The sequence below is a fragment of the Changchengzhania lutea genome (assembly GCF_006974145.1).
In the GTDB taxonomy this organism is placed as follows: domain Bacteria; phylum Bacteroidota; class Bacteroidia; order Flavobacteriales; family Flavobacteriaceae; genus Changchengzhania; species Changchengzhania lutea.
The window spans coordinates 1,652,057-1,709,727 of the sequence record NZ_CP039456.1; the positions used below are offsets into that span (position 1 = coordinate 1,652,057).

Sequence of the window (57,671 nt, forward strand, 5' to 3'; positions counted from 1 at the left end):
TGAGAAATTATTTGTTTTTAAATAGGTTTTGAAATCAGAAAAGTCAGTATCTGTAAGTTGGAAGCTATCTATATTGTCTATGTTATTCGTATAATAATAATTAGTGGCAAAATCAAAAATCAGATTATTATTCACAATCGCATTGGTAATGGATGCATTTTTAGAAGCTGGGAAAATAACATCTGGAAATACGCCACCACCATCAAACACCAAGCGTCCGTTTTTAGTTTTATATTCATTGTAATTCTCCTGCTTTACCCGAACTGCTTCTCCTTTTTCATTTCTATTCCAATAATCCAAGGCTTGAATACTTCTACCAGACGGCGTGTAATATCTAGAAATGGTAATTTTCACTTGAGTGCCATAAGTTAATTGCTTTGGGCGCTGCACTAGGCCTTTTCCAAAACTTCTTGAACCCACAATCACCGCCCGATCTAAATCCTGCAAGGCTCCAGAAACAATCTCGCTTGCAGAGGCACTTCCGCCATCAATTAATATCACTAAGGGAATTTCGGTATCAATAGGTTCGTTTTGGGTATAATAGGTTCTGTTATATTGTTTGACTTTTGATTTTGTGGTGACCACAAGTTGGCCTTTTGGTACAAAAAGATTCACGATTCTAATAGCTTCATTTAACAAACCACCAGGATTTCCACGTAAATCCAAAATGATATTTTTAGCACCCTGGGCTTTTAAATCCCTTAAGGCGTAATTGGTTTCATATGAGGCTTTATTATTAAACCGGCTTAATACAATATACCCCGTTTTGTCATTTATCATTGAAAAATGGGGCACCGCTTTAATTTCAACTTCCGCTCGGTTAATAACGGCCGTTTGCGTTTTTCCTTGCCTGCGGTAGGTAACTTCTACAGAGGTTCCCGGAGAGCCTTTTAATAAATCGCCCGCATTATCTTTATAGGTTTCTACAACCGTGGTACCCACTTGTATAATTTCATCACCCGCTTTTAATCCAGCCTTATCAGCAGGATAGTCTTTGTAAGGCTCTAGAATAATCAACCTATCCTTTAAAGTTTTTACTCTGGCACCAATACCAATATAATCGCCGGTGTTGTTAATGCGTGCGGCTTCAACATCCTGTTCATTTAAAAAACTGGTATAGGGATCCAAGTCGTTGAGCATGCTTTTAATAGCAGTATCCATCAAATCCCCGGGATTCGTTTCATCTACATAGTTCATGTTGATTTCTTTAAAAAGCGTGGTAAATATTTCTATTTGCTTCGCGATCTCGAAAAAATCATTTTTAAAGGCTGTTCCTGTAATAAACACGATACCTACCAAAGCGGGAATTAGGATTTTCTTATTTATAAAGTGCTTCATTTTTTATGTCTTTTTTTTAGCCAGCGTTTAATAATAAAAAACAAAAGGATTAGTATAATTATAAAAGGCCAAATGTGTAATAAACCTAGGAAAAATATAGACAAACCATTAAACCCAGATTTTACGGCATTCCACATTTTTACTCCATACGAAACAGTCACACCACTTTCAGCAGACCGTTTATAAAATTCAATATCCAAGGTGCTTAATGATACCTTATTTTGAAGATATTTTAAGCGTCCTTGCTTTGCTTCTATAGCTTCCCTTATGTTGGATAATTCTTTTTCTATTTCAAGGATTTCTTTAACATTATTTGCTTTTGAAAGTAACTCCAGATAGCGTTTTTCTAAGGTTTGCTTTGCTTTTAATCGCACTTCTATATCAATAAATTCCTCTGTAACATCTTTTGAAGACGTCCGCTTTGTGTCAAAATAAGCCACATGATGACTAATAGAATCAACAGTAGTTTGAAAATTAGTGGTCGGTATTCTTATAATGAGATGCCTAGTTATGGTATTATAAGATTTGTTCGAACGGTCGTCTTGGATGAAACCATTATTTTGAATAATGATACGCTTTATATGTTTATACGTGTTTTCTAAATCCTGGGTTTCAAATCGCAGAAACGATTCTTTTATAATTTTTTGCTCAATAGTTTCAGATGGACTTGAAATTAAACCGTTTATTGTTGAAGCATCTTTTTCTTGAGCCTCTCCAACAGTATAATCATAAGCTTCAGAATCACTTTGAGGATTGTTTGAATTTGTGGAACATGCCAAAGGGATGATTAATAAAAAAAGCGATAAAAGATATCTCATAAAACCAGAATATTATTCGGAAACCTTATCTAAAATTTTTTTAAATAGCTGTTTCATCTTCATTTCAACCTGTACAAAGGTGGGTTTGTCTTTGCCAATGTACAAAATCATAAACGCATAAGGTGTTGTAATGTTGTTAAAAAAAAGGGGTTTATTTAATCGGTAAGCTTCTCTAAGTAAACGTTTTATGTAGTTTCTATCTACGGCACTCTTAAAATTGCGCTTGCTTACAGAAACACCGGTTTTAAATAAGACTTCACTATCAAAGGTGGTTGGTAAATATACCATACGTAAGGGATATACAGAAACCGATTGCCCTTCAATAAACAGCTGGTCTATCAGTTTGGTGCTTTTAAGTTTTTCGTTTTTATTGAAGGTAAATTTCAAGACGTTTCTTTTAAAGCACCAAAGGTAGTAAAATAAAAAACCCACTAGATTTTTAATAACAACTCCCTCTAATTTCTATATGATAAAAATCATATTTTAACACTCAGAATCGTAGTAATTTAACCCTTTATAAACACTGTAAATTAGGGCATTATGGGCGATTTAAATGTGACTAAATTAAAATCAAAAAAAGATAGGGCAAACTACATTCATCATTTATTAAATGATATTAAAGCGCTGGATTTAATGGTGGAACGCGGCTTAATCGAAGAGGATCCCATTCGCATTGGCGCAGAACAGGAGTTCTGTTTGATTAATACCGATTACTTGCCCGATAGTAGCGCAATGAGCCTTTTGGACGCTATTGATGATCCGCATTTTACTACCGAGATTGGAAACTATAACCTGGAAATCAATCTGGATCCTTTTGAACTGACCGCCGATTGTTTTTCACAACTGCACAAGCAATTGGATAGCCTGCTTAAAAAGGCGAAGTCTGTGGCATTAAAAAAAGACATTAAACTCATGCTAACAGGTATTTTACCAACCTTATCGGTACATGATGTGGATGAAAAAAACATGACCAATCTGGAACGTTACAATGTATTGAATAATGCCATAAAAGACATTAGGAAGCAACATTTCAACATTCATATAAAAGGGGCCGATGAGTTAAACCTGCAACACGATTCTGTGATGCTGGAAGCTTGTAATACCAGTTTTCAGGCGCATTTACAAATTAGTCCAAAAACATTTGTAGAGACTTATAATTGGGCACAAGCTATTGCGGGACCTGTTTTAAGTGCTTGTACCAATTCGCCATTACTATTTGGAAAGGAATTATGGAGCGAAACACGTATTGCACTGTTTACCCAGAGCGTGGATACGCGTGCCAATTCGTATTTATTAAACGAAAAACAATCCAGGGTGAGCTTTGGTAGTAAATGGCATACCGGATCTATAGTTGATATTTTTAAGGATAATATTTCCAGGTTTAGAAGTTTTATTACCACAGACTTTACAAGGGATAGCGTCGATATGATTAACAATAACGAAACCCCTAAGTTACGAGCACTCCGTTTGCACAATGGCACCGTATACCCATGGAATCGCGTGTGCTATGGGGTTATAAATGGCAAACCCAATTTACGGATTGAAAACCGCTATATCCCTTCTGGACCAACCACGACCGATGAAATTGCTAATATGATGTTTTGGGTGGGTGTGATGATGGGTAAGACTAAACAGTATGATAACATTCACAACAGATGGCATTTTAAAAATGCTAAATCCAATTTTTTCAATGCGGCGCGCTATGGAATGGCTGCTCAACTTTTCTGGAATGGTCAGTATGTATCTAGTAAATCATTGATTTTAAATGAATTATTACCCATGGCCTATAAAGGCCTATATAAGGCAGGTGTAAGCCCTAAAGATGCTGAGCATTATTTAAAAGTGATTGAACAACGCGTGGAAAGTTATAATGGATCGGAATGGATGGTGCGAAGTTACCGGCATCTATTAAAGTCTCATAGGCCTTTTGAGGCTGCTCAAATATTAACCTCCAAAATGTACGAAAAGCAGGAAAAAGGTTTTCCGGTGTCTACTTGGGAAATTTTGCAAGACCAGGACACACCACCCTCTATCCATAGAACATTGGTGAAGCATATTATGAGTACTGATATTTTTTCGGTGGACAAAAAAGATAGTATCGGCCTGGTACTGCATATCATGAAATGGAAAAACATTCATCATATGCCTGTTATAAATTCCAGTCGGGAACTTTTAGGTTTATTGACTTGGACAGATGTTAAAGACTATTTTGAAGATGGTAACAGACAGCAATCTTCAGTTAACAAACATATGAAAACCCAGATTAAGGTGATTGAGGAGCATGCCACCATAACAACGGCTAAAAACCTTATGGAAGCGCATAAAATTGGGTGTTTACCCGTAGTGAACGAGAACAAGTTGGTGGGGTTAATAACGAAAAATGATATATGATGCATAATGGATGTTTATAGCCATGTACTTTCAAGAAAAATATCTGCTAACAGATATCTTGGCAAAATAATAGGAAAACGCTCGGGTCCTACCGTGGTGTTTTTTGCGGGTATTCATGGCAATGAAACCGCAGGGGTGTTTGCTTTAGAAAATATTTTAAAAACAATTTCTCCTAAACAAGTGAACGGCCGTATTTATGCCATATCTGGAAATCTTTCTGCATTGCAAAAAAATGTGAGGTATTTGGATAGCGATTTAAACAGACTTTGGACCCAGCAACATATAGAGGCCATTAAAAACAAAGCGCAACCCAATATTGAAGATTTAGAGTTATTGAGCATTCTCGAAGCTCTTAACACGATACTTGAAACTGGTTCTGCACCATTTTATTTTATAGATCTGCATACCACATCTAGTAAAACCTTGCCGTTTATTACGATTAACGATGCCATTATAAATAGAAAATTTTCTAAGCAATTTCCAGTACCAATTGTTTTGGGGATTGAGGAATATTTAAATGGGCCGCTGTTGAGTTATATTAATGCGTTGGGCTATGTATCACTTGGTTTTGAATCTGGACAACATGATGATTTACGCGCCATAACTAATGGGATTGCTTTTGTTTATTTAACGCTTGTTTTCTCTGGTGTATTGAAAAAAAAGAATGTGGTCGATTTTGATAAGCATTACAATCAATTAAAAACCCAATCGGCTAATTTAGTTGATGTTTTTGAAGTGATTTATCTTTATAGAATAAAAGACAAAGACACTTTTAAAATGTATAATGGTTTTAAAAGTTTCCAAAGTTTAAAAAAAGATACTAAGCTAGCCCATAATAATAATGCTGAAATAACAGCACCATATTCAGGGCGTATGTTTATGCCACTTTACCAAAATAAAGGTGCGGAAGGATTTTTTATTATAAAGCCAATAAAGCCCTATATTTTAAAATTATCTATTGCTTTGAGACGTACAAAAATTGATAGTTTGCTAGCCTTTCTACCTGGTGTTTCTTGGGTAAGTAAAAAAGATGGTATTTTAGAAGTCAACTTAAAAATAGCAAAGTTTTTTGCAAAATCTATTTTTCATTTGTTGGGTTATCGAAATAAACGAATTACACCAACCCACCTAAGACTTAATAATCGAGAACGGGTTGCGAAAACGGCTATGTATAGGAGGGAAGTTTGGTATTGAGTGTTTAATTTAATAGATTTTATACGAATTACAACATAAAAAGACGCCTTCGCTTAAATCAAGGCGTCTTTTATAATATAATCGTTAGTGTGGCTAGCAACCCATTAAACCAAAAGAGACCACAAGTTCTTGATCTACTTTTTCACCTTTATAATTTATCGCTGGTATCCATATGCCCGGTGCTTTATTAATGAGGTCTACCATAGCTTCATCCACCTCTGGATACCCAGAAGGTCTATCGAGTTTCACATTTTCAATGGTGCCGCTCTTGGTTACCGTAAAAAATAACTTTGCAGCTTGAAGTTTTTTAGCATCTAGATTGGCTGTAACATTTTTAGTATTTTCTTTTAGAAATGTAGCAAGCGCTTCCTTGCCGCTTTTATAGCGTGCTTGATATTCAGGAACAATAGTGTGGTGAGGGGTAGAATAGCTATTTTCCAAGAAACCAGTTAGCTGATTTTTTTTCTTTATATTCTGCCCTTATTAAAAAACTGGTAGAGTAATTAGAAGATTGCAATAATGCCATCTGTCCAGCAGTGAGTTCATCACTGTATCCTATTTCTCTAATTTTGGATTGTTCATCATTTATGATTAAAATGATATTTACAGATTTAAGAACTTCCATCTTTTGTAATTCATCTTCGCTAAAAAATGTTCTTATAGTTGTGGCCTTTTCAATAGCTTCTTTTTTAATAGGACTAAACCGCGGTCCTATATCATAAATAAAATCAGTGAAAACGGTTTTTTCAATATTTTTTAAAATTGACTGATTGATTTTTAGATCCTCTGTAACGGATGCTTGTAAAGGGTCTAATGTATTAGTTTCCCAATCGATAGCAGCAAAAGCCGCTATACTCAAGGAGGTAAGCACTGCACAAAAAATGATAAATTTCTTTTTCATAGCTATTAGTTTAATGATTAATATGTATCAAATGTATAGTGCATCTACCTTGCTTTGTGTAATGGAAGTGTAAAACAATGTAAATTTTATGTAAAGCATCTTAAAATGTCTCAGATTTAAATAGCTTTGTCACATGGGTTTAAAATTATTTAAGATAGTAATAAACATTCTTGTCGGTATCCTTTTGAATGTACCGAGCAGCTATGCTCAAAACCCTAGTAGCGACAACGATGTTGAGGTATCCTTACGAATGATAGGCCATCAGGTTTTGCTCAGTGCCAATGATAGTACTTCGTGTGTATTACCTATTACTAAAGGAAATGGACGTTATCGGATTCAATTTGAAGCTGAATTTGAGTTTAATCCCGACGAGCTGGTCACTACGATAGACCGTGTGGTTAAGAGTACTAAAATGGCACAACATTATATCGTCGAAGTGGAGGGATGCGATACCAAAGACATCATTTATAGTTTTGAAGTGAATGCTTTAGAGCAATCAGATATTATTCCATGTAGAGGAAGGGAACAACCTAAATCCTGTTATAGTATTCTTTTCACGCTGATAGAACCCATCTCGACCAATACTTTAGGTTCTTTAAATACAGTTTTTTATAGTTTGAAATATTTTGGTGGTGTTATAGGTTTAGCGCTAATTACCCTGGCTTTCTTTTTTATTAGGAAACGAAAGCATAGAAGGGCTACGGATTCAAATTTGATCCCATTAGGGGAATACCAATTTGATAAACTGAATACTGAGCTTTTAATTGAGGAACAACGGATAGAACTTACTGGTAAAGAAGGCGACCTACTACTTTTACTCTATAATGCTGCTAATACTACTGTAGAACGCGAGGTTATTTTAAATAAGGTCTGGGGAGATGAAGGCGATTATGTTGGCAGAACTTTAGATATGTTTATATCTAAATTACGGAAGAAATTAGAATTCGATTCGAAAGTAAAAATCGTAAATATTCGAGGGGTAGGCTACAAACTTGTTGTGAATGTATAATTTTAAAAAAGTAAAGATTTTAGAAACAATAAAAAAGTCCGCTTTAATCGAATTAAGCGGCCTTTAAATTTTATCGCAAAAAATCTACTTTTTATTATTTGACTTATCAATATCTGCCATCATCCCTTTTGGGTCTATTACAACAGATTTAACCGATTTAGAAGTTTCAAAACTATAAGTTGGATACGCCCAAGCCCAATCAGGTTTTACGGTAGCTTCCGTTGGTTTTTCACCGCGCATCATTTGTAATGGGATATAAAAATCTTCAGTTGCACCATCTGTATAGGTTACGGTTACATCTATAGGCATAGGCATTAAGCCAATCCGTTCTAAAGTTATTGTATTGGCATCAACCGATTTTATAGCATAATCAATGGTATTTGTTGTTTGTGCAAAATCCATTAAGTACCAATCCAATTCCAACCCAGAAACTTTTTCTGCAGAACGGATCATATCAATAGGTCTTGGGTGCTTAAACGAAAAGTCATTAAAGTATTTTTTGATACTTGCTTTTAAATTGTCTTCGCCTATGACGTATCCTAATTGTGCCAGAAACACTTCGCCTTTACTGTAAGCAGAGATACTGTAAACACCATTGTAATTAAAGCGGTCTGCATGTGTAGTCATCGGCTGTTGCTTATCAGATTTTGCTAAACGAAAGTAGCTATTGTAAGCACCAGAAGTTGGGTTTTTAAGTCCTTTTTTCAAGATTTCATTTTCAGCCAAATCACTTATATAGCTTGTAAACCCTTCGTCCATCCAATAATGCTTCAATTCATTGGTGGCTAATAAAAACTGAAACCATGTGTGTGCCATTTCATGTGCGGTAACACCAAACAGCCCTTTAAAAGACCCTTCGCCTAAAATTAAGGTGCACATGCCGTATTCCATGCCACCATCACCACCTTGAATTACTGAGTACTGATTGTACGGATACTTACCCACGTGTTTATTGTAATATTGCATAAGCTCAACAGCTTTTGGTTGCAATTTTTTCCAGTTCTCTAGCTTATCAGAGGTCATATTGTTTTTATAAAAAAAGTGTAATAACGGTCCGTTAGGCACTTGCATGGTGTCATGTATATAATCCGGATCGGCAGCCCAAGTAAAATCATGTACCATAGGTGCTTTAAAATGCCAGGTTAACTTATCACCCGCAGGTCTATTAACCGTACTTGTTTCATAACCGTGCCCTATGCTATTTGGGTTTTGAAGATAGCCTGTACCGCCAACCACGTAATTTTTATCGATAGTAAGCTTCACATCAAAATCTCCCCAAACCCCGTGGAACTCACGCCCAATATAAGGGTCTGCATGCCAGCCTTCAAAGTCATATTCGGCTAATTTAGGATACCATTGCGCCATAGAGAGCGCCACGCCTTCTTTATTATTTCGTCCAGAACGTCGAATTTGAACAGGAACTTGGCCATCAAAAACCATATCAAAAGTCACTTTTTCTCCGGGTTTGATAGGCTTTGCCAAATTGACTTCTAACACTGTACCAACCGTATCGTATGTTAATGCAGCACCATCTTGTTTTAATGAATGCACTTTTATATTCCCTATTTCATTGGGCTGTAATTTGCTAATTCTATCTTTTACACGACCATCTGGATCTGCAATAGTACGCGAACGCACATCCATTTCACTTCCAGGTTGGAAGGCGTTAAAATAAAGATGGTAGTACACTCTGGTTAAAACATCGGGTGAATTATTGGTATACACTAACTGTTGTTTACCTTTATATTGATAGGTGTTTACATCCATATCAATATCCATTTTATAGTCAACATGTTGCTGCCAGTATCCTGAATTTTTATTGGAGGCCGTCGTTTTTGCCTCTGGCTTTGCAGTGTCTTGTGTACTGGCGCAAGACCATAGGAAAGCCGCACAGATTAATAAAAGAAAATAGTTTTTCATAGGGATAGAGAATAAAATAAAAAGGAGGCTTATAAAGCCTCCTTAAAAAAATATTATTTAGATATGCGCGAAGCCATAATTAAGGCATTGAAGGCATTAACCATTTTACCGGATTTAGTTAAATCTGCAAATGGCTTTACATTATCGGAGTTTCCACCAACAACCACTTTGGTATTTATAGGAAGACCAGAATCCATAAGCACTTGCTTCACCTGTGCAGCGGTTAATTTTGGATAATAAGACCGTATTAATGCGGCAACACCTGCAACAGCGGGAGCTGCCATAGAAGTCCCGCCTTTGGTGTCATATTCGTTTTCTGGAGTCGTAGAATAGATGCTTGCCCCAGGAGCAAATACATCGACGTTATTTTTCCCATAGTTGGAGAACCCTGCTACCATAGCCGATCCATATTTTGGTGCTAATGCACCAACTCTTATGTAGGCATTAGAAACTTCCTGTCCGCCATTTAAGTTATCATCTGGATAATTTGGCTTTTTATCCACATCATTACTGTCATTACCCGCAGCGTGCACAAATAGAACATTATTTTTGCCTGCATAGGCAATCGCATCACGTACCCAATCACTGTGTGGTGAGTAACTTTTACCAAAACTTCCGTTAATTATAGAGGCACCATTATCTACCGCATAACGAATAGCTAAGGCAATATCCTTATCATATTCATCACCGTTGGGAACGGCTCTTAAGCTCATAATTTTAACATTGTTGGCAACGCCATTAGCACCCTTACCATTATTACGCTCTGCAGCAATAATTCCTGCTACGTGTGTCCCGTGACTTTCAGTTTTCTTTACAGGTTTTACATTACCATCGCCGTAAAATTTAGAAGCCATATCATCTGGATTATCACCATTAACACGTCCTTTAAAATCTTTGTTTAAATTATAGTTTAAGCGGTCGTTAATACTTTCCAATCCGTTGCTGATTTCCTTTTTAGCATCCGTCATCGATTCCATACCATTGCTATACATGTATTTGGCTACTTGTACGGCTTGACCTAAGGCTTCGTCTTCAGTTTTAATAGCATTCACATCTTCTTTAGTGTAATCTTTCTTGCCAATGTGTTTTGCTAAAGCTTCATCTGCGGTAACGATTTGTTGATAAATTTGATCGTATTGCGTTTTTCTACCTAACCATTTTTGATATTCGGTATCATATTCTGCTTTCGCTTTACTGTAATCGGGGTTGCTCGTATCGCCGCTAGCTAGAATACGCACAAATTCAAGTTGTTCGTTATAACCTTTTCCAAGGAAATTCCAACCATGTACATCATCTACATAGCCGTTTTTATCATCATCTTTTCCGTTATTAGCAATCTCTTTGGTATTGGTCCAGATATTACTATCTAAATCTTCGTGATCAATATCAATTCCAGAATCTATAATGGCTACAATAACCGATTTACCACGTCTTTTTTTAATAATTTCGGAGTATGCTTTATCGACACTCATTCCAGGAATTGTGTCTTTTACCAAATCAAGGTGTCCCCAGTTTTTTTTCTCTACTTCGGTTAATTCTGCAATTTTTAAAGGTGACGTATCTATGTCTTCAATTGGGGTTGAAATAATGGGAGCTGTACTACCGCATCCAAAAAATAAAGTGGCAGCGAAGGCTGACAATAAATAGGTTTTAACTGTTTTCATTTAGGAATGTTTAATTTAATTGAATATATCTTGTGTTGTGAACGTGTTGCTTAAACGAACACCTTTATCGGTGTTTTTAACAGTAATGATTTCATTATGAGCGTCGTGTTCCAAAAATAAATAATAATTGTGGTCTGCTGCTAATTTTAAAAACTTTTCTTTCTCATCTAAGGTTAACAGCGGTCTGGTATCGTAACCCATAACATATGGTAATGGCAAATGTCCAACGGTAGGTAGTAAGTCTGCCATAAACGCAATGGTTTTATCTTGATAGGTGATAAGCGGAATCATTTGTTTATCGGTATGGCCGTTGGCAAAAAAGATATCAAAACCCAATTCAGAATTTTTTAAAGTATCCCCTTGCGGAAGTGTTGTGAATTTTAACTGGCCGCTTTCTTCCATAGGGACTATGTTCTCCTTTAAAAAGGATGCTTTCTCTCTTTTATTGGGTTGTATGGCCCATTGCCAATGGTCTTGATTGCTCCAAAAATGCGCATTTTTAAAAGTGGGCTCGTATCCTGTTTTACCAGCGTTCCATTGGATGCTACCCCCACAATGATCAAAATGCAGGTGTGTCATAAACACATCTGTGATATCATTTCCATGAAACCCATACTGATTCAAGGATTTACCTATAGAGTCATCACCCCATAAATGATAGTAGCCATAAAATTTATCTGATTGCTTGTTGCCCATACCGGTATCGATCAAAATCAAGCGCTTGCCGTCTTCAATAAGTAAACAGCGCGCTGCGATATCAATCATATTATTGGCATCTGCAGGATTTGTTTTTTGCCACAACGATTTTGGCACCACACCAAACATGGCACCACCGTCAAGCTTAAAATTTCCAGAATTTATGGGGTATAAGGTCATAGGTCTTGCAAATTAACAAATCTTGAGCAATTGTTATAATTGTTAAGTAAATATTAACCTAAATAATTTCCCGGTGGCTCAGTCTCGGGGTTTCCGAATTTACCTCTCCTTGGGAGAGGTCGGAACTGCCTTTTCGCAGTTCTGGGCGAGGTAAAATACAAAATTTCGGTTTTTGGCCTCGGAGCTAAAATGAAACTGGCGAAATACCTCTACGGCTCTGACTTGAGGATAGTCGGTTTCAAGAAATTTTTTATTGGTTCTGAATCACATCTTTTAACCGTTTCCCAAAATCATATAAGGCTTTTAATTCTTTAAGGCTGGCCAGACGCTCTTTACCAAATATTAAAAGGGCCTCCCCGTTGGACTCGACGTGGTAATAGGGATTGCTTTCAAAGAAATTAGTAATGTCGTTATTGAAAAAACTACTAATGTCAGCTTCATTATCTCCTTTAAGGTAGAATCTATTCGAAAAATCTGAACGGTTGTGAATTGGGATATCCCTAAAACCAGCTATGGCATAAAGCTTTTCTAAAAATCCTTCCTTATCTAAGGTGAATTTTGGAATGAGACGATTAATATTAAGGTATAACATAGTAGAACGAACGACCTCTTTTGCTATAAATTCACCCTCAGAAAATTCAATATCGAATATTTGTATGCTAAGGTCTTGTTGAGAAATTTTGTTGTAAATGTGATTGATGTGCTTGGTGCCAAAAAAGGAAAAACTATTTAAGAAAGATAAGCTTTTTTCTTTTTTAGAGCTGTAATTCAAACTATAATCCTGAGCCAAAACCTCCATACTGGTTTGGCGTCTGGTCAAATTGTCGCTTATAATTTTTGGTACTGGAAGCATGCGCCTTAAGGCAAACGGGTGATTGGAATCTGCATCGTGCATATCTAAACCAATAACGTCAAAATGCCCGCCTCTTTTCTCAAATAATTCATTATAACTGTTCATGTTTTCCATCACCGTATGGTCTACAAATTCACATAAGGAAAAGTCTACAATCACATCTTCGTGCTCTGGTACAGCATCTAATCTGTCCTTAAGCCTGTAATAGTTTATAAAGCTACAAAAATGTTTAACGCTCACGTAAAACCCACTTTGAGTTCCCGGTTCTTTGTACATTAAAACATTCGGTTTTAATACGTTCCTCACAAATAAACCAACGCTTTTATTTATCATCACATGAATAATGAGGGTGGTCACAACCCCTGCTAATATGCCTGTTATCAAACCTATTTTTAGAGTGACGATTAGGGTAATAAAAAATATAAGGAGTTGCTCTTTACCAATAGAAAAGATTTTTTTAATAACGTCTGGTGATGCTAATTTATAACCCGTGTACACTAAAATAGCCATTAAAGCGGGAAGCGGAATACGCGTGAGCTGTGTGCTAAAAAGGCCTATAAAAAGCAATAAAAAGATGGCGTGAAAAAAGTTGGAGGATCTATTGCTTCCGCCTTGGTTCACATTTACAGAGCTACGCGCAATAACCGTAACCACATTTAAACCGCCCAAGAAACCACTACCTACCGTTGCTAGCCCCAGTGCTTTTAAATCTCTATTCACATTGGAGCGGCGTTTTTCGGGATCTAATTTATCAACTGCTTTAATGCTTAAAAGCGATTCAATACTAGAAATAAGCGTGAGCGCCAATACGCTCGACCAAAACGATAAGCTGCCCATGCTAGTAAAATTTAAACTAGGTATTTCAGCAATAATATGGTGAATGTCTGGGATACCCGAAATCATATATTCCTTCGCAATAGGATTGGGTTCGTGCAAGCCTATTTCAAAATAGTAACTAAAACCAATAGAGAGCAACACAATCCACATAGGTGCTGGAATAAGTTGCAAATACTTATTTCTAATTTTTGAATAAAAGAGCATAATCGCTAAACTAAGAACACCCGCTAAAGCCGCATAAATCAAGCCTTTATTGTCATAATGTAAAGCGTCATTAATGGTATAGGGGATTTCCAAAAGATAGTCAATGGTATCTTCTCTTTTGATTTTATGAGCAAACATGATATGAAATTGTTTCCCCAGAATAATCAAGCCAATAGCTGCCAACATCCCTTGAATGGCAGACGACGGAAAGAAGTCTGCTAAAGTCCCCATTCTTAAAAACCCTAAAATAATCAGGAGTATTCCCGAACATATAATGGCCACATATGCGCTTTCTAAACCAAGGCTTGCAATGGCCACTAAAAGCACACCTACTAGTCCGTTGCCTGGCCCTACAATAGTCACGTGGCTTCCGCCTAAAAGTGACACCATGATACCACCAACTATGGCTGCAATAATTCCTGCAATAGGAGGCGCATCACTTGCCATAGCTAAACCAAGTCCTAGCGGTAACGCGATAAGACTCACCACAAACCCAGAAAAAATATTTTTAGGGAGAGCTTTGAAAAATCCTTTTATATTGTTTTTTTTCGGACTCATTGCAGAATTAGCACATCGGTTGGTAATTCGGTTAATATATGTTCAATATCATGCGGAAATAAGCGATCCCAAAAGGTCATTTTTGAAGGGGCGTTCATGACTAATAAATCAGCACGTGAAATTTGTGCATAATGACCAATGGAGTAGCCTTTTTTACCAAAGATAGGTTGCAACTTGACTTGTATGTTTTCAGTATACGCTTCAGGAATATCTTTTAATATGTCTTTGATCCTAGAGTTCTCCCTGAGTTTGATACGTTCTCTTATTATGGTCGCTTTTCGCAAGGATTTATCATCATCCACCTTAACCGAAATCAAGTCTTTGTTTATTTCTTCTACAATCGTGATTTCATGCGCATCAAGCTGCTTAGCCACATAAAATGATGCTGCAATGGTACGTTTGGTTTTTGGGTCTTTTAGGCCGTTTACAACAATGTGTTTGCACGGCACCCTTTCAATAGATGGTTTTATCAAGAGTAAAATAGAGCATTTGGCTTGACGCGTAATTTTTCTAGCAATTGAGCCGACGTAATATTTTAAAAAGCGCTCCCGTTGTAAAGCCCCTAGAATTAATAAATCTATTTTTTTTTCTTCAGAAGTAGATAAAATAACGTCCACAGGTTCTCCTGTTTTAAAAACCACCTCATAATCCAAATGATATTTTTCAAAATTCTTAAGAATGACCTCAAGCATCTTTATTTTATCTTCAGAGGGTTCCCCAACATGTATTAGAAATAATTTCGATTTGAAAAACACTGCCAAACGAGCAGCTTCAAACAAGTTTGCTTTCAGATTTGGTGAATATGCAACGCCAATGCCAATACTTTTAAAGGGCTTTATAATCAAATTAGAATGTATTAATTTCTTCAAGTGGAAAGATAGTATTTTTTAAAAACATGAAATCATCAGTTTTTACTTAAATTAGTGCTTTTTTAAGGATATATAGATGTTAGAATTAGCAGGAATCATTATTTTAGGAATATTAGCGCAATGGGTAGCTTGGAAATTAAAAATCCCTGCCATATTACCTTTAATATTAATAGGGTTATTCGTGGGGCCAGTAGCAGCAGAATTTTTATCTGAAGATGGCACCAAATGGATACAGCCCATATATAAAGATGGAAAAGGTTTATTTCCTGATACAAGCCTTTTTTATTTTGTGTCGTTAGCTATTAGTATTATTCTTTTTGAAGGCGGATTAACTTTAAGAATGGGAGAAATCAAAAATGTTGGTCCCATAATAACTAAGTTAATTACCATTGGTGTTTTGGTAACATTTTTTGGAGCCGCTTTAGCAGCTCACTTTGTGTTTTACTTAACTTGGGAAATATCGTTTTTATTTTCAGCATTAATAATTGTGACAGGACCTACAGTAATTACGCCCATTCTTAGAAATATTCCACTAAAAAAAGACATTTCTGCGGTTTTAAAGTGGGAAGGCATATTAATTGATCCTATCGGTGCTTTGGTAGCTGTACTTGTTTTTGAATTTATTAGTGTTGGTGCAGGGGGAGAATATACTAAAACAGTATTAATTGAGTTTGGCAAAATTGTGCTATTCGGATCTACTTTTGGATTTACCTTCGCACATGCCATTAATTTTACAATCAATAGAAGATGGGTGCCTCATTATTTATTGAACGTTTTTGCCCTTGCGGCGGTTCTTGGTGTTTTTGTTTTATCTGATAGCTTTGCACACGAATCTGGCTTATTGGCCGTTGTTGTTATGGGTATGGTGTTAGGCAATTCAAATTCTCCGTATTTAAAAGAGCTGCTTTATTTTAAAGAATCATTAAGTGTATTATTAATATCCATATTATTCATTTTACTAGCCGCAAATATTAATATAGAAGATTTAATGCTAATCTATAATTGGAATGCCGTTATTCTATTTGGGCTAGTTGTTTTTTTAATTCGACCAATTGGCGTGTTTTTAAGCACTCAGGGATCTAAATTAAAATTGAACGAAAAACTTTTTATTAGCTGGGTTGGCCCCAGAGGAATAGTGGCTGCAGGGATTGCATCTTTATTTGGACTTACACTTGCAGATAAGGGTGTGGTGGATGCCAAATATATAACACCATTGGTGTTTATGATAGTTTTGGGAACTGTTTTGCTTAATGCCACCACGGCACGCCTATTTGCTAAAATTGCTGGAGTTTTTCTAACAAAATCTGAAGGGATATTAATTGTAGGTGCTTCTAAGGTCTCAAGGTTATTAGGTCATTATTTAGAAAGTCACGGAAGACACGTGGTTTTGATTGACAGTAATGAAAGTAATATAGCCAAGGCTAAAGAATTAGGGTTAGAAGCTATTACTACCAACATATATTCAGATAACTTAATGGATAATATTGAGCTTAACGATGTAGGATATTTAATGGCACTAACCGGAAACTCTGATATTAATAAGTATGCTATTGATAAATTTAGTAAGCAATTCGGGGAGAACGGATCATTCAGATTAGTTACGACCACTGAAATGCTAGATGAAAACAACAATCCAAAACAGGGCTTGTTTTCGCACACAGATGATTTTACAGCACTTTTAGAGGTTACACGAAAACATCCATCCATTCAAGAAATTGAATTAGAAAACAGAGAACATTATGAAACCTTAATTAAAATGTCTAACGATGATAAGGACATTATTCCACTATTTATCAAGGACAATGACGGTGAGTTGCACATCATTTCTTCATATAACCTAGATGTTGACACTATTGAAAAGGATTATCAATTGGTGTACTTAGGAAAACCTTTTGATGTAGAAAATGTTTAAAAAGAGGCTGTCTGAAAAGTCGATTTTTAGCTTAAATATCACATTGAGCGCAGTCGAAATGCTTTAGTTTTCAATACATTGAAACTTCGACTGCGCTCAGTTTGACAAGAGTTAATTAGTTTTCAGACAGCCTCTTTTATATTTAGGAAAGGATATGAATTTCCGTAAAGTCTTTGTTGACAATTAAGGTATTATCGCCGTTAACTTTTATATCTTCAAATAAAAATTCTTCTTTATCTATTTTAATTTTTGAAACTTTAAAAGGTAAGCCATGCAATTTCAATTTGAATGTTTTATATGGCGTCATATATTTACCAGACTTGTGTTGCTGGATGATAAGTTCTTTCTTTTTGCCAATTAGGCTAAAGTTTCTTAAACTGTATCGCCCTTTCTTATAATCATAACCGTCATGCGCATCTTCATAAACTTGAGACTTTTCTTTCCCTAATTTATAATACACGTCAACCATTAATTGATCAATGGTTTTTTCTCCAACATATTGTTGAACTGGGTATTTAGGAATCATAGCACCAGCTTTTATAAAAACAGGCATGGAATCCAAATCGGCATCAACCCATAATTCTTGACCGCCTGTCACGATTTCATCTGTCCAGAAATTATACCATTCGCCCATTGGGAAATACATACGTCTACCCTTAGCATTTGGTTCGGTAATAGGGCAAGCTAATATTTTTTCACCAAAAATAAATTCATCGTTTCTATAATGTGTATGCGTATCGTGCTGGTCGAATAAAACTAACGATTTAAGGATAGGAATCCCTTCATTAGCATACCTCCAAAAAGAGGTATATAAGTAAGGTAAAAGTTGATATCTTAATTCAATAAACTTTCTTACAACATCGGTAATGTTTGTTCCAAAGGCCCAGGGCTCTTGGTCACCATGATCTCCGGAAGAGTGCGTTCTACAAAACGGATGAAAGACGCCTAACTGAATCCAACGGGCATATAATTCGCCATTTGGTTGTTCTGCAAACCCACCAATATCCGATCCAATAAATGAAAACCCAGACATACACATGCGTTGTGCCTGTAGGTTGGCTATCGTTAAATGTTCCCAAGTAGCGACGTTATCACCCGTCCAACTTGAAGTATAACGTTGTGTGCCAGAATAAGCGGCTCTTGTTATTACAAAGGGACGCTTTGGGTATGAGAATTTCTTTAGACCTTGATACGTTGCGCGAGCCATTTGCATGCCGTACACATTGTGGGCTTTTCTATGACTGCAATGGTTGCCATCATAATCATGTCTCACATCATTAGGAAATGTTTTTCCCGGCACATCCATAACCGCAGGCTCGTTCATATCGTTCCACACGCCTTTAACCCCAATGTTTTCAACAAGGTCTTGGAATAAACCTGCCCACCAATCGCGAACTTCCGGATTTGTAAAATCTGGAAAATAACACTCCCCAGGCCAAACTTTTCCTTTCATATATGGGCCATCGGCACGTTTACAGAAGTAGTCTTTATCTAAGGCTTCCTTAAAAACGCTGTACTCAGGATCTATTTTTATACCTGGATCTATAATAACAATAGTTTTAAAGCCGTCATCTTCAAGCTCCTTAACCATTCTTTTAGGGTCTGGAAAATATTCTTTATTCCAAGTAAAACACCTGAAACCTTCCATATAATCGATATCTAAATAGAGCGCATCACAAGGAATTTTTAATTCGCGAAATTTCTTAGCAACCTCCTTGACTTTTGACTCTGGATAATAACTCCATTTACATTGATGGTATCCTAAGGTCCATAAGGCTGGCATTTCATGAGGCTTGCCTGTTAAGTCTGTATAGTTAGCAACTACTTCAGACATTTCTGGCCCATAGATAAAATAGTAATTCATCTCGCCACCTTGCGCCCAAAAACTGGTTATATTTCTGCGTTCTGAACAAAAATCGAAAAAAGATCTAAAGGTGTTATCGAAAAAGATACCATAGGATTTTTTACGATGAAGCCCCGTATAGAATGGAATGGCCTTATAAATGGGATCTGTATTTTTTCCGTAAGCATAAGAATCGGTCACCCAGTTTTCAAAACGCTTTCCTTTTAGGTTGTTATCAACAGGTTTGTCGCCAAGGCCATAATAACTCTCGCCTTCTTGAGCTATTTTAGACATTTTTACAATGTTGCCGCCAAACTGATAACTTTCTTCCCAATGGAAGCCTAATTCGTCTTCACAGATGAGTGTATTGTCTTTGGCATCATAGATAGCCGTACGCAGGTCAATTTTAGATATATAACAAATAAGCTTTGCCGTTGTAATAATATAATGGGCATCATCTTCTGTGACCTCTAAAAAATTATAACCACTACTTGCGTATTTGGTGATGGCGTAAGAGAAATCATTTTCAAAAATGGATGTTGTAGTATATCGAAACCTCAGCACACTATCTCTAACCACAGTAACCTGTAAAACAACATTGTTTTCTGTTGTGAAAGTAAGTGTGTCAACTTTTTTCTTATATGAAGTTATATTGGATGGGAATAAATTCCCTTTATATTCTAATTCAGTATTTAATATCATGAATAATTCAAATTAATAGACGAAATTAATGAAACTATTAAATTTTAAAGGGAAATTTTCTCTAAAAATAGTGCGATATCATTATGTAAAACACAAATAATAAAGGATTTAATTCAATATTATTTAACGAACTTACTTATTCATCTTAAAAATGGTTACCGCTAGTGGAGCCAGAGTGATTTCAGCGGAATAATCTTTACCATTCCATGCTTGTTTTTTTATGGTGACAGGCTTTTTATTAGAAACCCCACTACCACCAAAATCCTTAGCATCGCTATTAAAAACTTCTTCTAATTTTCCTTTATTTGGAAGACCTATGCGGTAATTTTCTCTTAACGTAGGCGTCATATTACAAACCACGACAACGTTATTCTCAGGCTTTTTTCCTTTTCGAATATATGAGATGACACAATTTTCATGATCATCAAAACTGATCCACTCAAACCCGTCTTCACTAAAACCTTTTTCGTGAAGTGCTCCTGTAGATTTATAAAACGCGTTTAATTCCTTATAGTAGTTTTGAAGGTTTTTATGTGGCTCAAATTCCAAAAGATTCCAATCCAAGCTTTCTTGAAAATTCCATTCGTTATATTGTCCAAATTCACTACCCATAAATAATAATTTCGTGCCGGGGTGTGTAAACATGTAACCGTATAAGAGCCTGAGGTTGGCAAAACGTTGCCACTCATCTCCAGGCATTCTGCCTAAAATGGAGTTTTTGCCATACACCACTTCGTCATGAGAAAGGGGTAGCATAAAATTCTCTGTAAATGCGTAAGCTAAACTAAAGGTAATGTCATTTTGATGAAATTTTCTATACACCGGGTCTTTTCCAAAGTACTCTAAAGTATCATGCATCCAGCCCATCATCCATTTCATCCCGAACCCTAAACCGCCTAAAAAAACCGGCTTTGAAACCCCTGGAAATGCGGTGGACTCTTCGGCTATAGTTTGTACATCTGGGAAGGAACTGTATATTTCTTCATTCAATTCTTTCAAAAATGCAATGGCTTCTAAATTTTCTCTTCCACCGTGAATATTAGGATCCCATTCTCCCTCTTCACGGGAATAGTCTAAGAATAACATAGAGGCTACGGCATCTACCCGCAAACCATCGGCGTGGTATTGATCCAGCCAAAATACGGCATTACTTATTAAAAAGGATTTGACTTCATTACGACCATAATTGAATATAAGGCTCTTCCAGTCTTGGTGGTAGCCTCTTTTTTTATCGGGATGTTCATATAGATTTGAACCGTCAAAAAACCCAAGCCCGTGAGCGTCTTCAGGGAAGTGTGAGGGCACCCAATCGAGTATAATACCGATATCGTTTTGATGTAATTTATCAACTAAATATTTAAACTCTTCAGGATAACCAAACCTTGAAGAAGGTGCAAAATACCCAGTGAGTTGGTAGCCCCAAGATGGGTCATACGGAAATTCCATAATAGGCATAAGCTCTACATGTGTGAAATTCATATCCTTAACATAGGTCACTAAATCATCTGCCAATTCGAAATACGATAAAAAGCGATCTTCTTCTAAATGGCGTTTCCATGATCCTAAATGCACTTCGTAAACTGAGTAAGGCGCATCTAAGGCATTATTTTTTTTACGCTTTTTCATCCAAGATTTATCTTTCCACGAATAGGAATCATCCCAAACTATAGAAGCTGTATTTGGTGGATGTTCACATCGCCTGGCGTATGGATCTGCTTTTTCTGTTTTTATATCGTTGTTATTGCTCTGGATTTTATATTTATAAGTGCTTCCTTTTTCAACAAGAGGAATAAAGCCTTCCCAAATACCGCTATGGTCCCAACGCACATTTAATTGATGCTCGCCTTCCAGCCAATAATTGAAATCACCTATTACAGAAACTTGTTTTGCACTAGGCGCCCAAACGGCAAAATATACGCCATCAATACCATCAACGGTAACTAAATGCGACCCAAACTTTTCATAAAGCCTGTAATGCTTACCAGCCTTAAAAAGATTGATATCAAAATCTGTAAATAAACTATAAGGTTTTACCTGTGCCATATATTAGTGATTTATAATATTAGAGATTCCTTTTAAGGGAATGACTGCCCATTGCGGACGCAAATTAAGTTCGTATCCCAATTCGTAAATTGCTTTTTCCAATAATGAGTATTTTAATAAGAAAATGCGTTCTTGGTTATAGCCAATATTGATGTTGGCATCTTGAATTTCTACAATATAGGTTCCTAAAAATACGCCTATTAAGTAGTTGTATAATAATTCTGCTGCTTTAAACAAGTCGTCTTGCGATTGTTTGTATTTATCTGCGTTATTAAAAATTGTGGCGTACAACGCATAGTGAAACGAACGAAATAACCCTGCCACATCTTTTAATGGAGGTTGCTTTACCTTTCTGTCACGAATGGTGCTTTCTGGCTCACCTTCAAAATCCAGAATATAAAAGTCATCGTCTTGAACAAGGATTTGCCCTAAATGATAATCGCCATGAACCCGAATACGTTCCCCTTTTAATTTCGTCCAATCAAAGGCAATAAAACGCTTACGGATGGTGTTTTTTTGATCTAGGAGCTGATGTGCCAAATTTAAGGTTAAACCATTAAGTTTGTGCAAATTATTCTCAATAGCATTTAACCGATTTTGAAATTGATACAGCAGTCTATTTTTAAGCCAAACTTCATAATCGACATTAAAATGAGCTGATGTAAATGCCGTGTCCTCAAACTCCGAGCCTAGTGCAATATGCATTTCGGCCGTGCGTTTTGCGATGGTCTGTACTTTTATAAAGAGGTTTAAGCCCGCCCAATCTATAATTTCTGGTGGAACATCTTGAATACTCAGACTTTTAAAACGTTCTGCTGGTGTTAGTGCATTTATATTGATTTTTTTGTATTCAATATTCGAAAACACTTTATGAAACTCTTTAAGCATATAGTCCCAAGCATCGCCTTCGTTTTCAACCATGTCTTGCATTAGGGCAATGGTAATATGGACATTGTCTGCATCGATAATATTGACACTTCCTAAGTATTTAGGAATATTTTTAAATTCCTTTTTTTCTGATAAGAACCGACTCATTTCGTAGTCCGGATTTTTATCGGCAAAAATTCTTCTAAAAAATTTTAAAACGTATTTTTCATTATAGACAATAGAGGTGTTGCTTTGCTCTAAGCCCATAAATCGTGAAGATTCGTATTGAAGATTTGTAAACGTATCACTTTTATGATATTGAACACGTGTTCTATCATTTGGTTCTGCATTTAAAATACGCTGAAATACGAGTTTTCTAAACGATTCCAGATTAATAGCGTCAATAATATAACCTTCTTGACCTTTTATGCTAATAGGCAGAATTCTATCTTTTTTGGCAAAACTTTCGTCGGAAACAAAAGCAATAGGTAGAAAATAATGTTGATAGAAGGCCTCGACAAAATCAACCTCTAAAAGTAAACCGTAATATACTTCACCATCTTGTTGAATACGGAAATATTCAGCGAGTTCAATATATTTTATTTTACTTGCTTTACCACCAAACCAACGTTGGGTGATGATATAATCTTCTAAAACATCTGAAAGAAAGGCTTTTACAAAACCTTTATTTTCTAATAAGGCCTCCCAATTGGTGTCAAAATTAAAGGTTGAAGGTGCCGTTCGAGACGTTTCTTTTTTAGACATGCCTATTTATTTATCTTAAAGATGTGGAATGGTAATGTAGGATGAAGTTCTACAAAATTCCATTCACCATTCCAATTGTAACGACTGTTCGTAACTAAATCATGTACCTCTAAATGAGCTCCATTTTGAAGGTTTAAATCATGTAATGGTAGTTGTACCGTACCTTGTTGGGCATTGTAAGCGTCTAAACTGATAATAATTAAAATTTCGTTGGTTTTAGAATTGTTCCATTTATAAAATGCCATGAGGTTTTCATTTTCAATATGGCAGAACTTTATATTATTGGTTTGTTGAAGGGCTTCATTTTCATGCCTGATATGATTGATTTTTGAAATAACGGCGATGAGTTTGTTTTCGATAGTCCAATCATAATGGGTGTACTGGAACTTTTCAGAGTTTAAATACTCTTCACGTCCCAAGAGGGCATCACTCAGCATATATTCGTAAACAGGGCCATATATACCGATACTGGAACTCAATGTTGCGGCAAGTACATACCGTTGTATATGCCTCGATTCATTGGCGCCTTGTAAATGAAACGGGTTAATGTCTGGTGTATTCGGCCAAAAATTGGGCTGCATATATTCACGCAACTCAGACTTGGTTAATTCTTCGACATACTCAATAAGTTCATGTTTAGTATTTCGCCATGTGAAATAGGTATACGATTGGGTGTAACCTTGTTTCGCTAATTGTTGCATCACTTTTGGTGCCGTAAAGGCTTCAGCTAAAAAGATAACATCTGGATGCTTCAATTTAACTTGAGTGATTATCCAGTTCCAAAAATAAAACGGTTTGGTATGGGGATTATCTACCCGAAATACATAAATTCCACAATCTATCCAGTATAATAAAATGTCTAGACATGCTTTCCAAAGGTTTTTATAATCGTCACTTTCCCAATAAATAGGCAAAATATCCTGATATTTTTTTGGTGGATTTTCAGCGTATTGCACGGTACCGTCTGGACGCCATTTAAACCACTCCGGATGCATTTTTACCCAAGGGTGGTCTGGAGCAGCTTGAAGCGCATAGTCCATAGCAATTTCTATGTTTTGCGCTTTGGCTTTTAGAATCAATGCTTTAAAATCGTCAAGTGTTCCTAACTGCGGATGAATAGCTTTGTGCCCACCATGTTGTGAGCCAATGCCCCATGTGGAGCCTACATCACCTTCAACAGTTGTAGTCGTATTATTTTTGCCTTTTCGGTTGACTTCCCCAATAGGGTGAATGGGTGGTAAATACAAGGTATCGAACCCCATCTTTGCAACACGGGGCAACAGCCTTTCGCAGTCTTTAAATGTACCGTGAATACCCTCCTGTTCTGATGCAGAGCGCGGAAAGAACTCATACCACGTACTAAATCGGGCTTTTTTTCTATCTACATATACCTGATATTCTTTAGAGGAATTGGCAAGTATTTTTTGTGGGTTATTAGTAAAAATGCTGTGTAACCTTTTGCTTGTCGCTTCTTTAATAGCTTCTTGATACTGATTGGCATCCGCAAAAATAGTTGTGAGATGATCGAGGTAACGTTTATCATCCTCATTCAAATTATTTAAAATGGCCTTTAAATGATCTATGCCTTCTAGAAGCTCAGAATTTACATGTTGGTTATCATCAATTTTTCGGTTTAAACCATCTTGCCAGTTTAAAGCGTAGTCTACCCAAGCCTCCACTTTATAGGTATAGAAACCTTGTTTTTCTACTTGAAATGAGGATTGCCACTCATTGTTAATAACCAAATGCATGCGAGATTCTCGCCACTTCTTAGCCTTTTCGTGTTTAAAAAGCACATTTGCAGCGAGTACATCGTGCCCATCTGCAAGAATATGTACTTGCACATTCACGATTTCATTAACTACACGCTTGATATAAAAATCACCACAATTGATACTAGGCGACACATAATCTATAACAATTCTTTTTTGGTTTTGCATTCTATTTGGATTGGTTTAGAATCTTATAAAATTAGTAAAAAATACCGATTCACCTCATGAGAAAACTCAGAAGGTACAACGAAATCGTTTGATTGTTTATGAAGCGGTTTAAAATTTTTTGATTGAAGCGAAAAATAGCTATTTTTTATTCATTTTAAAGACTTTTTTTGCACTTCATAGCAGGGCTACGAAGTAATAAAAAGGCGAAAAAGGGGTAAAAAGGAGCCTTTTGTAGCCAATTGAAAAAATTTTAAACCACTTCTATAACTAAATGACTGATCCGGCAGGAATTACAGAGCCTTTTTTAATGACCACAATACCATCTTTAATAATATAAGTATCTGTTTCGGTATCTTCAAGGTGTTTTCCGCCATTAATTCTAACATCGTCACCGATGCGACAGTTTTTATCAATTATGGCATTTTTAATAAAACAACGCTCGCCAATCCCCATTAAAATCTGAATTTTATTATTTTCTATTTCAGCCAAGGTTTCATAAAAATCACAGCCCATCATATAGGTGTTAATAATGGTAGTTTCATTTCCAATTCTTGACCGAATACCAATAACGGATTGTTCAATTTTAGCAGCGCTTATAATACAGCCTTCGGCAACTACTGTTTTTTCTAAAACGGTGCCAGCTATTTTTGACGTTGGGAGCATTCTGGCTCTCGTGTAGATACGTTTTTTCTTGTCGTATAAATCAAACTGCGGGATATCTTTTGTAAGCCCAATATTGGCTTCAAAAAAAGAATCAATATTTCCAATATCGGTCCAGTAGCCTTCATACTGATAACTTAAGGTTTTATGCTCGTTGATGTTTTGAGGAATAATTTCTTTCCCAAAGTCGTTAGTATCTGGGTTTTTCATTAATTCAATGAGCAAATCTCTATTAAAAATATAAATTCCCATAGACGCTAAATAATGGCGGTTTTGCTGTTTCATGTCATCACTTACATCTGATGTCCAGTCGGGCAATAAGCTAGTATCTGGTTTTTCTATAAAAGAGGTGATGACGTTTTTATCATCGGATTTTAGAATACCAAAGGAGGTCGCATCTGCAGCATTTACAGGAATGGTGGCAATCGATATTTTGGCTTCATTCTCAATATGCGCTTGAATCATGAGCTCATAATCCATTTGATATAATTGATCTCCAGAAAGTATCAAAACAAAATCGAATTCGTGCCTTAGAAAATGATGCATACTTTGGCGAACTGCATCTGCTGTTCCTTGAAACCACGTTTTGTTATCAGGAGTCTGTTCAGCAGCAAGTACATCAACAAAAGCACTACTAAAGAAACTAAAATGATAGGTGTTTTTTATATGCCTATTTAACGACGCCGAATTAAATTGAGTTAATACAAACATGCGCTTGATGTCGGAGTTAATACAGTTAGAAATGGGAATATCGACCAAGCGATATTTTCCAGCAATAGGTACGGCAGGTTTTGATCGTTTCTCTGTTAGAGGGTATAATCTTGAGCCTTGACCGCCACCTAGTATAATGGCTAAAACCTTATTGTTTATCATTTTTCAGTACGTTTATTAGTTGCTTAAATTTAATTTTATAAAATTTCTAGAGTAAGGATTTATAAAGGGTTTTAACTTGTTTGGCAATAGCCACCCAGTCAAAATAATCTTCAACCCGCTTCCGGCTATTTTTTGCCATTTTCGCCCTTAAGTCCTTATCATTAATTAATGTATTAATGCCATCTGCCAGATCTCTAGAAAATTTATCAGGATTAACAGGTTCAAAAGGCGCTTCTTTTTGTTGTTTTAAAGGAATCAAAAGTCCTGTTTCCCCTGATAAGACAACTTCTTTTATACCACCAACGGCGCTTGCCACGACAGGTGTATTACAAGCCATGGCTTCAATATTAATAATTCCAAAAGGCTCGTAAATTGACGGACAGCAAAACACATCTGCATGCGAATATAATTGGATAACTTGTTCCTTTTCAAGCATCCTATCTATCCAAATGACATTATCCCTAGTTTTTTTAACTTCAGAAACGCTGTCTTCCATTTCTTTGGCAATATCTGGTGTATCCGGCGCTCCTGCACATAGAACTATTTGGGTATCAGCATCTATATATTTGATGGCGTTTACCAAATGAATAATCCCTTTCTGTCTAGTAATTCTTCCAACAAAAAGCACATAGGGCTTATTAGTGTCAATGCCATATTCATTTAATGTTGAGGTATCTGAGGTAACTATATATTGTTCAAGGTTAATGCCATTGTATATTACTTTCACCTTGTCAGGATCAACGTCAAAATGCTCTAAAACATCCACTTTTGTTTCTTTGGAAACCGCAATAACGGCATCTGCCATTTCTATAGCCGTTTTTTCAACCCACGAAGAAGCGTCATAACCTCTTCCTAACTGTTCTCTTTTCCAAGGCCTTAAAGGTTCTAAAGAATGTGTGGTAATTACTAGCGGTACACCATAACATAACTTGGCAATAATGCCTGCAAACTGCGCATACCACGTATGGCAATGCACCACATCGGCATCAATCTCTTCCGCATTCATTTGGATACAGGTACTGAGCGTTTGTAAAACAGCTTTAAGCTTCGTGTTAGATTTATCAAATACAGGATTTTCATAAGGAAATCCTTTAACCGTTAAATTACCGGACTGTTCATCTTGATCCCCAAAACTCCTAACATCAACATTCATTAATTTAGCCAATTCGGCAGCTAAATATTCTACATGTACGCCAGCGCCGCCATAAACATAAGGAGGAAATTCTCTGGTATAAAAAAGTACTTTCATTTAATTCTTATTAATGATGATATCAAAAATGGTAAGGATAATGTCCTGTGAACTGGAAGCGATGTTGATAATTATGAGTTGGAATTGACAGTTTTTTAAATGTGATGAAAATTGCCAAATAAGCCTATAATAAACACGTTTTGCTTGATAGGAATTATATAAATACTTACTATGTTATAAACATACAAAATATTTATCAACAATTTTTAGGGAGATTTATTTTTACAGATAATAACGGGTTATGGCTGTTTTGTAAAATTATCTCTAATAAAATATGGATAAAAGGTCTTATTTATTTTAATCGTATAATGAATTTCAATGCATTTTTTAAATGCATTGTTTTAAAACTAAAAAAGCAAAGGGTTCCAAATCATATTGGAACCCTTTGCTTTAATCTTCCTGAACAAAGGTCTAATATCCTAGCGCGAAATCGGTTAATTAATCATTTAACTTCAATACGGCCATAAACGCTTGCTGAGGTATTTCTACATTACCCACTTGGCGCATCCTTTTTTTACCTTTTTTCTGCTTTTCAAGTAATTTACGCTTTCGCGAGATATCACCACCGTAACATTTTGCAGTCACATCTTTTCGAAGTGCTTTAATGGTTTCCCGTGAAATAATTTTTGCCCCAATAGCTGCTTGAATAGGAATATCAAATTGCTGACGTGGAATTAATTCTTTCAATTTTTCACACATTTTTTTACCAATATGTTGCGCATTATCGGCATGAATTAATGCAGAAAGGGCATCAACCGTTAGTGCGTTTAATAAAATATCCAAACGTACCAGCTTAGATACTTTCATGCCAATTGGCGAATAATCAAAAGAAGCATAGCCTTTTGAAACTGTTTTTAATCGATCATAAAAATCGAAAACAATTTCTGCCAAAGGCATTTCAAACGTAAGTTCAACACGCTCAGTCGTTAAATAGGTTTGGTGGGTAATTATGCCTCGCTTTTCGATACAGAGGGACATGACATTCCCTACAAAATCTGCTTTTGTAATGATTGTAGCTTTTATATACGGTTCTTCAACACGGTTTATAGTTGAAGGATCTGGTAAATCAGAAGGGTTATTAACTATAAAAGCATCATTAGGATTCTTGTTGGTATAGGCATGATACGATACGTTGGGCACGGTAGTAATCACGGTCATGTCGAACTCACGCTCTAGACGTTCTTGAATGATTTCCATGTGGAGCATCCCTAAGAAGCCACAGCGAAAACCAAAACCTAAAGCTGCTGAACTCTCTGGAGTGAACACCAACGAGGCATCGTTTAATTGAAGTTTTTCCATAGAATTACGAAGTTCTTCGTAATCTTCGGTATCTACAGGATAAATACCCGCAAAAACCATGGGTTTTACATCTTCAAAACCTTCTACAATATTGGTTGTTGGGTTAGCAAAATCTGTAATAGTATCGCCCACTTTAACTTCTTTAGCCGTTTTTATGCCCGTTATTAAATAGCCAACATCACCAGCCTTCACACTTTTTTTAGCGACCTGAGTTAGTTTCAAGGTGCCTACTTCATCTGCATAATATTCTTTATCGGTTGCAACAAATTTTATTTTTTGACCTTTTTTAATTTCACCATCAAATACTCTAAAGTAGGTTTCAATGCCTCTAAATGTATTATAGACCGAATCAAAAATCAGGGCCTGCAACGGTGCGTTTGGATCGCCTTTTGGTGCCGGAACACGTTCAATAATGGCGGTTAATATATTTTCAACACCAAACCCGGTTTTTCCGCTGGCATGGATGATTTCTTCTGGATCACAACCCAATAAATCAACGATATCGTCGGTAACTTCTTCAGGGTTTGCGCTTGGTAAATCCACTTTATTAAGCACAGGAATAATTTCCAAATCGTTCTCTAAGGCTAAATATAAATTAGAAATGGTCTGTGCTTGAATGCTTTGGGCTGCGTCAACAATCAATAATGCGCCTTCACAGGCCGCAATTGAGCGTGATACTTCATATGAGAAATCTACGTGACCAGGCGTGTCAATAAGGTTTAAAACGTATTCTTCACCTTTATAGGTATAGTCCATTTGGATGGCGTGCGACTTGATAGTGATACCACGTTCACGCTCCAAATCCATACTATCCAAGAGCTGATCTTGTTTTTCTCTATCGGTTACCGAACCCGTAAAATCCAGCAAACGATCTGCCAAGGTGCTCTTGCCGTGATCTATATGTGCAATGATGCAAAAGTTTCTAATGTTTTTCATAAAGGAATCTCTTCTAAAAAAGATTTTGCAAAGATAGTTTATTTATCGTGCTATCTCGCATTTTTAAATTGATTGAGAGGCTTAAGTAATGACGTTTAAAGCTTTAAAATGACAGATGATAAATTAATCAACCCATTCAGAAATAAACAAATTGGTATCGCGACCACCACCGTTATTTCTATTGGAGGAAAATGCTAGATACTTGCCGTCGTTAGAAAACACAGGAAAGGCATCGAAAGTTTCACCATGAGTGACACGTTCCAAATTTTTTCCGTCGATATCGATTAAATATAAGTTAAAGGGAAACCCGCGTTCTGCTTCAAAGTTAGACGAGAATAATATTTTTTTACCGGATGGATGAAAAAACGGACTCCAATTGGCGTTTCCTAAATCGGTTAATTGACGCAACTCACTTCCATCAGCATTACAGATATAAAGCTCCATATCTGTAGGCTCTACCAAACCTTCTGATAATAAATCTTTATATTCCTTTATGTCTTGTTCGGTTTTTGGACGAGAAGAACGAAAGATGATTTTACTTCCATCTGGCGAAAAGAATGCGCCACCGTCATAACCCAATTCATTCGTGATTTGCTTCACATCTGAACCATCAAGATTCATGGTGTATAATTCTAAATCACCACTCCGGGTAGAGGTAAAAACAATTTTATCGCCCATGGGAGAGACCGTTGGTTCTGCGTCGTAGCCCTTTTCGTTAGTAAGCTGGTTTACAATATTACCTTCTAAATCTGCAACAAAAATATCGAACGTGTCGTAAACTGGCCAAATGTATTTACCGTTTTTCCGCAAGGGTGTATCGGGGCAATTTTCGTCACCTAAATGGGTAGATGCATAAATAAAGTGTTTGTTATCTGGCAAAAAGTAAGCACATGTAGTACGTCCTTTTCCGGTTGAAACCATGGGCGGAACCGTGTCTTTAAAGCTATCATTCACATTCATCAAAAACATTTGATCGCAACTCACGTTCCAATGTTTATTATTAGACTGAAATACGATTTGTTTATCATCAAAGCTCCAATATGCTTCTGCGTTATCGCCACCAAAGGTGATTTGTCGTATCGATTTGAAATGGGTTTCTTCCGGATAAATCAACGTGTCTTTTACAGTTTCATTTTGTGTTTCATTGGCAATAGGTTGCTTCATTTCTTTTTTACAAGCAAAAATCATTAAGGCTATTGCGAGAAGGCATATTCGATTCATTCCAAAATATTTATGGTTAATACCAAATAAACCTCAAAACAACTGATTAAATTCGGTTCTATTTTCATCTAAAGAAAAGATAGCTCAAATTTACTATCAATCATTTTAAAATTCATTTAGTATAATGACTAAATTTGTGTAAAATTAATATTTATAACCATGAAATACCTTGTTGCACTGTTTTTTTTAGTATTCCTGAATTCATGTAAAAAGGAAGTTCCTGAGGCTACCACGATTAAAGAAGATATTAGTTTCCTTTCTGATGACGCCTTAGAAGGCCGCCAAACTGGAACTAAAGGCGAACGAGCTGCGGCTGAATATATCGCTGGGCGTTTTGAGAATTTAAATCTTGAACCAAAAGGGACAGATCAATATTTTCAAGCCTTTTCATTTAAACCAAAAACCAACCCACATCAAACAGTCAACTATACTGTAAAAGAAGGCGACAGCACGGTGACAGGAACTAATATTATTGGGTTTATGAATAACAAGGCAAAAAACACTGTTATTATTGGAGCACATTATGACCACCTAGGCTATGGGGCAGAAGGCTCTTTGCATCGCGGTGAGAGAGCCATTCACAACGGCGCTGACGATAATGCCAGTGGCGTTGCCGTTATGTTAAAGTTGGCTGAAAAACTACAAGGAAAACATAGAGGCAACAATTATTTATTTATGGCTTTTTCTGGCGAGGAAATGGGTTTATTGGGGTCAAATTACTTTGTGAAAAACCCAACCATAGACACCAAAAAAGTCAATTTTATGATTAATATGGATATGGTGGGACGCTTAAATGCAGATAGCACGCTAGCGGTTTACGGCGTAGGCACATCACCAATTTTGAAGCAAACCTTAAACGCGCATAACACTAACTTTAAATTGGTTCAAAAAGAATCGGGCATAGGTCCTAGCGATCACACCTCGTTTTACAATGCTGATATTCCTGTACTACACTTTTTTACAGGGCAGCATGAAGATTATCACAAACCCAGTGACGATTTTGAAAAACTAAATTACGAGGGCATGGAAACCATTTCCAATTATATTTTTGAAGTGATTTCAGATTTAGACGATAACGGAAAATTACCTTTTAGAAAAACCAAGAACGAAAGCGAAGAGACTCCAAGATTCAAGGTTGGATTGGGTGTCATTCCCGATTATTTGTTTGATGGTAAAGGCATGCGAATAGATGGTATTAGTGAAGATAAACCCGCGCAGAAAGCAGGATTACAAAAAGGGGACATTGTGATAAAATTAGGAGATAGCACGGTGGTTGACTTGATGAGTTATATGAAGGTTCTATCGACCTTTGAGGCTGGAAATATAACGAACGTGGTGGTTGATAGAGCTGGTAAAACTATTGAAGCAGACATTGAATTTTAATAATATTCGAAGGTTTCACGCCATGTGAAAGTGTAAAGTTATGATAAAAACCAAACAGGACCTTATTAATAAAATCCATTTAATTATTTCGGTTTTAATCGTGGTGCCAACAGCCCTTACTTATGGTTTCAAACCCGATTTTCAATTTGATATTCATTTGAATACCATGTGGATGAGTTTAATTTCTTCAAAGCCATTATGGGCTTGTATTTAGGTTTTTCGGCACTTTGACTTTTAGGCGTAATTAAAAAAGGCTACAGGCACATGGCCATAATTACTAATATTATATTTATGTTGAGCTTAGGTTTTGGAAGAGGTTTAAGTTTAGTCTTAGATGGCACGCCAACCCTCGCCTACCTTTTTGGAACCTTCGCCGAATTATTTTTAGGAGTTTATGGGGTTTGGGTTTTAAAAAGCCAACATACTCCAAATACCTAGACTCATAACACCATAAGAATAGACGCAACGATCATTTCCCAAAAATAAAATTCATGGTTTTATAAGGAATTTGTATATGTTAAAAATTTTATAAATATGCTTTTTTTTAACCTAACTTTGTGTTTTTATAAAAAGTCTAGGTCATGAAAACTATAATGTTAATACCTGTTTTTATTTTTGGGATATTTACCGCTACCGCCCAAATAAGCAACGCTGTTGAAAAACTTGCATTACCAAATAGTTTAAGTGAATCTTCTGGGGCAATTTTTTTTAATAATAAACTAATTACCCACAATGATTCTGGAGGCGAAAACAGGCTTTTCGAATTAGATACTATTTCTGGTCTAGTTACAAGAACGGTTACTATTTTAAATGCTACTAATGTAGATTGGGAAGATATTACTCAAGACGATACGAGTATTTATATTGGGGATATAGGGAACAATAGTGGGGATAGAATAAATTTGAAAATTTATAAAATCGGTAAAGCTGATTTTTTAAATACCACTAGTGTAACAGCAGAAACGATTGCTTTTAGTTATGCTGCTCAAACAGATTTTACCGCTAACCCAAACAATACCGAATGGGATTCTGAAGCACTTGTTTCTTTTGATGAAACAAACTTATTATTATTTAGTAAAAATTGGGTTGATGGGACTACAAAAGCCTATTTGGTTCCTAAAACGCCAGGAACATACGATTTACAACCATTAGCTCCAACGTTGGATAGTGGCGGATTAATAACAGGCGCAACTTACAACCCTTTAACTCAAAAATTGTTTACAATTGGCTATAATAGTACTTTGCAACCTTTTGTTTGGGTTAGTGAGAACTTTAGTGGCACTGATGTATTTTCGGGTACAAATACGCAAACCGGCCTTTCTCAATTTGGGTTCGAGCAGACCGAGGCCATAACCCATATTAATGAAAACAGATATTTTATAACGTCGGAGTCAATTAACACCTCTTTTTTTTCGGATTATGCTAAATTAATTTCATTTTCAACAAACGATATTGCTTTGTCTTTAGACTCTGTTATTGCAGAGAATGACATTATACTGTATCCAAATCCAGTAGATACGTTTTTATATGTAAAAAGCAAAGATGTGATTTCCATTGAAATATATGATACAAAATCTGCTCAACTATATAAAGGCAACGATATAAAAGTTGATATGAGTGTTTTTAGTGAAGGAGGTTATGTTGTTAAGATTAATTTAAAAAATAATACTTCCCAGATAAAAAAAATAATCAAGAAATAATTTTTTAAAAAAAAGGCAGGATTACTTCATTATTTGGATGGTTTCTATTTGATGAAAAAAACAGTAATTTTGCCCAAAGTTAAACCCCGTGATAAAAATAGACAACATAGAACTCCCCGATTTTCCATTGCTATTAGCACCTATGGAAGATGTGAGCGATCCACCGTTTCGAGCCTTATGCAAAGAGCAAGGTGCAGATGTTGTGTACACTGAGTTTGTGTCTAGCGAAGGCCTTATTCGTAATGCTGCAAAAAGCGTTATGAAGTTGGATATCTACGAAAAAGAGCGTCCAGTTGGCATCCAGATTTTTGGAGCCAATTTAGATAGCATGTTACAGACTATTGATATTGTTTCAGCATCAAAGCCAGATATCATTGATATCAACTTCGGTTGTCCCGTAAAAAAGGTCGTGAGCAAAGGCGCCGGTGCAGGCATATTAAAAGATATTTGCCTCATGGAACAGCTCACTGCTGAAATGGTCAAGCGCACCCATATTCCCATAACGGTTAAAACCCGCTTGGGCTGGGACCACGATTCTATAAAAATTGTCGAGGTTGCGGAACGCTTACAAGATGTAGGTTGTAAGGCTATCGCTATTCATGGCCGTACCAGAGCGCAAATGTATAAGGGCGATGCCAATTGGAAACCTATTGCACAAGTGAAGAACAACCCAAGAATGCACATTCCCGTATTTGGGAATGGCGATATTACAAGTCCGGAACGGGCTATGGAAATGCGTGATGTTTACGGACTGGATGGCGCCATGATTGGTCGTGCAAGTATTGGGAACCCCTGGTTTTTTAAGCAAGTAAAGCACTTTTTTAATACAGGCGAACACTTAGCGCCCATTTCTCTTGAAGATCGCGTGGATGCAGCACGAAGACATTTACAAATGGCTATCGATTGGAAAGGCGAAATTTTAGGAGTTTTCGAAACCCGCAGGCATTATACCAACTACTTTAAAGGCATTCCTCATTTTAAAGAATACCGAATGAAAATGGTTACTAGCGATCATTCCGAGGATGTTTTTGCCGCCTTTGATGAGGTCCTTGAAAACTTCGCAGGCTATCAATTTACAGAGTAGTTTTATTATTTGGGCAAATGGCAAGCCACCGCGCTATCCACTATATCTTTTTAAAGCCCCATGGCGAAGAATAGAAGACTTAGCTAATCTTTTAAGTTCTACTTATATACAAGCTTCAATTTATAACGCTTTAAAAAGGATGCCGCTCCTATCACTTTTGCACCGGTTTGCCATGTTTATGGTAACTTCCAAAATTAATAGTCTTTCAAGAGGGTTTTTGATATTCTAACCGATGCTATTTTTGAGGCGATAACCCCTAACACCGAAATAGTGACAAATACAATAAGTAAGTTTATAAACTTAATGGTTGCTGGGTAAGGTAGCGAAGGCGTAATATAAACCTTTAGTATCTCGGGGCCGTAAATCTGATTAATAATCACGAGAAGGCCAATAAGAATGCCAATAAAGCCGCCAATAACACTCATTAAACTCCCTTGAAAAAAGAAAATCTGCCGAATCTCTTTTAAAGTGACACCCATATTAAATAAAGTACTCAGGGTTTTCTTTTTATCTAAAATCATCATGATGATAGACCCGATTACATTGAATAAAGCAATGATTAACACCAGTGTGAAGATTAAGTAGACTGCCAGATATTCGGTATTTAGCATTTTGTAAAGGGCATCATTTAATTGCGCTCTGTTTTTTAAAACAACCTTATCGCCTAAAATAGACTCAATATCTGCTTTTGCTTTTTCTTGATCAGCACCTTCTTGCAGTTTAAACTCGACAGCCGAAATTCTATTGGGTTCATAATTTAATAAATGCTGCGCCAAATCTAGGGGAGCATACACGTATTTATCATTCAGCTCTTCGTTAATATCAAAAATGCCAACATTAACGGTTTTAACGCTATTAAAAGCACTTTTTATTGAGGTGATTTGCCCTTTTCCGGGTTTAGGGACCGATATATTTACCGTTTTAGCATAGTCTAAAACACCAAAAGAGAGGTTTCTGGAAATCCCCCAACCCACAACAATCTGATTGGTTTGTGGCTCAAACCAAGTACCTTGCACAATCACCGAATCCACGTGGTTTACAGCCTGAAAATTCTCATCAACACCCTTAATACTGGCAATATAATTCTTGTTATCAAAGGTTACAACCACGCGCTCCTCTAGAATTTTTGAGTATTGTGCTATTGGTTCTAACTGGTTTAATTTACTGGCTTCATCATTACTAAGAACGAATGATTTCCCTGTGGCGGTTTCTGCTTTTAAATCGGGGTCTACAATACTTGAAAACTCCAAAGTAAAATCCTTTAGACCCGCAAATCCAGAAAGTACAATAAACAAAGAGGCAGCCCCTAAAATCACGCCAATAATGGCGATGATAGTAATAAAATTTATGGCGTTATTGGAACTTTTAGAGCGTAGGTAACGTTTTGCTATGTAGAGTGGGACATTCATAATTTATAAGACTATGAAAAAATTATTATGAATGGAATGTTTTAGCATGCTTAAAAAACCGATTACGATTTCCTTCTTTTATCTAATAAATCAGGATTGTCTATAGGGTTGTCTTCTCCTTTAAGTGATTTATCAATTTGATTGATGTACTCTAATGAATCATCAATAAAAAACTCCAACTGCGGCATACGTCTTAATTGATGCTTGGTGCGTTGTGCCAGTTCATGCTTGATTAAGTTGGTATTCGATTTTATACCTACAATAAGTTCCTTCGCTTTATCATTAGGAAAAATACTTAAATATACCTTGGCCACAGAGAGGTCTACTGTAACTGTAACTTTAGAAACGGAAATTAAAATACCGTGCATACCACCTTGTGTAGCTGCGCCTTGAAGCACTTCTACCAAATCGCGTTGTAAAACGCCTGCAATTTTTTTTTGTCTTTGACTTTCTTCCAATTTATATAAATTTTAAACTTTGTGGGCCAACTGAATATATGGTTTTTGTTGGGCTTATTGTAATATAGGTTTTCTGGTGCAAAAATAACAGATATTTAAAGATTATCTTACTTTTGATTTACAAAATTTGTATCTTGATATTGAACTTATTTAAACTTTTTTAAATGAGTTCATTAATAGATTTTTGCAAAAGTGAATAAAAAAGGATGATAAATGAACAAGATTGAACATATAGGGATTGCTATAAAAAACATGGACGATTCTAACGCGTTGTTTACAAAACTATTTGGTAAACCACCCTATAAAATGGAAGCTGTAGAAAGTGAAGGTGTAAAAACATCGTTTTTTGAAGTGGGTGACAATAAAATTGAATTGCTAGAAGCCACCAACGACGATAGCGCTATAGCTAAGTTTATTGAACGTAAAGGCGAAGGGGTCCACCATATTGCATTTGATGTTTTAGATATTGAAGCCGAAATTAAGCGCTTAAAGGCAGAAGGCTTTATTGTTTTGAATGAGAAGCCTAAACGGGGAGCCGATAATAAGCTAGTGGCATTTCTACATCCTAAGTCTAGCAATGGCGTACTTATAGAACTCTGTCAAGAAATTGTTTTAAAGGAATAAATTACTTGTAGAGTTTTAAAAATAATATTAGATTTGCAGCCAATTTTGGTCCCATAGCTCAGTTGGTTAGAGCACCTGACTCATAATCAGGTGGTCCTTGGTTCGAGCCCAAGTGGGACCACGTCAACAAAGACAAGCCTTTCAAGAGATTGAAAGGTTTTCTCTTTTTAGACCAGTACAACATCTGTACAACATATTGCCTTTCTTTTGCTTTCATTTATTATTATCTTTAGAAAATGGATAGGTTAGGTGAAATATTGGCAACATGGTTATATAAAAGCCGAAAGGATTTGAGACTTTTGTGGTTGAAGAACGGTTCTCTAACTGACACCAGAAATGGATGTTGAGTAAAGTAAAGAAAACTAATGGGCTTGTGTAAATATTATTTAAAACGCACACATTAAAGTGCATAAAATGTATTATATTGCACATGTAAAAATGCATTATGGAACAATTATTAGAAAAGTCGGCAGCATTAGTAAAACGGGTAAACATTGAAAAAAAGCGTTATTTATACCATGAAATTAATTGGAACAATAGATTAATAGGTGTAAAGGGCGCACGAGGTACGGGTAAAACTACTCTTTTATTACAAAAATTAAAAGAATTAGGATTATTACCCACACAAGGCACGTATTGGTCTTTAGATGATTTTTATTTTACAACGCATTCATTGGTAGAAACTGCCGAAGAGTTCTTTAAAAAAGGAGGACAATATCTTTTTTTAGATGAAGTACATAAATATGAAAATTGGTCCATACATATAAAAAACTTATATGATTTTTACCCAGATCTAAAGATAGTATTCACAGGATCTTCCATTATTGATATTTCTAGAGAAGAAGGTGATTTAAGTAGAAGAATGCTGATGTACACCTTATCTGGGCTTTCGTACCGCGAATATTTAGCGTTTAACGATTTATATAATTTTGAACCTATTGCTCTAGAAGATATACTTTCTGTAAATCGTAAATGGACAGAAATATTCCCTCCCGAATTTAGACCATTAGCCCATTTTCAAGACTATTTACAATATGGTTATTATCCCTTTTCAATGGAAGATAGACAAGGTTACGCCACACGTTTGCAACAATTGGTGCGATTAATTGTGGAATACGATATGGCAGAATTAAAGGGTTTTGATATACGCAATGCAAAAAAAATGTTGCAATTACTTAATGTGGTTGCGGCTAATGTACCGTTTCAACCCAATATATCCAATATTGCTACAAAGAGTGATATTCATAGAAATTCAGTGGTATCTTATCTTCATTTTTTAGAGGAAGCACAGTTAATAAAATTATTGTATGCATCGGGAATAAGTTTAGCAACACTCCAGAAGCCTGAAAAAGTATATTTAGACAATCCAAATCTCGCTTTTTCATTTTCAACTTCAAACCCAAATAAGGGAAATTTGAGGGAAACCTATTTTATTTCCCAGGTTGCTGTGCGACATAAAGTTTCATACCCTAAACAAGGAGACTTTTTAGTTGATGATGTGTATACTTTTGAAGTTGGAGGCAAAGACAAAACCAACCAACAAATAGATACTATAAAAAATAGTTTTGTTGTTGCGGATGACGTAGAATTCCCCATCACTAAATTGCCACTTTGGTTATTTGGATTTTTATATTAGCACCTTATCGATTTTGCAAGATTTTATATAGAAATTTCAATAAAGATTTACTTTCAAACCAATATTTCAATAGCCTTATCTAAAACTGAGTTATCAAATTCCTTGAGATACGTTTGTGTAATACTAAGATTTTGATGTCCCATTGATTCACTAATAATATCGGTAGCGACTCCTTTTTGTTTTAAACAGTTTGCAAAGCTATGCGTTTTACGTCAAAAGCTGATGAGGGTTTAAAGCCTTTTTCTCTTGGTGTAACTCCGTTTTTTTGTTGAAGTGTTAGCCAATAATTCCACCATTTTTCAATTTTCCAATATTTATTGGTTATCATGTGAAAATGTGGATTGCCCTTAAATTCATCATTTTTTGTTTGGCGTTCTACAACCCAGATATATTGAAAATCTTCACTCCGTTTCTTAACATTATCAATAAATTTCCTTAAAATATTTACGGCTATTTCATCGGATATTTTATTTAGAAAAGTAAGCGTAACAAAACTTAATCTTTTTTGAGTTCTAGAGAAGCATGTAATTTTTTTTCTAATTTTTTGTTTCGAACGCCTAGACAAGGAACGAAAAGAACCTTCCTTGTCTTTACTCTCCTTTTTTTTGCTGTTATATTTAGTTTATCCGATTTGGGCAAAGAAAAAAAAGACACCTCAGTAGAGGTGACAGAAGAATTGATACTTAACAAAAGTCTCAGACACTTAGAGTATTTAAATTATTTAGAAATCAATATGAGTGATGAAAAATTATGTTTTTTTACCACTAGGTTTTCTAAAAGATCTTAAAAAGGATAAACTACAATCTCAATATAATACTATTATTACTTCAAAGCGACTCGCACTTAAATCTACATAAAAAAAATCAGTAAGAACCATTCGTCGACACTTAATCGTTATTCGTCTACACTAAATCTCGGAATAACGAAATGAAACATTAATATTAACTTATTACTCTACTTTTACTTACTAACGCTAAATTAATTGGTTAAAAATGAAAGCTTTAAATATTTTATTAATTGAAGATGACATGATTGAGGTAATGAAATTAAATAGAACAATTTCATCACTTCAACTCGCTCATAAAATAATTGAAGCCAACAATGGAGAAGACGCTTTAGGTATTTTAAGCAAAAAAGACGAATTACCTGACATAATTTTATTAGATTTGAATATGCCAAAAATCAATGGTATTGAGTTTTTGAGTATTTTAAAAAAAGATGATGTTTTAAAATATATCCCTACTATTATTTTAACGACATCTAATAATCAAAAAGATTTATTGGAATGTTATAAAATAGGTATTGCAGGTTATGTTTTAAAACCTTTAAAATACGAGGATTATGTATCAAAAATCGAAAAGTTATTGGCATATTGGAGCATTAATGAATTAAAGCAAATATAATGAAAGGTATTGTTTTTACTGAGTTTTTAGATTTAGTTGAAGAGAAATTCGGGCTAGAAGTTCTCGATAAAATTATAACACAATCTAATTTAGAATCTGGAGGTATATATACATCTGTTGGTACTTATAATTTTTCAGAAATGCTTCAATTACTTCAACATTTAAGTGCACATTCTGGAATATCAATAGATGATTTGCTGTTAGTTTATGCTGAACACTTTTTTGGTGTAATAGAAACGAGTTACCCTGGCCTATTAGCAACTTATAAAGATCCTATTGAAATGATTTCTTCTATTGAAAATCATATTCATATTGAAGTTAGAAAAATATATCCAGATGCCGAATTACCAACCTTTGAAGTTGTTGAGAAAACAGATAACTCACTAGTAATGATTTATAAATCAAGTAGAGCGATGCATCATTTTGGCTTAGGCTTAATGAATAAAACATTCGAGCATTTTAATTCTACAGCTTCAATCGTTTTAGAAAAAATAAAAGAAGATGGTACCGAAGTAAAGTTTTTAATTAATAAAAACTAATGGGTCAAGATAAAATTGACATGTTACAACGTGCGCTTGCACGCGAAAAAGCTGCTCGGAAACAAGCAGAAAAAATTCTTGAAAGTAAAGCTGCAGAGCTTTATGAAGCCAAAGATAAACTTGAAAAATCGTACTCAGAGTTAGAAGCGCTACTCAATAAAACAGATTCGCAATTACAAGGTGTTTTTGAAAATATAGTGGATGCTTATGTTATTATGGATTTAATGGGCAACATTTTGAAAATGAATGATGCCGCTGTAAGTCTATTAGGTTTTGATGATGCTAATGAGGATTTTAATCTTCTTGAAATGGCAAACCCAAATGAGATGGAGCGTGTAGCAGAATCGTTTCAATCACTTCTTATTAATGGCTCGCTTACTGATTTTCATGTAAATGTAATTACAAGAAAAAAAGAAGAAAAACTGGTTCATATTAATGCTAGTATTATTTATGATGATGGTAAACCAGTTGCTGCTCAAGGCATAGTTCGAGATATAACATTAGATAATAAGTACCAAAAAAGTATTGAAGCAGAGCGAGTCAAATATAGCAGTATTATTGCTAACATGAATTTAGGATTAGTTGAAGTTGATAATGACGATAAAATTTTATTGGTAAACCAAAGTTTTACTGAAATATCTGGCTACACAGAAAAAGAGCTTATTGGTGAAATTGGTGGAAAATTATTTCCAGTATATGAGGATTCCCAAGTTATTGAGACTGAAAATTTAAAGCGTCAAGATGGTGAGTCAAACTCTTATGAGCTGAAAGTTAGAAATAAAGCTGGAGAGTTAAGACATTGGCTAATAAGTGGTGCGCCAAACTATAATTTGAAAGGAGAAGTTATAGGTTCTATAGGTATTCATTTAGATATTACCGATTTAAAAAGCTTAGAACTTCAAAAAGAAAGACTACTATCTAAATTAGGTAAAAGTAACGATGAGTTAGAAGAATATGCTCATATTGTTTCTCATGATTTGAAATCGCCATTACGAAGTATTAATGCTTTAGTGAGTTGGCTTAAAGAAGATAATGATGGCAAGTTAGATGATATAAGTATGCAAAATTTTGCACTTATTGAAGCAACTCTTGAAAAAATGGAGCAGCTCATTTCAGATGTGTTAAGTTATTCAAGCGTAGGCACTAGCGAGAATGAAAAAGTAAATGTTAATTTGGATGAAGTCATTACCGATTTAATTCAAATGATGTATAAACCAGAGCATATAACTGTAGAAATTTTAAATACACTTCCAACACTAAAAGGTGATAAAACGAAACTGGAACAAGTGTTTCAAAACCTTATAGGTAATGCCATTAAATTTATTGATAAAACGGAAGGTTTTGTAAAAATAAAAGCGGAAGAATTAAGTACGCATTATCAATTTTCAATTGCAGATAATGGTGTGGGTATTGAAGAAAAGTTTCATAATAAAATTTTTAAAATATTTCATGCACTGAATAAAAGTAAAGATTCTACCGGCATCGGTTTGTCTATCGTTAAAAAGATTGTGGATTTGCATGAAGGCGATATTTGGTTAGAAAGTGAACTCGGAAAAGGAACTACATTCTTTTTTACACTAAAAAAATAATCCATGAAAACGGTACAATTAAAACGACATAAAACTGATGATTGGAAATATTTAACTGAAAAGATTCCACTCCTAAAACCTTTAGTTCTAGTTTTAGGAAATAGGTATTTGTTAGAAAGCGACATTATTTATGAAGATGTAAAGCGTTTATTTCCAGATGGACATATTGTTTTTGGCTCTACAAGTGGCGATATAACGTCAAATATGGTTGATGATGATGCCATTACCATAACAGCTATTGAATTTGAAAAAAGTCAATTTTTAATCAAGACCAGTAATATCATAAATTCAGATTTAGATAGCTACAAAACGGGCGTTGATTTAGTAAAGCAGTTTCCAAAAGCAGGTTTAAAACATATTTTTGTGTTATCAGAAGGTAGTTTTGTTAACGGCAGTGAGTTAACTAAAGGTATGAATGCTTCATCTGAAAATAATATTTTGATTACAGGTGGACTATGTGGTGATGCTGCACGTTTTGAAAAAACAGTAGCGGCTTATAATGAAAACCCAAAACCAGGAGAAATAATAGCTATAGGTTTTTATGGTGAAACCTTAGAGGTTTCGTTTTCAATTCATGGCGGATGGACCCCTTTTGGCCCAGAACGGGTGGTTACAAAATCGAGTTCAAACGTGCTTTATGAGTTAGATAATCAGCCTGCGTTAGATTTATATAAAAAATATTTAGGTGATAAATCCAATGCATTACCTTCAGCAGCATTATTATATCCACTTAATGTAAAATCAACAGAGGAAAAACAATCATTCGTTAGAACTATTTTGAATATCAATGAAGATGAAAACACTATGATTCTTGCAGGGGATATTCCGGAAGATTCTAAAGTACAACTCATGATGACCAATGTAGATAACATTGCAAATGCATCAGAACGTGCTGCAAGACAAGCTTTAGAGTTAAGAAAAAATAAACCTCAATTGGCTTTATTGGTAAGTTGTATTGGTAGAAAGTTAGTTCTAGACCAACGTGTTGAAGAAGAAATTGAAGAAGTTGTAGCTGTGGTTGGGGAAGATACCACTATTTGTGGTTTTTATTCTTATGGGGAAATTGCACCATTTCACGGTGAAAATAATTGCCAACTTCATAATCAAACCATGACCATAACGCTAATAAGCGAATAATGAATTCACTACTAAAACGTCAATTGCGTAAATATTTAACAAAAGAGTTATCTGAATCGAAAGATTTAGAAAACTTTCTTGATGTAGTAAATAGGTCTTATCATAATTTTGATGAGCAATATGTTATGCAACAACGCGCTATGACAATTAGTTCTGATGAATTATCAGTTGCAAACGAACAATTAAAGGAAGAGGCCTACGCGCAGAAAGAAGTTATAAATAAGTTGAAGCACGTTATTGAGACACTTAAATTTTATGAGCTTCCAGAAAATAATACCCTTGAGAATGCCGATTTAGATGGATTAAAACTAGTAGATTTTATTGATAATCAAACCAAAGAAATTGTAGAAATAAATAAACAACGTGAAAAACTGTTGAATGAATTGGCGCATCAAAATCAAGAATTAAGTGATTATGCTCATATGGTGTCTCATGATTTAAAATCACCCTTGCGAAGTATAGACACATTAACTGCTTGGTTGAAAAGTGATTATGATGATAAGTTTGATGATACTGGCAAAAACAGTCTGAAACTCATTAGGAATAATGTAGAAAAAATGGATACCCTTATTAATGGTATTTTAGAATATTCTACTATTGGTAAAAACCAATTAGAACGTTATGATGTTGATACTAATAAGCTTATTGATGATATTTTAAATATTATTGAAATTCCAGAACATATTTCAATAGTTAAAAACGGAACATTTCCAGTTGTAAAGGGTGATAAATATAGGTTACAGCAACTATTTCAAAGTATAATTGATAATGCTATAAAGTATAATGATAAAGCATCAGGACTTATTGAAATTGGTGTTGAAAACCAGAACGACTTTTGGCAGTTTTATATAAAAGATAATGGTAAGGGCATTGATGAAAAATATTATGATAAAATATTTAAAACCTTTCAAAAATTAGAAAATAACCCACAATCAACAGGTATTGGTTTATCTATAGTTAAGAAAATTATCGATTTATACGGAGGTAAAGTGTGGTTAACTTCTCAATTGAATAAAGGAACTACGTTCCATTTCACCATTAAAAAATAGCTATGGAACAACCTAATTTAGCATACATTGATACGCTTTCTGGAGGCGATGAGGCTTTTAAACAAAAGTTAATAGATATTATTAAAATGGAGTTCCCAGATGAAAAAGCAGTTTACCTAAAAAACATAGAAGAAAAAAACTTTGAAGCAGCAGCAGAAAATGTACACAAACTTAAACATAAAATTAGTATTTTAGGACTTGAAAAGAGTTATGAAATTGCTACAGAATTTGAAAATGATTTAAAAGATAATCATGATGATGTAGGCAAAGAAGCGTTTATAAGTATTCTTCAAAATATAACTACCTTTTTGGCGACTTTATAATCTTATTTTATGAATTGTATTATTATTGATGATGAGGCAACAGCAAGAGCCATTATTGCCCAACTTTGCTCAAATATTTCTAGTTTAAATATTTTAGAAGAATTTCCTAATGCGCTGCAGGCCATAAAGTATTTGAATCAAAATGAAGTCGATCTTATTTTTTTAGATATTCATATGCCAGATTTTACAGGTTTCGATTTTATTCAAACCTTAAAAAATCCACCTAAAATTATTTTAACCACTTCAGATCCGCAATTTGCTATTGAAGCTTTTGAGTACGATTGTATTGTCGATTATTTAGTAAAACCCATAATACTACCGCGTTTTGAAAAATCGATTCAAAAAGCAAAAGCTACAGTTTCAAAACCTACTGTAAATACTGCGTCTTCACCTGAAACAGTAGAAACTAGTTCTGGAAACGATTTATATGTTAACATTGATAGGCGTCTTATAAAAATAGATATACCAAGTATTTATCTTATTGAAGCCAAAGGCGATTATATTAATGTAAAAACGGAAGAAAAAAATTATACGGTACATTCCACATTAAAAAAAATAGAAGATAAATTACCAAATGACTTGTTTTTAAAAGTGCACCGGTCGTACATAATAAACGTTCAAAAGATTATCGATATTGAAGATAATAGCGTTTTAATAAAAAAGGATGTAATTCCTGTAAGTCGCTCAAACCGTCCTGAATTAATGAAACGGTTAAATTTATTATAAATGTTTTCGATATCATGCTATGTTTCTACCGTTACTCATTTCAATATGACAAAACAACATTAATTTAGTATCTCTAGTCATTTCGACGATAGGAGAAATCACATAATTAAATTGATATAAACTTGTATAATGTGATGTCTCAATCGTCCCTCATTTCGACATGACTAACATATTCTTATTTGATATCTTGAGCCATTTCGACAAAGCGAAGCATGAGCGACGAGAAATCACATAACAGTAAGAGGTAATACATTTAAAAATTATGCAACATAAATACTTCGTTTATATAACAACCAATAAATATAGAACTACCTTATATATTGGCTTTACAAATAACATCCAAAATAGATTATCTCAACATTATTTTGATTCTCAAAATGCTAAAAAATCTTTTGCGGGTAAATATGGTTGTGTTTATTTGGTCTATTATGAAACTTTCGAATATCCTAAACTTGGAATATCAAGAGAAAAAGAATTGAAAAAGTGGAGACGTGAAAAGAAAAACAAACTAATTTCTGATTTTAATCCTAAATGGGAAAATTTAAATAATCAAATATTTTAATTCTTTTAACTATGTGATGTCTCAGATGCTTTCTATATAACTTTGAGTCATTTCGACAGAGTGAAGTATGAGCGACGAGAAATCTCATGAAGCAAACAAACACATTAATGCCCAAGTATAATGTGATGTCTCAATCGTCCCTCATTTCGACATGACAAAACAATATTCGTTTAGTATTTCAAGCCATTTCAACAATTGGAGAAATCATACCGTCTTAATTAGAAAAAAATCACGCAGTAATTACGATGTCTCACATACGTTCGACATGACATAGTTAAACTAATTAACTTTCCGATATATTAAACTTCTATTTACAACCATTCGTCTACACTAAATTTTCATCCATCGAAAATTAAAATTTAAACACCAATAGTAATATAGTTTTGCGGTATAAAATATACATACCATGAAAAAATTATTACTGTTATTATTTGTAACTACGCTTAATATAAATGCACAATCTGGCGCAAGTACTCAGGATGTTCCTTTTAATTGCGATTATAATGCTTATCTATTTCAGTATAACGATGTTTATGCTATTGATTTAGCTTCAGGAAATTCTTATACGGTAGCTACTGATGTTACAGAAGGAAATATAAACGCAGCAGCTTACAATCCGGCAGATGGCTTTATTTGGGGATCATTAGGCTCACCAGAAAAATCAATTGTTCGTATTGGAAAAAACTTTGAGACGACAACTTATTATATAGATGAATTGCCTACAAGTGGTCGCTATATAGGTGATGTTAGTGCAGAAGGTATTTATTATTTAAAAGGAGGTGGCGCAGCGTATTACACTATAGATTTAAATCCTGATTCAGATAACTACGGGAAGTATATAGAAACTCTAAATTTACCTCAAAGTATAAGTATTCATGATTGGGCATTCAACGCAGTAGATACTAAACTTTACACCGTTGAAAAGAAAACAAATATCTTATATAGAATAGATGCTGAAACTGGTAGTATGCAGAGTTTAGGCGAAGTGCCAATTCTATCAGGTTTAAATTACACGTATGGTGCGGTTTATTTTGATGCTTCAGGTCGTTTTTATGTATCTGCTAACCAAACAGGCACTATTTATGTGATTCAAAGTGTACAAGATTTAGATGGTACAAATGCTATGGAGTCTAACTTATTTGCTTTCGGGCCTTCAAGTTCACAGAATGATGGTGCACGCTGTCCTACAGCTCCAGTACTACAAGAAATTTGCTATAATGGTATTGACGATGATGGCGACGGCTTAATAGATTGTGAAGACCCTTCTTGTTCTGGTTATGGTGATTGTGATGTTATAGCAGCGCCAACAACAACGGCTAATAAGGGTGGTTTAGAGAGCAATAATAGACTGTCTCAACAAATTAGCAAACGTAATTTTAACCGTGCAAAAAGTAGTTATAAGTTTGATAAAAGCACAGCCAAGAAATTCTTAAAATCATCCAAATACGGAAAAAACACACAAAGTAAAGGTGGTAGTTTTCAATTATCAGATTTTATTCCTTTCGGGACTATTGGAGAAGATAATGTTATAGAGTCGTCTCCTACAGATTTAATAAACATTACTAATGCTACGAATGTATATTCGGTAGATTATATGAGGAATAATGAAGCTGTTGCTTCTATATTATTACTTCAAACAGATAAAGGGGTCTATGAGCATACTAAATATATTTGCGATAGATTATTAGGTGCAGAACTTATTTCGGTATCAACCATAGAAATTAGCGAACAAAAATTTATTAAAGCGCTTATAAGAAACATTGATGGGTCTTTAGAATTTGTATTAAGCTTATCTGCAAAACCAACAAACGGCGATACTAATTTTGGTATAGAAAGTCATTGGAATTTAGATAAATACGAAAAAGGTGTGCCTTATTATAATTTCCAAATTTGGTCTAGTTCTTTAGATGATTTATTAAGACTTGGTGAAGAAGTAGTAAGCTTATTAAATGTACAAAAGCCTATAACTAGCTATAATAATTCTACACCACCAACGGTATTTGTTAGAAAAGGAAAATACCATAATGGTAAGTTAGATTTACAAATTGTAAATACCAATAGGAGTGAAGGAGTTGTTTTTGATGGCGGATTACGAGCTACCGAAACAAATGGCGTAGAGTATGTATCTACACATATTGATTTAGAGGGGAACTATATTTCCAATTTAGAAGTAGAAGCAGGAAGTTTATTTGATATTGGGTTTAGAATTGGTGATGGTAAGAATACTCCAGATGATTTATTTATGTCTGATGGGCCTTGGGGGTATGATGATGCAGCACCAAGCACTAGTGTAAAAAGTTATGCGGTAAATACTAACGAAGCGCAATTTAGTGATGATGCCTTTCCCATTGAAAGAAACATTGAATTAACAGCAACTACAAGCGAATATATTGCAGCGTATAGAGCGTTAACACCAAAGTTTAACCCAATTGATTTTACAAGTTACAATAGCTTTCAATTAAAAGCAAAAGGTACAGGTACTTTAATTATCAGATTGGTAAAAGAAGGTGTTTCTAACTGGGAAACACAGTACAAAGCAAGTATTGCACTTACTGACGACATGCAAGACTATAGCATCCTGTTTTCTGAGTTTAACTCTATAAACAATGAAGCCTTTATAGCAAATGATATCACATCGGTAGTATTTACAATGTTGGCAGAAAATGGTGTTGAAGAAACTAAAACGATGAGTTTACAACAGCTTCGTTTTTCTAAAAGCAATTCGCTGTCAGTAGATACTTTAAATAGTGAAGACGTATTTAATCAAGCGGTTGCAGTACCAAACCCAATGCGTGCAAAAACAACGATACAGTTTATCTCGCAAACTAATGAAGACATTCAGTTAATGATGTATAACCAATTAGGAGTTCTTGTAAAGCAACTAGATTTTAAAGCTAAAAGAGGGCAAAACAGTTTGCCACTAACAAAAGACAATTTAAGTACTGGTTTATATTTCTGTACCCTTAAAGGCCAAAACATGAATTATAAAACTGTAAAATTGCTTATACAATAAATAAGAATAATTAAAACGATTGCCCCAATTCTTTAAAAGGTAAAAGACGCAAGTTTTTTGCCTTTTTTTTGTTATTTTGTGGTATATTTCAACTTTAATTGTCAGCTGTATACCTTTTCTTTCTATTTCTGACATGATGAAAACTTTATATTAGATTAAGTGTATTAGTTAGAATAATCTTTATGAATGAAATAACTACAAAAGAAATACCTATTAAGGATTTAATTCTTTGGGATGAAAATGCAAGGTTTCCTGATAAATATTACAATTCAGAAGAAAAAGATTTAATTAATTATTTTATATCAAAGCCAGAATACAAAATAAAAAAATTTGCGAAAGAGATTGTTTCTCAATTTAATTTACCTCAACTTGAAAAGTTAGTAGTTTGGAATGACGAGGGGAATTTCATTGTGCTTGAAGGTAATCGGAGATTGACAGTTTATAAGTTACTTTCTAATCCTGAATTAATAGAAAATCATGGAATAAAGACATATATAAAAGAATTAAAAAGCAAAATTAATATTAACGAATATTATTCTTTAGAATGTTTAGTTACTAATAATAAAGAATTAGGACTTGAGTATATAGATAGGAAACATGCCAAAGGAAACAACGAAGTTAACTGGCAAGAACCAGAAAGGACTAATTATAATTTAAGAAGAGGGAATGGAACCATTAATGATACTATTGTTAGTGGTGTAAGCAATATTGTAAAAGATTTAGATTTACCAGAAAGAATGAAAGAAGATATTCTTGGTAAAGGGTATGTAACGACTTTTTATAGAGCGATAACAACAACACCTGCTAAAAAGAAATATAAATATAAAATAACTGAAAACGGAGAATTAAAAATTGAGAATGAAAACTTTAAAGATGAATTAAAAGTTGTAATATATCAATTACTAAATAAATCTGATTTTGAGGGAAATAAAATTAATTCACGAACATTAAACAAGAAAGAGAATATTGAGAGTTTTATACAAAAGATAAACCCAAAAGATGTAAAGAAAGTTGAAACTGAGATAGAAAAGAGTACAACCGAAAATCTTTTCGGCGGCAAAACTATCAATATTGGCAAAAATAATATCAAAGTAGCTAATGATAAAATACCCAGTAAAAACACACCAACAGGCTTATTTTTCAGAGAAGATGTGCCTTTTAGAATAGATAGTTCAAGTTTGAAGATCTTATATGATGAATTAAAAAATATTCCAGTTAAAGTTTACCCAAATGCTACTCATGATTTATTAAGAAGCTTTTTAGAATGCTCATTAGCTTTTTATTTTAAAAAGAGTAATCATTATAATAAAATTTCTAAGAGCAAAGAGCATAATCCCAAATTGGGAGAAATGTTGACATATATTATTAATAAAAAATGTAATGAATTAAATGACAGTAATGTTATTTCGACTATAAAATCAATAAAAACGGATTATGAAAAACCATATTCTTTAGAAAGAATGCATATGATAAATCATAATGAAAACTTTGTTTCTGTTGAAAAAGATGTTAGAGCAGCTTGGTCAAAACTTGAACCTTTATTTAAAATCATTTTAGTAGATAAATAGTGTTTTACTCTCCTTTAAGATATCCAGGAGGAAAGAATAAGCTTTCCGTATTTATAGCAAAGATTTGTATTGACAATAATATAAATGGACATTATGTAGAACCATATTCTGGTGGAGCTTCTGTTGCTCTATTTCTATTAATAGAAGGCTTTGTTAATAGAATAACTATTAATGACAGAGATAGATCAATTTATGCATTTTGGCATTCCGTATTAAATAAAACAAATCAACTTTGCAAATTAATAGAAAATGCAGAACTTTCAATTGAAGAATGGAGAAGGCAAAAAGAAGTTCAAACAAATAAAAAAACTGCTAACTTATTGGAGTTGGGTTTTTCAACTTTTTATTTAAATAGAACAAACCGTTCAGGTATAATTAACGCAGGTGTAATGGGTGGTGTATTACAAAACGGTAATTATCTTATAGATTGCCGATTTAATAAATTAGATTTAATTGAAAGAATAAGAAAAATAGCTAAATACAAGAAAAGTATTCGACTTTATAAAAAGGATGCTATTAAATTAATAGATAAAATTCAAAATGAAGCAATGAATGATAATGTTGTTTTTTATTTTGACCCACCTTACTACTTAAAAGCAAGTACACTTTATATGAATCATTATCAGGATAAAAATCATAAAAAAGTAAGTGATAAAATAAAATCTATCCAAAATATAAAATGGATAGTTTCTTATGATAACGTTCCTGAAATTCAAAATCTATATTCTGAGTGTAATAGAAAGGAATTCTCTTTTAAGCATACTGCATATGAAATTAGAGAAGGAAAAGAAATTTTGTTTTTCAGTGAAAATATTAAACAGCCAAAAATTGAAGAATGGAACCCATTAAGATTCAAACTTAAAAAAGGAAAAAATGCTATGAATATTGTGTATAAATAAACCTATTCCCTAAAAACAGGCTTCTCAAACAAATACCATTTAAAACGTAACCCAATTTCGGTAAATGTAAAACCAGCAGCAGTGGCAGAGGCAATATTACTGCGCGTACCAAATAGGTTTAAAAGTGCCCTTTCAGAAAATTTATAACCTAATTTACCTTGTATTCTATAGGTGCTTTGGCTACTATCATCTTCAATATATTGCAAACCTGTGGCAGCGGTTAATTCGTAAAACCATTCGTTGGGTTTCGTGATTACTTCATCTTTAATCAGGTTTATAAAAACTTCAGCCGCATTAAATTTTTCTGGACTAAAATAAATGGTGGGTACTTTGTTTTTAAATGTAATGTATTGGTAGTTTAAGCCCGCTTTTAATGATGGCTTGCTTAAAATAGTATAATACAACGAAGTAAACAACAGGTTTCTAGTATTATCATCGTTTTGCGCCGTGTAATAATACTGCGTAAACCAACCCAAATTAAAATTTGTACTGAGGTTATAATTAGCGTAAAAATTATTCATTATAATTTCCCTATCCAATAAATCGGCATTAAAATTTTGTATTTCACGTTTGTAACCAATATCTAAAACCTGAAGTTTAAAGGGTTTTATATTAAAGGATATATCGGTTAATAATTGCGTGTAATCATCGGTATTTGCTTTTGCTGAAGTTATCCCCGCGGTGCCTTTAAACGTTATATTGGGTAATAATTGATAGGCTAACCCTAATGAAAAATCGTTTGAGGTTGCTTCGTTATCAGTTATTTTATTGCTCGTAGTTCGGTAACCGTAATTAGCCAACCATTTAAACTTCGTTGAGGTTGGAAACTCCAAACTGGTTTGAAATGCATAGGCTTCATTATCGCCATTATCAAAGGTATAAGATACTTTAGAATCTAGAAAAGGCGTAAAACCTGTATTTAAAGTTTTAATAAAGTTGGAGGCATCTTTTTGGTTATCATAAAAGGTCAAGGTGTTTTCAGCAGAAGTATAAGCATCATCATAAACACCCAAAGCTTTTAATGCATTGGCTTTTCCTAAGTTTCCATCAAATGATGAACTATCATTTTCTAATATGCGATTGTAATCTGTAACACTTTTCTTGAAGTCACTTTTATAAATATTCAATGTAGCACGTAAAGCCAAAACCCAGTTTTCATTTGGCTTTTCTTCAATTAATACATCAATTAATTGTTTAGCATCTTTATATTTTTTATTCCAAATTAAGGCTTGAATGTAGCGTTCTTTGGTTTGTTTTATTAAGGTTTTATCAGTATTGTTTTCTAATTTGGTATAAGCATGTTCACTTATGTTTAAAGCTTCTTTTTCTTTGCCATCTAAATGTTCAACTAAAGCTAATCCGTTTAAAGCCGTTGTTTTATTATCTGGGTTTTCGGCTATTTTATTATAAGTTTCTTTAGCTTTTTCTAAGTCATTCGAAATTAAATATAAGTTGGCGAGGTTTAGCAACGTGTCTTTATCATCTTTAAAAAGCGACAGATTTTCTTTTAAAAGCTTTTCAGCTTCAGTATAATTTTGTTGCTGTTGGTTTTGATACGCATACCCTAAATAGATATATTTTTTAGAGGTTAATGCATTTGGGTTTCCAGGTAACACATCCAAGGCTTTATTGACATAGACCAAAGCTTCATTATAAATTTTAAGGTTCGATAGCGTATTGGCGTATCCTAAAAGTGCTGGAAAGCTCGTATTGTCTTCTTTTATTAAACCGTCGTAAAACGTTTTAGCATTGTTGTAATCTTTATTCCAAAGTAAGGATTCGGCATAATTTAACTTGATTTCAAAATCATTGGGATACGCTTCTAATAAATTGGTAAAGATCGTTACGGCTTTTTCTGATTCGCCTTGCAAACCAACGGCGCGTCCATAGCACAATTTGGCTGTTTTATTTTCAGGATAGTCTTTTAGTACAGATTCAAAAAATGATTCCGCTTCAACGTATTTCCCGGTTTCTAAATAGGTAAAACCTTTTTGCATATTCTGCGAGAAGCATAAAACAGTGAAAAAAATCAGAAAAAAAGATACATAATATTTAAAATTCATGGGGCGTGTTTAGATACTGCAAGTTAAGCAATCAAATGCAATCATTCATCTACAGTAGCCTGCAACTCACCGAAATTTAACTGCGCTACATTGATTATAGAGACATCTTTGTACAAGAAATAAAAATGAATAGTAATTAAAAATAGAAATTATGGCTCTTAATATTAAACACCAAGACAATATTTTTTTTGTTGAAGGAACTATTGATGCTACAACTGCTAAACAATTTAAAAACCATTTAGAATTCTTAATACTTTATACTAAAGCATTAACTATAAATATTAATGGTGTAAATGCTATTGATAGTAATGGTATGAAAGCCTTAAGAGGTTTAAATACAACAGCATTAATTTCCAATAAAGCGTTTTCTATCATTGGTTATGGTTGTAAAGATATCTACGACGATTTTCAATTAAATAATGTGGCATAATTATAAACACCCCAATCATTAAACAACAAAGTCATGCAAGTTATATCAATTATAAAATCAAAAAAAATATCGCCAGAACAACTATTTATGTTAAGTGTTCTAGCTGTTAATGGAGGCAATTATTTATATAATTTAATTCTTGGACGTTTATTAGGGCCAGAACAATTTGCTGATGCTGCTGTGTTAATTACATTTTTATTGGTGCTGTCATTTATAGCCATGACTTTTCAGTTGGTTACTGCAAAATTCTCAGTACTTTTTGAAAACGAGTTATTTAAAAGTTTTACTTCAAAAATTTATAAAAACGCATTTTCTGTTGGTATTGTAATGGGCATTGTTGTTATACTTTTTGCTCCAAAATTACAAAGCTTATTTAATACATCATCATCTAGTATGTTTGTCATATTTGGTTGTGGGGTACCGCTTTACTTTTTAATGAGTGTGAACCGTGGTGTTTTTCAAGGAAAAAAAGCTTTTAAATCACTCTCCATTACATACCAATTAGAAATGTTAAGCCGTTTGGTAATTACTTTAGGGATCATCTTTTTATTCAATTTGCAATCATCGGTAGTCATTGCCATAGGTATTTTTGTATCATTCATCTTTGGTTTAATACCGTTTAAATTTGATTTTAAATTTTTAAAATCAAAGGTTATTATAGATGGCGTCCATACGAAACAAATAAAACGTTTTTTCATTATTACTGCGTTTTATGAGTTGACTCAAATTATTATAAACAACAGCGATATTCTTTTAGTAAAACATTATTTTGAATCTTACGAAGCGGGTTTATATGCTTCATTAGCCTTAATTGGTCGTATTGTTTATTTTATTGCATGGATGTTTGTTATGCTGCTTTTACCAACTGTGGTTCAGTTAAAAAAAGACGGTAAAGAAACGGCTCCAGTACTTTTTAAATATGTAGGTTATATAGCCGTTATATCCCTGGCTATTGTATTAGCGTGTTTTATATTTCCCGAAACCATTATAACCCTGTTATTTGGCGAAAGTTATATTGCAATGGCACCTTTATTGTGGAAATACGGGATTGCAACAAGTATGTTTGCGATCTCTAACATATTTGCTTACTACTACCTGTCTTTAGATAAATACGTGCCAGTAATTATTTCAGGCGTATTTGGTATGCTTCAAATGGCTTTAGTGGTTTTTTATCATGATAGTTTAGAGCAAGTAGTATATATGCAAATCATAGCTATGGTCCTTTTACTGGTTATTCAATTAGTATTCTTTAAAATGGATCAAATAAAAATCTTTAAAAAATAGACTAATCTAAAGCAAATTACCACTCATCGACAGTAAATAGAACCCTATCTACATATACCTATTTTTTGAGAATGAAAGTCTCAAATTTGTAATGTAAATAACAAATAACACCTAAATCAAGTATTATGAAATTAGCAATCGTAACAGCATATCCGCCAAGTAAAGTCACTTTAAACGAATATGCATATCATTTGGTAAAACAGTTCAGACAAAAAGAATCAATTACAGAATTAATTCTTTTAACTGATAGAACAGAAGGTAATAAAGATATTGCTTTCACGGAAGCAGGATGTAAAATCACGATTAAAGAATGTTGGTCGTTTAACAGTTACAAAAACATTTTTAGCGTCACTAAAACCATTAATCAAACACAACCAGATGCTGTATTATTTAATTTACAGTTCATGAAGTTTGGCGATAAAAAAGTTGCTGCTGCTTTAGGGTTAATGTTGCCATTAGTATGTAAGCTTAAAAACATTCCAAACATTGTATTACTCCACAATATTTTGGAAGAAGTAGATTTAGGAAATGCAGGTTTTACAAGTAATAAAATCATGCAAAAAGTATACGGCTTTATAGGAAGCACTTTAACACGATTAATTCTTCAAGCAGATATCGTTGCGGTTACTATGCAAAAATATGTTGATATTTTGGAAGAAAAATACAAGGTTAATAATGTTGTGCTAATACCTCATGGAACGTTTGAGATTCCTACTGTAACACCAGATTATAAGCTTCCAGATGGCCCATTACAAGTAATGACCTTCGGAAAATTTGGAACCTACAAAAAAGTAGAATCTATGATTGAAGCCGTTGAAAAAGTGAGACTATCAACAGGATTAGATTTAGAAGTGGTTATTGCAGGAACAGATAACCCAAATGTACCTGGTTATTTAGCAAAAGTACAAGAAGACTATAAACATGTACCACAAGTGAGATTCACGGGTTATGTTGAAGAGCACGAACTACCAACCTTATTTAAGGAAAGTGCTGTAGTTGTATTTCCATACACTTCTACAACAGGAAGCTCTGGCGTATTGCACCAAGCAG

The 57,671-nt window shown here is 34.4% G+C and carries 47 protein-coding genes, 1 tRNA gene and 1 pseudogene (2 of these 49 running past the window's edge); 26 read left to right on the plus strand and 23 right to left on the minus strand.

From position 1 onward, the window contains the following. The 3 genes in view from FAF07_RS07625 to rnpA are tightly spaced (at most 12 nt apart) and all read right to left on the minus strand, a layout consistent with a single transcriptional unit that may run on beyond the window. Window positions 1-1,338 carry the 5' portion of a S41 family peptidase gene (locus tag FAF07_RS07625; RefSeq protein ID WP_142784536.1) on the minus strand. 297 nt of this gene lie to the left of the window's left edge, so 1,338 of the gene's 1,635 nt are visible here — the first part of the coding sequence; the start codon lies at window positions 1,336-1,338; its stop codon lies off the left edge, out of view. After that, window positions 1,335-2,156: a DUF4349 domain-containing protein gene (locus FAF07_RS07630; RefSeq protein ID WP_142784537.1), complete on the minus strand. Its 822-nt coding sequence runs from the start codon at window positions 2,154-2,156 to the stop codon at window positions 1,335-1,337. The genes FAF07_RS07625 and FAF07_RS07630 overlap by 4 nt, the downstream gene beginning before the upstream one ends. 12 nt (window positions 2,157-2,168) lie before the next feature. Then, window positions 2,169-2,543, minus strand: a complete 375-nt coding sequence (gene rnpA / locus FAF07_RS07635; protein ID WP_142784538.1) for a ribonuclease P protein component — start codon at window positions 2,541-2,543, stop codon at window positions 2,169-2,171. A gap of 153 nt (window positions 2,544-2,696) precedes the next feature. On the opposite strand from rnpA, the gene FAF07_RS07640 reads away from it, so the two are divergent. Next, window positions 2,697-4,547 (plus strand): CBS domain-containing protein, encoded by a 1,851-nt coding sequence (locus FAF07_RS07640; protein WP_142784539.1) that lies wholly within the window; start codon window positions 2,697-2,699, stop codon window positions 4,545-4,547. Between the two features lie 6 nt (window positions 4,548-4,553). Continuing rightward, window positions 4,554-5,741: a succinylglutamate desuccinylase/aspartoacylase family protein gene (locus FAF07_RS07645; protein ID WP_246067806.1), complete on the plus strand. Its 1,188-nt coding sequence runs from the start codon at window positions 4,554-4,556 to the stop codon at window positions 5,739-5,741. A 93-nt stretch (window positions 5,742-5,834) separates the two neighbouring features. On the opposite strand, the gene FAF07_RS07650 is transcribed toward FAF07_RS07645, so the two are convergent. Beyond that, complete coding sequence (locus tag FAF07_RS07650) at window positions 5,835-6,182, minus strand: energy transducer TonB (RefSeq protein WP_185956540.1); 348 nt, start codon at window positions 6,180-6,182, stop codon at window positions 5,835-5,837. Further along, on the minus strand, window positions 6,172-6,642 hold the full coding sequence (locus tag FAF07_RS07655; protein ID WP_142784542.1) for a hypothetical protein: 471 nt from the start codon (window positions 6,640-6,642) through the stop codon (window positions 6,172-6,174). Before FAF07_RS07655 ends, FAF07_RS07650 begins: the two co-directional genes overlap by 11 nt. Window positions 6,643-6,775: 133 nt before the next feature. Here FAF07_RS07655 and FAF07_RS07660 point away from each other — a divergent pair, with 133 nt between their 5' ends. Then, complete coding sequence (locus FAF07_RS07660) at window positions 6,776-7,651, plus strand: winged helix-turn-helix domain-containing protein (protein ID WP_246067807.1); 876 nt, start codon at window positions 6,776-6,778, stop codon at window positions 7,649-7,651. An 84-nt stretch (window positions 7,652-7,735) separates the two neighbouring features. Here FAF07_RS07660 and FAF07_RS07665 read toward each other — a convergent pair whose 3' ends face one another. The 5 genes from FAF07_RS07665 to FAF07_RS07685 all read right to left on the minus strand — a co-directional run bounded on the left by FAF07_RS07665 (window position 7,736) and on the right by FAF07_RS07685 (window position 15,432). After that, window positions 7,736-9,571: a M1 family metallopeptidase gene (locus tag FAF07_RS07665; RefSeq protein ID WP_142784543.1), complete on the minus strand. Its 1,836-nt coding sequence runs from the start codon at window positions 9,569-9,571 to the stop codon at window positions 7,736-7,738. Between the two features lie 53 nt (window positions 9,572-9,624). Continuing rightward, the gene (locus tag FAF07_RS07670; protein ID WP_142784544.1) at window positions 9,625-11,235 is read right to left on the minus strand and encodes a S8 family peptidase; all 1,611 of its coding nucleotides are present in this window, start codon (window positions 11,233-11,235) and stop codon (window positions 9,625-9,627) included. 15 nt (window positions 11,236-11,250) lie between these two features. After that, window positions 11,251-12,111 carry an MBL fold metallo-hydrolase gene (locus FAF07_RS07675; RefSeq protein ID WP_142784545.1) on the minus strand — a complete coding sequence of 287 codons (861 nt, stop codon included), beginning with the start codon at window positions 12,109-12,111 and terminating at the stop codon, window positions 11,251-11,253. A gap of 250 nt (window positions 12,112-12,361) precedes the next feature. Continuing rightward, window positions 12,362-14,563, minus strand: a complete 2,202-nt coding sequence (locus tag FAF07_RS07680) for a SulP family inorganic anion transporter (protein WP_142784546.1) — start codon at window positions 14,561-14,563, stop codon at window positions 12,362-12,364. Beyond that, on the minus strand, window positions 14,560-15,432 hold the full coding sequence (locus tag FAF07_RS07685; RefSeq protein ID WP_246067808.1) for a universal stress protein: 873 nt from the start codon (window positions 15,430-15,432) through the stop codon (window positions 14,560-14,562). Before FAF07_RS07685 ends, FAF07_RS07680 begins: the two co-directional genes overlap by 4 nt. A 76-nt stretch (window positions 15,433-15,508) precedes the next feature. Between FAF07_RS07685 and FAF07_RS07690 the strand changes: the two genes are divergently transcribed. Further along, complete coding sequence (locus tag FAF07_RS07690) at window positions 15,509-17,344, plus strand: cation:proton antiporter (RefSeq protein ID WP_142784547.1); 1,836 nt, start codon at window positions 15,509-15,511, stop codon at window positions 17,342-17,344. Between the two features lie 142 nt (window positions 17,345-17,486). Here the strand turns inward: FAF07_RS07690 and FAF07_RS07695 are convergent, their stop codons facing one another. From FAF07_RS07695 to FAF07_RS07730, 8 genes are all read right to left on the minus strand, one after another. After that, the gene (locus FAF07_RS07695) at window positions 17,487-19,889 is read right to left on the minus strand and encodes a glycoside hydrolase family 31 protein (RefSeq protein ID WP_142784548.1); all 2,403 of its coding nucleotides are present in this window, start codon (window positions 19,887-19,889) and stop codon (window positions 17,487-17,489) included. 132 nt (window positions 19,890-20,021) lie between these two features. Next, window positions 20,022-21,932 (minus strand): 1,4-alpha-glucan branching protein GlgB, encoded by a 1,911-nt coding sequence (gene glgB / locus FAF07_RS07700; RefSeq protein WP_142784549.1) that lies wholly within the window; start codon window positions 21,930-21,932, stop codon window positions 20,022-20,024. A gap of 3 nt (window positions 21,933-21,935) precedes the next feature. Beyond that, window positions 21,936-23,564, minus strand: a complete 1,629-nt coding sequence (locus FAF07_RS07705; RefSeq protein WP_142784550.1) for a maltokinase N-terminal cap-like domain-containing protein — start codon at window positions 23,562-23,564, stop codon at window positions 21,936-21,938. Window positions 23,565-23,566: 2 nt separating this feature from the next. Then, complete coding sequence (locus tag FAF07_RS07710) at window positions 23,567-25,504, minus strand: alpha-1,4-glucan--maltose-1-phosphate maltosyltransferase (RefSeq protein ID WP_142784551.1); 1,938 nt, start codon at window positions 25,502-25,504, stop codon at window positions 23,567-23,569. 267 nt (window positions 25,505-25,771) lie between these two features. After that, window positions 25,772-27,037, minus strand: coding sequence for a glucose-1-phosphate adenylyltransferase (locus FAF07_RS07715; RefSeq protein WP_142784552.1), 1,266 nt, complete (start codon window positions 27,035-27,037; stop codon window positions 25,772-25,774). A 46-nt stretch (window positions 27,038-27,083) separates the two neighbouring features. Next, complete coding sequence (glgA, locus tag FAF07_RS07720) at window positions 27,084-28,286, minus strand: glycogen synthase (RefSeq protein WP_142784553.1); 1,203 nt, start codon at window positions 28,284-28,286, stop codon at window positions 27,084-27,086. Window positions 28,287-28,724: 438 nt separating this feature from the next. Then, window positions 28,725-30,521 carry a translation elongation factor 4 gene (lepA, locus tag FAF07_RS07725; RefSeq protein WP_142784554.1) on the minus strand — a complete coding sequence of 599 codons (1,797 nt, stop codon included), beginning with the start codon at window positions 30,519-30,521 and terminating at the stop codon, window positions 28,725-28,727. A 123-nt stretch (window positions 30,522-30,644) separates the two neighbouring features. Continuing rightward, window positions 30,645-31,685, minus strand: coding sequence for a TolB family protein (locus FAF07_RS07730; protein ID WP_394344973.1), 1,041 nt, complete (start codon window positions 31,683-31,685; stop codon window positions 30,645-30,647). A gap of 216 nt (window positions 31,686-31,901) precedes the next feature. On the opposite strand from FAF07_RS07730, the gene FAF07_RS07735 reads away from it, so the two are divergent. The 5 genes from FAF07_RS07735 (at window position 31,902) to dusB (ending at window position 35,909) form a co-directional block, all read left to right on the plus strand. Next, the gene (locus FAF07_RS07735; protein ID WP_142784556.1) at window positions 31,902-33,125 is read left to right on the plus strand and encodes a M28 family peptidase; all 1,224 of its coding nucleotides are present in this window, start codon (window positions 31,902-31,904) and stop codon (window positions 33,123-33,125) included. A gap of 40 nt (window positions 33,126-33,165) precedes the next feature. Continuing rightward, window positions 33,166-33,339, plus strand: a complete 174-nt coding sequence (locus tag FAF07_RS18855) for a hypothetical protein (protein ID WP_246067809.1) — start codon at window positions 33,166-33,168, stop codon at window positions 33,337-33,339. A 50-nt stretch (window positions 33,340-33,389) separates the two neighbouring features. Next, window positions 33,390-33,563 (plus strand): DUF4345 family protein, encoded by a 174-nt coding sequence (locus tag FAF07_RS18860; protein ID WP_246067810.1) that lies wholly within the window; start codon window positions 33,390-33,392, stop codon window positions 33,561-33,563. Between the two features lie 143 nt (window positions 33,564-33,706). After that, a complete protein-coding gene (locus tag FAF07_RS07745) occupies window positions 33,707-34,825 on the plus strand; it encodes a T9SS type A sorting domain-containing protein (protein WP_142784557.1) in 1,119 nt (372 codons plus the stop codon). An 88-nt stretch (window positions 34,826-34,913) separates the two neighbouring features. Then, window positions 34,914-35,909 (plus strand): tRNA dihydrouridine synthase DusB, encoded by a 996-nt coding sequence (gene dusB / locus FAF07_RS07750; protein WP_142784558.1) that lies wholly within the window; start codon window positions 34,914-34,916, stop codon window positions 35,907-35,909. Window positions 35,910-36,103: 194 nt separating this feature from the next. On the opposite strand, the gene FAF07_RS07755 is transcribed toward dusB, so the two are convergent. Both FAF07_RS07755 and rbfA read right to left on the minus strand, forming a co-directional pair. Next, window positions 36,104-37,318, minus strand: coding sequence for an ABC transporter permease (locus FAF07_RS07755; protein WP_142784559.1), 1,215 nt, complete (start codon window positions 37,316-37,318; stop codon window positions 36,104-36,106). Window positions 37,319-37,380: 62 nt separating this feature from the next. Further along, the gene (gene rbfA / locus FAF07_RS07760; protein WP_142784560.1) at window positions 37,381-37,776 is read right to left on the minus strand and encodes a 30S ribosome-binding factor RbfA; all 396 of its coding nucleotides are present in this window, start codon (window positions 37,774-37,776) and stop codon (window positions 37,381-37,383) included. Window positions 37,777-37,989: 213 nt separating this feature from the next. On the opposite strand from rbfA, the gene mce reads away from it, so the two are divergent. The 3 genes from mce (at window position 37,990) to FAF07_RS07775 (ending at window position 40,036) form a co-directional block, all read left to right on the plus strand. After that, window positions 37,990-38,400 (plus strand): methylmalonyl-CoA epimerase, encoded by a 411-nt coding sequence (mce, locus tag FAF07_RS07765; RefSeq protein WP_142784561.1) that lies wholly within the window; start codon window positions 37,990-37,992, stop codon window positions 38,398-38,400. A 47-nt stretch (window positions 38,401-38,447) separates the two neighbouring features. After that, window positions 38,448-38,521: transfer RNA gene (locus tag FAF07_RS07770), tRNA-Ile, on the plus strand. A 324-nt stretch (window positions 38,522-38,845) separates the two neighbouring features. Next, complete coding sequence (locus FAF07_RS07775) at window positions 38,846-40,036, plus strand: ATP-binding protein (protein ID WP_142784562.1); 1,191 nt, start codon at window positions 38,846-38,848, stop codon at window positions 40,034-40,036. 181 nt (window positions 40,037-40,217) lie between these two features. Here FAF07_RS07775 and FAF07_RS18525 read toward each other — a convergent pair whose 3' ends face one another. Further along, window positions 40,218-40,364, minus strand: coding sequence for a hypothetical protein (locus FAF07_RS18525; RefSeq protein ID WP_185956541.1), 147 nt, complete (start codon window positions 40,362-40,364; stop codon window positions 40,218-40,220). 12 nt (window positions 40,365-40,376) lie between these two features. Then, window positions 40,377-40,601 (minus strand): annotated as a pseudogene (locus tag FAF07_RS19155) (hypothetical protein); the annotation flags it as partial. A 427-nt stretch (window positions 40,602-41,028) separates the two neighbouring features. On the opposite strand from FAF07_RS19155, the gene FAF07_RS07785 reads away from it, so the two are divergent. The 11 genes from FAF07_RS07785 to FAF07_RS07835 all read left to right on the plus strand — a co-directional run bounded on the left by FAF07_RS07785 (window position 41,029) and on the right by FAF07_RS07835 (window position 52,844). Continuing rightward, window positions 41,029-41,439 carry a response regulator gene (locus FAF07_RS07785; protein ID WP_142784563.1) on the plus strand — a complete coding sequence of 137 codons (411 nt, stop codon included), beginning with the start codon at window positions 41,029-41,031 and terminating at the stop codon, window positions 41,437-41,439. Further along, on the plus strand, window positions 41,439-41,978 hold the full coding sequence (locus FAF07_RS07790) for a heme NO-binding domain-containing protein (RefSeq protein WP_142784564.1): 540 nt from the start codon (window positions 41,439-41,441) through the stop codon (window positions 41,976-41,978). Before FAF07_RS07785 ends, FAF07_RS07790 begins: the two co-directional genes overlap by 1 nt. After that, complete coding sequence (locus FAF07_RS07795; RefSeq protein WP_142784565.1) at window positions 41,978-43,567, plus strand: sensor histidine kinase; 1,590 nt, start codon at window positions 41,978-41,980, stop codon at window positions 43,565-43,567. The genes FAF07_RS07790 and FAF07_RS07795 overlap by 1 nt, the downstream gene beginning before the upstream one ends. Before the next feature lie 3 nt (window positions 43,568-43,570). Continuing rightward, window positions 43,571-44,704: an FIST signal transduction protein gene (locus tag FAF07_RS07800; protein WP_142784566.1), complete on the plus strand. Its 1,134-nt coding sequence runs from the start codon at window positions 43,571-43,573 to the stop codon at window positions 44,702-44,704. After that, window positions 44,704-45,753: a sensor histidine kinase gene (locus FAF07_RS07805; RefSeq protein ID WP_142784567.1), complete on the plus strand. Its 1,050-nt coding sequence runs from the start codon at window positions 44,704-44,706 to the stop codon at window positions 45,751-45,753. The genes FAF07_RS07800 and FAF07_RS07805 overlap by 1 nt, the downstream gene beginning before the upstream one ends. Window positions 45,754-45,755: 2 nt before the next feature. Beyond that, window positions 45,756-46,076 (plus strand): Hpt domain-containing protein, encoded by a 321-nt coding sequence (locus FAF07_RS07810; RefSeq protein WP_142784568.1) that lies wholly within the window; start codon window positions 45,756-45,758, stop codon window positions 46,074-46,076. A gap of 9 nt (window positions 46,077-46,085) precedes the next feature. Then, window positions 46,086-46,802 carry a LytR/AlgR family response regulator transcription factor gene (locus tag FAF07_RS07815; RefSeq protein ID WP_142784569.1) on the plus strand — a complete coding sequence of 239 codons (717 nt, stop codon included), beginning with the start codon at window positions 46,086-46,088 and terminating at the stop codon, window positions 46,800-46,802. 262 nt (window positions 46,803-47,064) lie between these two features. Beyond that, window positions 47,065-47,364 carry a GIY-YIG nuclease family protein gene (locus FAF07_RS07820; protein ID WP_142784570.1) on the plus strand — a complete coding sequence of 100 codons (300 nt, stop codon included), beginning with the start codon at window positions 47,065-47,067 and terminating at the stop codon, window positions 47,362-47,364. A 406-nt stretch (window positions 47,365-47,770) separates the two neighbouring features. Beyond that, complete coding sequence (locus FAF07_RS07825; RefSeq protein WP_142784571.1) at window positions 47,771-50,377, plus strand: DUF6923 family protein; 2,607 nt, start codon at window positions 47,771-47,773, stop codon at window positions 50,375-50,377. A gap of 182 nt (window positions 50,378-50,559) precedes the next feature. Then, window positions 50,560-51,945, plus strand: coding sequence for a hypothetical protein (locus tag FAF07_RS07830; RefSeq protein ID WP_142784572.1), 1,386 nt, complete (start codon window positions 50,560-50,562; stop codon window positions 51,943-51,945). Further along, window positions 51,945-52,844 (plus strand): DNA adenine methylase, encoded by a 900-nt coding sequence (locus FAF07_RS07835; RefSeq protein ID WP_142784573.1) that lies wholly within the window; start codon window positions 51,945-51,947, stop codon window positions 52,842-52,844. Before FAF07_RS07830 ends, FAF07_RS07835 begins: the two co-directional genes overlap by 1 nt. A 2-nt stretch (window positions 52,845-52,846) precedes the next feature. On the opposite strand, the gene FAF07_RS07840 is transcribed toward FAF07_RS07835, so the two are convergent. Beyond that, the gene (locus tag FAF07_RS07840; RefSeq protein WP_246067811.1) at window positions 52,847-54,841 is read right to left on the minus strand and encodes a tetratricopeptide repeat protein; all 1,995 of its coding nucleotides are present in this window, start codon (window positions 54,839-54,841) and stop codon (window positions 52,847-52,849) included. A gap of 217 nt (window positions 54,842-55,058) precedes the next feature. Between FAF07_RS07840 and FAF07_RS07845 the strand changes: the two genes are divergently transcribed. The 3 genes from FAF07_RS07845 to FAF07_RS07855 all read left to right on the plus strand — a co-directional run. Then, entirely contained in the window at window positions 55,059-55,337 is a 279-nt protein-coding gene (locus FAF07_RS07845; protein ID WP_142784575.1) for an STAS domain-containing protein, read from the plus strand. 33 nt (window positions 55,338-55,370) lie between these two features. Next, window positions 55,371-56,621, plus strand: coding sequence for an oligosaccharide flippase family protein (locus FAF07_RS07850; RefSeq protein ID WP_142784576.1), 1,251 nt, complete (start codon window positions 55,371-55,373; stop codon window positions 56,619-56,621). A gap of 125 nt (window positions 56,622-56,746) precedes the next feature. Then, window positions 56,747-57,671, plus strand: the 5' portion of a protein-coding gene (locus tag FAF07_RS07855) for a glycosyltransferase (RefSeq protein WP_142784577.1). It continues 296 nt past the right edge of the window; only the first 925 of its 1,221 coding nucleotides appear in the window; its start codon is at window positions 56,747-56,749; the stop codon falls past the right edge of the window.

What these genes read in the sequence shown, in the direction of transcription:
- FAF07_RS07675 (WP_142784545.1), bottom strand. Translation starts at nt 12,111, where the DNA reads ATGACCTTATACCCCATAAATTCTGGAAATTTTAAGCTTGACGGTGGT.
- FAF07_RS07670 (WP_142784544.1), bottom strand. Translation starts at nt 11,235, where the DNA reads ATGAAAACAGTTAAAACCTATTTATTGTCAGCCTTCGCTGCCACTTTA.
- FAF07_RS07845 (WP_142784575.1), top strand. Translation starts at nt 55,059, where the DNA reads ATGGCTCTTAATATTAAACACCAAGACAATATTTTTTTTGTTGAAGGA.
- FAF07_RS07640 (WP_142784539.1), top strand. Translation starts at nt 2,697, where the DNA reads ATGGGCGATTTAAATGTGACTAAATTAAAATCAAAAAAAGATAGGGCA.
- FAF07_RS07735 (WP_142784556.1), top strand. Translation starts at nt 31,902, where the DNA reads ATGAAATACCTTGTTGCACTGTTTTTTTTAGTATTCCTGAATTCATGT.
- FAF07_RS07660 (WP_246067807.1), top strand. Translation starts at nt 6,776, where the DNA reads ATGGGTTTAAAATTATTTAAGATAGTAATAAACATTCTTGTCGGTATC.
- lepA (WP_142784554.1), bottom strand. Translation starts at nt 30,521, where the DNA reads ATGAAAAACATTAGAAACTTTTGCATCATTGCACATATAGATCACGGC.
- FAF07_RS07745 (WP_142784557.1), top strand. Translation starts at nt 33,707, where the DNA reads ATGAAAACTATAATGTTAATACCTGTTTTTATTTTTGGGATATTTACC.
- FAF07_RS07665 (WP_142784543.1), bottom strand. Translation starts at nt 9,571, where the DNA reads ATGAAAAACTATTTTCTTTTATTAATCTGTGCGGCTTTCCTATGGTCT.
- FAF07_RS07680 (WP_142784546.1), bottom strand. Translation starts at nt 14,563, where the DNA reads ATGAGTCCGAAAAAAAACAATATAAAAGGATTTTTCAAAGCTCTCCCT.
- FAF07_RS07790 (WP_142784564.1), top strand. Translation starts at nt 41,439, where the DNA reads ATGAAAGGTATTGTTTTTACTGAGTTTTTAGATTTAGTTGAAGAGAAA.
- FAF07_RS18855 (WP_246067809.1), top strand. Translation starts at nt 33,166, where the DNA reads ATGATAAAAACCAAACAGGACCTTATTAATAAAATCCATTTAATTATT.
- FAF07_RS07795 (WP_142784565.1), top strand. Translation starts at nt 41,978, where the DNA reads ATGGGTCAAGATAAAATTGACATGTTACAACGTGCGCTTGCACGCGAA.
- FAF07_RS07710 (WP_142784551.1), bottom strand. Translation starts at nt 25,504, where the DNA reads ATGCAAAACCAAAAAAGAATTGTTATAGATTATGTGTCGCCTAGTATC.
- FAF07_RS07630 (WP_142784537.1), bottom strand. Translation starts at nt 2,156, where the DNA reads ATGAGATATCTTTTATCGCTTTTTTTATTAATCATCCCTTTGGCATGT.
- FAF07_RS07645 (WP_246067806.1), top strand. Translation starts at nt 4,554, where the DNA reads ATGGATGTTTATAGCCATGTACTTTCAAGAAAAATATCTGCTAACAGA.
- FAF07_RS07730 (WP_394344973.1), bottom strand. Translation starts at nt 31,685, where the DNA reads ATGAAGCAACCTATTGCCAATGAAACACAAAATGAAACTGTAAAAGAC.
- mce (WP_142784561.1), top strand. Translation starts at nt 37,990, where the DNA reads ATGAACAAGATTGAACATATAGGGATTGCTATAAAAAACATGGACGAT.
- FAF07_RS07785 (WP_142784563.1), top strand. Translation starts at nt 41,029, where the DNA reads ATGAAAGCTTTAAATATTTTATTAATTGAAGATGACATGATTGAGGTA.
- glgB (WP_142784549.1), bottom strand. Translation starts at nt 21,932, where the DNA reads ATGGCACAGGTAAAACCTTATAGTTTATTTACAGATTTTGATATCAAT.
- FAF07_RS07755 (WP_142784559.1), bottom strand. Translation starts at nt 37,318, where the DNA reads ATGAATGTCCCACTCTACATAGCAAAACGTTACCTACGCTCTAAAAGT.
- FAF07_RS18860 (WP_246067810.1), top strand. Translation starts at nt 33,390, where the DNA reads ATGGCCATAATTACTAATATTATATTTATGTTGAGCTTAGGTTTTGGA.
- FAF07_RS07850 (WP_142784576.1), top strand. Translation starts at nt 55,371, where the DNA reads ATGCAAGTTATATCAATTATAAAATCAAAAAAAATATCGCCAGAACAA.
- FAF07_RS07695 (WP_142784548.1), bottom strand. Translation starts at nt 19,889, where the DNA reads ATGATATTAAATACTGAATTAGAATATAAAGGGAATTTATTCCCATCC.
- FAF07_RS07715 (WP_142784552.1), bottom strand. Translation starts at nt 27,037, where the DNA reads ATGATAAACAATAAGGTTTTAGCCATTATACTAGGTGGCGGTCAAGGC.
- FAF07_RS07830 (WP_142784572.1), top strand. Translation starts at nt 50,560, where the DNA reads ATGAATGAAATAACTACAAAAGAAATACCTATTAAGGATTTAATTCTT.
- FAF07_RS07690 (WP_142784547.1), top strand. Translation starts at nt 15,509, where the DNA reads ATGTTAGAATTAGCAGGAATCATTATTTTAGGAATATTAGCGCAATGG.
- FAF07_RS07805 (WP_142784567.1), top strand. Translation starts at nt 44,704, where the DNA reads ATGAATTCACTACTAAAACGTCAATTGCGTAAATATTTAACAAAAGAG.
- FAF07_RS07655 (WP_142784542.1), bottom strand. Translation starts at nt 6,642, where the DNA reads ATGAAAAAGAAATTTATCATTTTTTGTGCAGTGCTTACCTCCTTGAGT.
- FAF07_RS07800 (WP_142784566.1), top strand. Translation starts at nt 43,571, where the DNA reads ATGAAAACGGTACAATTAAAACGACATAAAACTGATGATTGGAAATAT.
- glgA (WP_142784553.1), bottom strand. Translation starts at nt 28,286, where the DNA reads ATGAAAGTACTTTTTTATACCAGAGAATTTCCTCCTTATGTTTATGGC.
- FAF07_RS18525 (WP_185956541.1), bottom strand. Translation starts at nt 40,364, where the DNA reads ATGATAACCAATAAATATTGGAAAATTGAAAAATGGTGGAATTATTGG.
- FAF07_RS07810 (WP_142784568.1), top strand. Translation starts at nt 45,756, where the DNA reads ATGGAACAACCTAATTTAGCATACATTGATACGCTTTCTGGAGGCGAT.
- FAF07_RS07840 (WP_246067811.1), bottom strand. Translation starts at nt 54,841, where the DNA reads ATGCAAAAAGGTTTTACCTATTTAGAAACCGGGAAATACGTTGAAGCG.
- FAF07_RS07775 (WP_142784562.1), top strand. Translation starts at nt 38,846, where the DNA reads ATGGAACAATTATTAGAAAAGTCGGCAGCATTAGTAAAACGGGTAAAC.
- FAF07_RS07815 (WP_142784569.1), top strand. Translation starts at nt 46,086, where the DNA reads ATGAATTGTATTATTATTGATGATGAGGCAACAGCAAGAGCCATTATT.
- FAF07_RS07820 (WP_142784570.1), top strand. Translation starts at nt 47,065, where the DNA reads ATGCAACATAAATACTTCGTTTATATAACAACCAATAAATATAGAACT.
- FAF07_RS07705 (WP_142784550.1), bottom strand. Translation starts at nt 23,564, where the DNA reads ATGTCTAAAAAAGAAACGTCTCGAACGGCACCTTCAACCTTTAATTTT.
- FAF07_RS07825 (WP_142784571.1), top strand. Translation starts at nt 47,771, where the DNA reads ATGAAAAAATTATTACTGTTATTATTTGTAACTACGCTTAATATAAAT.